Annotated in this window: 57 protein-coding genes and 1 tRNA gene (2 of these 58 running past the window's edge); 34 read left to right on the top strand and 24 right to left on the bottom strand. The window is 70.3% G+C overall.

Annotated features, from left to right (window positions below; all coding sequences use genetic code 11):
- The 3 genes in view from ACF1AJ_RS01120 to ACF1AJ_RS01130 are tightly spaced (at most 5 nt apart) and all read right to left on the bottom strand, a layout consistent with a single transcriptional unit that may run on beyond the window.
- On the bottom strand, window positions 1–784 hold the 5' portion of the coding sequence (locus ACF1AJ_RS01120; protein ID WP_391505777.1) for a FecCD family ABC transporter permease. Its footprint begins 281 nt before the window's first position; the window shows 784 of its 1065 coding nt (coding positions 1–784); its start codon is at window positions 782–784; its stop codon lies beyond the left edge, outside the window.
- On the bottom strand, window positions 781–1854 hold the full coding sequence (locus ACF1AJ_RS01125) for a FecCD family ABC transporter permease (protein WP_391505778.1): 1074 nt from the start codon (window positions 1852–1854) through the stop codon (window positions 781–783). Before ACF1AJ_RS01125 ends, ACF1AJ_RS01120 begins: the two co-directional genes overlap by 4 nt.
- Before the next feature lie 5 nt (window positions 1855–1859).
- On the bottom strand, window positions 1860–2915 hold the full coding sequence (locus ACF1AJ_RS01130) for an iron-siderophore ABC transporter substrate-binding protein (protein WP_391505779.1): 1056 nt from the start codon (window positions 2913–2915) through the stop codon (window positions 1860–1862).
- A gap of 445 nt (window positions 2916–3360) precedes the next feature.
- Between ACF1AJ_RS01130 and hisS the strand changes: the two genes are divergently transcribed.
- The 8 genes from hisS (at window position 3361) to ACF1AJ_RS01170 (ending at window position 11000) form a co-directional block, all read left to right on the top strand.
- Window positions 3361–4653: a histidine--tRNA ligase gene (hisS, locus tag ACF1AJ_RS01135; RefSeq protein WP_391505780.1), complete on the top strand. Its 1293-nt coding sequence runs from the start codon at window positions 3361–3363 to the stop codon at window positions 4651–4653.
- A 66-nt stretch (window positions 4654–4719) separates the two neighbouring features.
- On the top strand, window positions 4720–6000 hold the full coding sequence (gene eno, locus ACF1AJ_RS01140; RefSeq protein WP_026307240.1) for a phosphopyruvate hydratase: 1281 nt from the start codon (window positions 4720–4722) through the stop codon (window positions 5998–6000).
- A gap of 154 nt (window positions 6001–6154) precedes the next feature.
- Window positions 6155–6742, top strand: coding sequence for a hypothetical protein (locus tag ACF1AJ_RS01145; RefSeq protein ID WP_391505781.1), 588 nt, complete (start codon window positions 6155–6157; stop codon window positions 6740–6742).
- Entirely contained in the window at window positions 6739–6984 is a 246-nt protein-coding gene (locus tag ACF1AJ_RS01150) for a hypothetical protein (RefSeq protein WP_391505782.1), read from the top strand. Before ACF1AJ_RS01145 ends, ACF1AJ_RS01150 begins: the two co-directional genes overlap by 4 nt.
- Window positions 6985–7129: 145 nt before the next feature.
- On the top strand, window positions 7130–7627 hold the full coding sequence (locus ACF1AJ_RS01155) for a septum formation initiator family protein (protein ID WP_391505783.1): 498 nt from the start codon (window positions 7130–7132) through the stop codon (window positions 7625–7627).
- Window positions 7628–7631: 4 nt separating this feature from the next.
- Window positions 7632–8147: a DUF501 domain-containing protein gene (locus ACF1AJ_RS01160; protein ID WP_391505784.1), complete on the top strand. Its 516-nt coding sequence runs from the start codon at window positions 7632–7634 to the stop codon at window positions 8145–8147.
- An 8-nt stretch (window positions 8148–8155) separates the two neighbouring features.
- Window positions 8156–9544: a S8 family serine peptidase gene (locus ACF1AJ_RS01165; RefSeq protein WP_391505785.1), complete on the top strand. Its 1389-nt coding sequence runs from the start codon at window positions 8156–8158 to the stop codon at window positions 9542–9544.
- 40 nt (window positions 9545–9584) lie between these two features.
- Window positions 9585–11000, top strand: coding sequence for an NAD(P)/FAD-dependent oxidoreductase (locus ACF1AJ_RS01170; RefSeq protein WP_391505786.1), 1416 nt, complete (start codon window positions 9585–9587; stop codon window positions 10998–11000).
- 174 nt (window positions 11001–11174) lie between these two features.
- On the opposite strand, the gene ACF1AJ_RS01175 is transcribed toward ACF1AJ_RS01170, so the two are convergent.
- A tRNA-Leu gene (locus ACF1AJ_RS01175) sits at window positions 11175–11248 on the bottom strand.
- 365 nt (window positions 11249–11613) lie between these two features.
- Here ACF1AJ_RS01175 and ACF1AJ_RS01180 point away from each other — a divergent pair.
- Window positions 11614–11991 carry a YchJ family protein gene (locus ACF1AJ_RS01180; RefSeq protein ID WP_391505787.1) on the top strand — a complete coding sequence of 126 codons (378 nt, stop codon included), beginning with the start codon at window positions 11614–11616 and terminating at the stop codon, window positions 11989–11991.
- Window positions 11992–11997: 6 nt separating this feature from the next.
- Here the strand turns inward: ACF1AJ_RS01180 and ACF1AJ_RS01185 are convergent, their stop codons facing one another.
- Window positions 11998–14322, bottom strand: a complete 2325-nt coding sequence (locus tag ACF1AJ_RS01185; RefSeq protein ID WP_391505788.1) for an Ig-like domain-containing protein — start codon at window positions 14320–14322, stop codon at window positions 11998–12000.
- Window positions 14323–14513: 191 nt separating this feature from the next.
- On the opposite strand from ACF1AJ_RS01185, the gene ACF1AJ_RS01190 reads away from it, so the two are divergent.
- The 4 genes from ACF1AJ_RS01190 to ACF1AJ_RS01205 are packed head-to-tail and all read left to right on the top strand — an operon-like array spanning window position 14514 to window position 19037.
- Window positions 14514–15182: a TetR family transcriptional regulator C-terminal domain-containing protein gene (locus ACF1AJ_RS01190; protein WP_309861324.1), complete on the top strand. Its 669-nt coding sequence runs from the start codon at window positions 14514–14516 to the stop codon at window positions 15180–15182.
- Window positions 15179–16435 (top strand): MFS transporter, encoded by a 1257-nt coding sequence (locus ACF1AJ_RS01195; protein WP_391505789.1) that lies wholly within the window; start codon window positions 15179–15181, stop codon window positions 16433–16435. The genes ACF1AJ_RS01190 and ACF1AJ_RS01195 overlap by 4 nt, the downstream gene beginning before the upstream one ends.
- Window positions 16435–17727 carry an amino acid deaminase/aldolase gene (locus tag ACF1AJ_RS01200; protein WP_391505790.1) on the top strand — a complete coding sequence of 431 codons (1293 nt, stop codon included), beginning with the start codon at window positions 16435–16437 and terminating at the stop codon, window positions 17725–17727. Before ACF1AJ_RS01195 ends, ACF1AJ_RS01200 begins: the two co-directional genes overlap by 1 nt.
- Window positions 17724–19037 (top strand): D-arabinono-1,4-lactone oxidase, encoded by a 1314-nt coding sequence (locus ACF1AJ_RS01205; RefSeq protein WP_391505791.1) that lies wholly within the window; start codon window positions 17724–17726, stop codon window positions 19035–19037. Before ACF1AJ_RS01200 ends, ACF1AJ_RS01205 begins: the two co-directional genes overlap by 4 nt.
- A gap of 66 nt (window positions 19038–19103) precedes the next feature.
- Here ACF1AJ_RS01205 and ACF1AJ_RS01210 read toward each other — a convergent pair whose 3' ends face one another.
- Complete coding sequence (locus ACF1AJ_RS01210; RefSeq protein WP_391505792.1) at window positions 19104–19991, bottom strand: M48 family metalloprotease; 888 nt, start codon at window positions 19989–19991, stop codon at window positions 19104–19106.
- A gap of 7 nt (window positions 19992–19998) precedes the next feature.
- On the bottom strand, window positions 19999–20565 hold the full coding sequence (locus ACF1AJ_RS01215; RefSeq protein ID WP_018191575.1) for a LemA family protein: 567 nt from the start codon (window positions 20563–20565) through the stop codon (window positions 19999–20001).
- A 164-nt stretch (window positions 20566–20729) separates the two neighbouring features.
- Here ACF1AJ_RS01215 and ACF1AJ_RS01220 point away from each other — a divergent pair, with 164 nt between their 5' ends.
- The 3 genes from ACF1AJ_RS01220 to ACF1AJ_RS01230 are packed head-to-tail and all read left to right on the top strand — an operon-like array spanning window position 20730 to window position 22941.
- Entirely contained in the window at window positions 20730–21377 is a 648-nt protein-coding gene (locus ACF1AJ_RS01220) for a TetR family transcriptional regulator (protein ID WP_391505793.1), read from the top strand.
- A gap of 8 nt (window positions 21378–21385) precedes the next feature.
- Window positions 21386–22210: an ABC transporter ATP-binding protein gene (locus ACF1AJ_RS01225; RefSeq protein WP_391505794.1), complete on the top strand. Its 825-nt coding sequence runs from the start codon at window positions 21386–21388 to the stop codon at window positions 22208–22210.
- Window positions 22207–22941 carry an ABC transporter permease gene (locus ACF1AJ_RS01230; RefSeq protein WP_391505795.1) on the top strand — a complete coding sequence of 245 codons (735 nt, stop codon included), beginning with the start codon at window positions 22207–22209 and terminating at the stop codon, window positions 22939–22941. Before ACF1AJ_RS01225 ends, ACF1AJ_RS01230 begins: the two co-directional genes overlap by 4 nt.
- Before the next feature lie 143 nt (window positions 22942–23084).
- On the opposite strand, the gene ACF1AJ_RS01235 is transcribed toward ACF1AJ_RS01230, so the two are convergent.
- Both ACF1AJ_RS01235 and ACF1AJ_RS01240 read right to left on the bottom strand, forming a co-directional pair.
- Window positions 23085–23531 (bottom strand): hypothetical protein, encoded by a 447-nt coding sequence (locus ACF1AJ_RS01235; protein ID WP_391505796.1) that lies wholly within the window; start codon window positions 23529–23531, stop codon window positions 23085–23087.
- Complete coding sequence (locus ACF1AJ_RS01240; protein ID WP_391505797.1) at window positions 23528–24757, bottom strand: winged helix-turn-helix domain-containing protein; 1230 nt, start codon at window positions 24755–24757, stop codon at window positions 23528–23530. The genes ACF1AJ_RS01235 and ACF1AJ_RS01240 overlap by 4 nt, the downstream gene beginning before the upstream one ends.
- A gap of 140 nt (window positions 24758–24897) precedes the next feature.
- On the opposite strand from ACF1AJ_RS01240, the gene ACF1AJ_RS01245 reads away from it, so the two are divergent.
- The 7 genes from ACF1AJ_RS01245 (at window position 24898) to ilvA (ending at window position 32266) form a co-directional block, all read left to right on the top strand.
- Complete coding sequence (locus tag ACF1AJ_RS01245) at window positions 24898–26034, top strand: ABC transporter substrate-binding protein (RefSeq protein WP_391505798.1); 1137 nt, start codon at window positions 24898–24900, stop codon at window positions 26032–26034.
- Entirely contained in the window at window positions 26013–27011 is a 999-nt protein-coding gene (locus tag ACF1AJ_RS01250) for an ABC transporter permease (RefSeq protein ID WP_391505799.1), read from the top strand. The genes ACF1AJ_RS01245 and ACF1AJ_RS01250 overlap by 22 nt, the downstream gene beginning before the upstream one ends.
- Window positions 26999–27865, top strand: a complete 867-nt coding sequence (locus ACF1AJ_RS01255) for an ABC transporter permease (RefSeq protein WP_391505800.1) — start codon at window positions 26999–27001, stop codon at window positions 27863–27865. The genes ACF1AJ_RS01250 and ACF1AJ_RS01255 overlap by 13 nt, the downstream gene beginning before the upstream one ends.
- 1 nt (window position 27866) lies before the next feature.
- Window positions 27867–28955, top strand: a complete 1089-nt coding sequence (locus ACF1AJ_RS01260; RefSeq protein ID WP_391505801.1) for an ABC transporter ATP-binding protein — start codon at window positions 27867–27869, stop codon at window positions 28953–28955.
- 20 nt (window positions 28956–28975) lie between these two features.
- Window positions 28976–29575, top strand: coding sequence for a hypothetical protein (locus ACF1AJ_RS01265; RefSeq protein WP_391505802.1), 600 nt, complete (start codon window positions 28976–28978; stop codon window positions 29573–29575).
- A gap of 115 nt (window positions 29576–29690) precedes the next feature.
- Entirely contained in the window at window positions 29691–30953 is a 1263-nt protein-coding gene (locus ACF1AJ_RS01270; protein WP_391505803.1) for an AI-2E family transporter, read from the top strand.
- 50 nt (window positions 30954–31003) lie between these two features.
- Complete coding sequence (ilvA, locus tag ACF1AJ_RS01275; RefSeq protein WP_391505804.1) at window positions 31004–32266, top strand: threonine ammonia-lyase; 1263 nt, start codon at window positions 31004–31006, stop codon at window positions 32264–32266.
- A 97-nt stretch (window positions 32267–32363) separates the two neighbouring features.
- On the opposite strand, the gene greA is transcribed toward ilvA, so the two are convergent.
- Both greA and ACF1AJ_RS01285 read right to left on the bottom strand, forming a co-directional pair.
- Window positions 32364–32855 (bottom strand): transcription elongation factor GreA, encoded by a 492-nt coding sequence (gene greA, locus ACF1AJ_RS01280; protein ID WP_018191562.1) that lies wholly within the window; start codon window positions 32853–32855, stop codon window positions 32364–32366.
- A 109-nt stretch (window positions 32856–32964) separates the two neighbouring features.
- Window positions 32965–33375 carry a DUF4307 domain-containing protein gene (locus tag ACF1AJ_RS01285; RefSeq protein WP_391505805.1) on the bottom strand — a complete coding sequence of 137 codons (411 nt, stop codon included), beginning with the start codon at window positions 33373–33375 and terminating at the stop codon, window positions 32965–32967.
- 191 nt (window positions 33376–33566) lie between these two features.
- Here ACF1AJ_RS01285 and ACF1AJ_RS01290 point away from each other — a divergent pair, with 191 nt between their 5' ends.
- Complete coding sequence (locus tag ACF1AJ_RS01290) at window positions 33567–33836, top strand: hypothetical protein (RefSeq protein WP_391505806.1); 270 nt, start codon at window positions 33567–33569, stop codon at window positions 33834–33836.
- Between the two features lie 6 nt (window positions 33837–33842).
- Here the strand turns inward: ACF1AJ_RS01290 and ACF1AJ_RS01295 are convergent, their stop codons facing one another.
- Window positions 33843–34475, bottom strand: a complete 633-nt coding sequence (locus ACF1AJ_RS01295; protein ID WP_391505807.1) for a LysE family translocator — start codon at window positions 34473–34475, stop codon at window positions 33843–33845.
- A 114-nt stretch (window positions 34476–34589) separates the two neighbouring features.
- Here ACF1AJ_RS01295 and ACF1AJ_RS01300 point away from each other — a divergent pair, with 114 nt between their 5' ends.
- Window positions 34590–35042, top strand: coding sequence for an Lrp/AsnC family transcriptional regulator (locus tag ACF1AJ_RS01300; protein ID WP_018191557.1), 453 nt, complete (start codon window positions 34590–34592; stop codon window positions 35040–35042).
- 10 nt (window positions 35043–35052) lie between these two features.
- Here the strand turns inward: ACF1AJ_RS01300 and ACF1AJ_RS01305 are convergent, their stop codons facing one another.
- Window positions 35053–35898: a hemolysin III family protein gene (locus ACF1AJ_RS01305; RefSeq protein ID WP_391505808.1), complete on the bottom strand. Its 846-nt coding sequence runs from the start codon at window positions 35896–35898 to the stop codon at window positions 35053–35055.
- Between the two features lie 97 nt (window positions 35899–35995).
- Between ACF1AJ_RS01305 and ACF1AJ_RS01310 the strand changes: the two genes are divergently transcribed.
- The 4 genes from ACF1AJ_RS01310 (at window position 35996) to ACF1AJ_RS01325 (ending at window position 40122) form a co-directional block, all read left to right on the top strand.
- Window positions 35996–36772 (top strand): isoprenyl transferase, encoded by a 777-nt coding sequence (locus ACF1AJ_RS01310; protein ID WP_391507409.1) that lies wholly within the window; start codon window positions 35996–35998, stop codon window positions 36770–36772.
- 66 nt (window positions 36773–36838) lie between these two features.
- Window positions 36839–37957, top strand: a complete 1119-nt coding sequence (locus ACF1AJ_RS01315; RefSeq protein ID WP_391505809.1) for an aminotransferase class V-fold PLP-dependent enzyme — start codon at window positions 36839–36841, stop codon at window positions 37955–37957.
- A 252-nt stretch (window positions 37958–38209) separates the two neighbouring features.
- Entirely contained in the window at window positions 38210–39574 is a 1365-nt protein-coding gene (locus ACF1AJ_RS01320; RefSeq protein ID WP_391507410.1) for a PhoH family protein, read from the top strand.
- Between the two features lie 59 nt (window positions 39575–39633).
- Complete coding sequence (locus tag ACF1AJ_RS01325) at window positions 39634–40122, top strand: MepB family protein (RefSeq protein WP_391505810.1); 489 nt, start codon at window positions 39634–39636, stop codon at window positions 40120–40122.
- Between the two features lie 61 nt (window positions 40123–40183).
- On the opposite strand, the gene ACF1AJ_RS01330 is transcribed toward ACF1AJ_RS01325, so the two are convergent.
- The 6 genes from ACF1AJ_RS01330 to xseA form a co-directional block, all read right to left on the bottom strand.
- Window positions 40184–40762, bottom strand: a complete 579-nt coding sequence (locus ACF1AJ_RS01330; RefSeq protein ID WP_391505811.1) for an AAA family ATPase — start codon at window positions 40760–40762, stop codon at window positions 40184–40186.
- Between the two features lie 109 nt (window positions 40763–40871).
- Complete coding sequence (locus tag ACF1AJ_RS01335; protein WP_391505812.1) at window positions 40872–42278, bottom strand: class II fumarate hydratase; 1407 nt, start codon at window positions 42276–42278, stop codon at window positions 40872–40874.
- 35 nt (window positions 42279–42313) lie between these two features.
- Window positions 42314–42910, bottom strand: coding sequence for a carbonic anhydrase (locus tag ACF1AJ_RS01340; RefSeq protein WP_391507411.1), 597 nt, complete (start codon window positions 42908–42910; stop codon window positions 42314–42316).
- A gap of 38 nt (window positions 42911–42948) precedes the next feature.
- Window positions 42949–43611, bottom strand: a complete 663-nt coding sequence (locus ACF1AJ_RS01345; RefSeq protein ID WP_391505813.1) for a DUF4245 domain-containing protein — start codon at window positions 43609–43611, stop codon at window positions 42949–42951.
- Window positions 43608–43895: an exodeoxyribonuclease VII small subunit gene (locus ACF1AJ_RS01350; RefSeq protein WP_391505814.1), complete on the bottom strand. Its 288-nt coding sequence runs from the start codon at window positions 43893–43895 to the stop codon at window positions 43608–43610. The genes ACF1AJ_RS01345 and ACF1AJ_RS01350 overlap by 4 nt, the downstream gene beginning before the upstream one ends.
- 1 nt (window position 43896) lies before the next feature.
- On the bottom strand, window positions 43897–45207 hold the full coding sequence (gene xseA / locus ACF1AJ_RS01355; RefSeq protein WP_391505815.1) for an exodeoxyribonuclease VII large subunit: 1311 nt from the start codon (window positions 45205–45207) through the stop codon (window positions 43897–43899).
- A gap of 73 nt (window positions 45208–45280) precedes the next feature.
- Here xseA and ACF1AJ_RS01360 point away from each other — a divergent pair, with 73 nt between their 5' ends.
- Entirely contained in the window at window positions 45281–46312 is a 1032-nt protein-coding gene (locus ACF1AJ_RS01360) for a 4-hydroxy-3-methylbut-2-enyl diphosphate reductase (RefSeq protein ID WP_391507412.1), read from the top strand.
- 26 nt (window positions 46313–46338) lie between these two features.
- Here the strand turns inward: ACF1AJ_RS01360 and ACF1AJ_RS01365 are convergent, their stop codons facing one another.
- Together ACF1AJ_RS01365 and fbaA are read right to left on the bottom strand one after the other, a co-directional pair.
- Window positions 46339–46953 carry a DUF6264 family protein gene (locus ACF1AJ_RS01365; RefSeq protein ID WP_391505816.1) on the bottom strand — a complete coding sequence of 205 codons (615 nt, stop codon included), beginning with the start codon at window positions 46951–46953 and terminating at the stop codon, window positions 46339–46341.
- 79 nt (window positions 46954–47032) lie between these two features.
- On the bottom strand, window positions 47033–48061 hold the full coding sequence (gene fbaA / locus ACF1AJ_RS01370; protein ID WP_089876532.1) for a class II fructose-bisphosphate aldolase: 1029 nt from the start codon (window positions 48059–48061) through the stop codon (window positions 47033–47035).
- Between the two features lie 190 nt (window positions 48062–48251).
- Here fbaA and glpX point away from each other — a divergent pair, with 190 nt between their 5' ends.
- Window positions 48252–49253: a class II fructose-bisphosphatase gene (gene glpX / locus ACF1AJ_RS01375; RefSeq protein ID WP_309861235.1), complete on the top strand. Its 1002-nt coding sequence runs from the start codon at window positions 48252–48254 to the stop codon at window positions 49251–49253.
- 15 nt (window positions 49254–49268) lie between these two features.
- Here the strand turns inward: glpX and rmuC are convergent, their stop codons facing one another.
- Together rmuC and ACF1AJ_RS01385 are read right to left on the bottom strand one after the other, a co-directional pair.
- On the bottom strand, window positions 49269–50669 hold the full coding sequence (rmuC, locus tag ACF1AJ_RS01380; protein ID WP_391505817.1) for a DNA recombination protein RmuC: 1401 nt from the start codon (window positions 50667–50669) through the stop codon (window positions 49269–49271).
- A gap of 125 nt (window positions 50670–50794) precedes the next feature.
- Entirely contained in the window at window positions 50795–51376 is a 582-nt protein-coding gene (locus tag ACF1AJ_RS01385; RefSeq protein WP_039731421.1) for an exonuclease domain-containing protein, read from the bottom strand.
- Between the two features lie 172 nt (window positions 51377–51548).
- On the opposite strand from ACF1AJ_RS01385, the gene ACF1AJ_RS01390 reads away from it, so the two are divergent.
- The 3 genes from ACF1AJ_RS01390 (at window position 51549) to ACF1AJ_RS01400 (ending at window position 54468) form a co-directional block, all read left to right on the top strand.
- Entirely contained in the window at window positions 51549–52295 is a 747-nt protein-coding gene (locus tag ACF1AJ_RS01390; protein ID WP_391505818.1) for a class I SAM-dependent methyltransferase, read from the top strand.
- Between the two features lie 52 nt (window positions 52296–52347).
- Window positions 52348–53439 carry a redox-regulated ATPase YchF gene (gene ychF / locus ACF1AJ_RS01395; protein WP_391505819.1) on the top strand — a complete coding sequence of 364 codons (1092 nt, stop codon included), beginning with the start codon at window positions 52348–52350 and terminating at the stop codon, window positions 53437–53439.
- Window positions 53440–53523: 84 nt separating this feature from the next.
- Entirely contained in the window at window positions 53524–54468 is a 945-nt protein-coding gene (locus ACF1AJ_RS01400; protein WP_391505820.1) for a 5'-nucleotidase, read from the top strand.
- Between the two features lie 51 nt (window positions 54469–54519).
- Here ACF1AJ_RS01400 and ACF1AJ_RS01405 read toward each other — a convergent pair whose 3' ends face one another.
- Window positions 54520–55222: the 3' portion of a hypothetical protein gene (locus tag ACF1AJ_RS01405; RefSeq protein WP_391505821.1), read on the bottom strand. The gene runs 428 nt beyond the window's last position; the window shows 703 of its 1131 coding nt (coding positions 429–1131); its start codon lies off the right edge, out of view; the stop codon is at window positions 54520–54522.

Here is a 55222-nt window from a genome sequence, read left to right on the forward strand (position 1 = left end):
CGGCGACCACCAGGAGGCGGGTGCGCTCCGGCCGCACACCGAGCCCGGCGGCGAGGTCGTCGCCGAGGGACAGGGCTCCGAGCGGACGGCCGATCAGGAGCGCGCAGGGCACCAGCAGCACCGTCCCGATGCCGAGCACCACCAGCGAGGTGGGGTCGACGGAGTTGAGGCTCCCGGTGATCCACACCAGCGCCTGCTGCACGTCGGAGAGGTCGGCGCGGGTGAGCACGTACGAGACGATCCCGGCGCAGAAGGCCGCGATCCCGATCCCGACCAGCACGAAGCGGTAGCCGCTGACACCGCGGCGCCAGGCCAGCAGGTAGATGGCCGCGGCGGCGACGAGCGTCCCAGCGAGCACGATGCCGGAGAGCGCGAGACCCGTGAGCCCGAACCAGATCAGGGCGACGGAGCCGGTCGCGCTCGCCGCCGCGGTGATGCCGATGATGTCGGGGCTCGCGAGCGGGTTGCGGGCGACCGACTGGATGAGCGCGCCGGAGATCCCGAGGCACGCGCCGACCAGGGCACCCGCGACCAGCCGCGGCAGCCGCAGGTCGAGGATGACGAACGACGTCAGCCGGTCGGCCCGGCCGGTCAGCGCGGCCAGCACATCCGCCGGGGAGACGGCCACAGCGCCGAGCGTGAGGGAGACGGCCGCGACGAGCACGAGGAGCACGGCGAGCACGATGGAGACCCGGAGGGCGCGCGAACGGCCGTGTCGCCGGTCGGCGCGCACCGCATCCACCGTGCTGCCCATGCGTGTGGAGATCTCGGACTCCGCGCTCACAGGCTCACCAGCCGTCGGCGCCGCACCAGCGCGATGAACACCGGCGCGCCCACGAACGCCAGCACGACGCCCACCTGCAGCTCGCCGGGAGGGGCGACGACGCGGCCGAGGATGTCGCACGCGAGCAGCAGCGTCGGTGCGGCGACCGCCGAGTACGCGAGGATCCAGCGGTAGTCCGCGCCGACCACGCGCCGGGCGATGTGCGGGATGATCAGGCCGAGGAACGCGATGGGCCCGACCGCCGCGGTCGCCGAGCCGCAGAGCAGCACGATCGCCACCCCGCAGAGCACGCGGGTCACCCCGACGCGCTGGCCGAGCCCGCGGGCGACATCGTCGCCAAGCGCGAGACCGTTCAGCAGCCTCCCGAGCCCGAGCGCCAGGATCGCGCCGACAGCGAGCGTCGGGAGGATCTGCCACAGCACCCCGAACCCGCGTCCGGCGAGCGACCCGACCTGCCAGAAGCGCATGGCGTCGAGCGAGGCGCGGCTGGTCAGTTCCACCGCGGTGATCAGCGAGCCGAGGGCGGCGGAGACGGCCGCTCCCGCGAGTGCCAGCTTGACCGGCGTCGCCCCTTCGCGCCCGAGGGAGGAGACGGCATAGACGAGCACCGAGGCGAGTGCCGCGCCGGCGAACGCGAACCACAGGTACCCCGTCGGCGCGGTGATGCCCAGGAACGCGATGGCGACGACAACGGCGAGCGACGCCCCGAAATTGACACCGAGGATGCCGGGGTCGGTCAGCGGGTTGCGCGACAGCCCCTGCATGACGGTGCCGGCGAGCCCGAGGGCGAGCCCGGTGACCAGGCCCAGCAGCGTGCGGGGAAGGCGGCTGTCCACGACGACGAGCGAGTCCGCGTCGCTGCGCGAGTAGTGAAGCAGGGCGTGCACGACGTCGGCCGGGGCGATCGTGCGCGCGCCGACCATGAGGCTCAGCACCGAGACGACGGCGAGCAGGAGGGCCGCGACGGCGAAGCCCGCGAGCATGCGGCGGCGCCGGGCGCGCGGGGGCGACCCCGCGCGACCGGTACCCGCCCCGCCGGCGGCGGCGGGCGCGTCGACGCTCGCGGACATCCGCGCTACTTGACCTTGTCGGCGGCCTCGGCCAGCTGCGGCACGTAGCGGTCGAGCATCCACGGGATGCTGAGGACGCTGGGCGCGCTGGTCGCGGCGACGAACGACCGTCCGATGATCGGGGCGAATCGGCCCTCCTTGATCGTCGGCATCGCGGCGACGAGCGGGTCGGAGGTGAACGCATCCACCGCGGCCTGGTCTTCGAAGTACATCACCAGCAGGTCCGTGTCGATCTTCGACAGGTTCTCGTAGCTGAGCTGGTAGAAGAAGCTGCCGTCGCCCTTCGAGGAGTCGAGGGAGGCGATGCTCGGGGAGTTCTTGAGCCCCAGGTCGTTGAGCAGCTGCACGCGCGGGTCGTCAGCGCGGTAGACGTTGAGCTTGCCCGGCTCGTTGGCGGCGGCGTAGAAGAAGGTCTTGTCCTTGAGCACCGGGTACTTAGCGGCGAGCGCGGTCACCGCGTCCTCGGTCTTCGTGACGAGGGCGTCCGTCTCCTTCGTCATGCCGAGCGCCTTGCCGACGATCTCGGTCTGGTCGCGCCAGCTGGTGGCCCACGGCTTCTCGGGGTAGGCGACGACCGGGGCGATCTTGCTGAGCGTGTCGTACTCCGCCTGCGTCAGCCCCGAGTACGGGGCGAGGATGACGTCGGGCTTGGCCGTGACGAAGTCCTCGAACGGCACCTCTCCGGTGTCGGCGGGGATGATCTTCGGCGTCTTCCCGCCCAGCTCCTTGATGCGGTCGGCGTCCCACGGCAGGATGCCGTCCGCGGTGCCGCCGTAGGCGAACGCCGGCATGGCGACCGGGACGATGCCGAGAGCCAGCACGATGTCCTGGGCACCCCATCCCCAGGTCGCGATGCGCTTCGGCTTCGCGTCGATCGTCGCATCTCCGAGCGCGCTCTTCACCGTGACCGGGAAGGCGCCGGTGCCGCTGTCCGAGCTGCTCTGCGCGGCGGGTCCGCCGGCGCTGCAGCCGGTGAGCACGAGGGCGGCGGAGGCCACGATCGCGGAGGCGATCACAGCGAGACGCGACCGGCGACGGGCGGCGCGGGGGACAAGCAGCATGGTTCTCCTCGGGAGGGGATGGGATGGGATGGCAGCCGACGATACGGCCGGTGCGATGTAAGGCAAGCCTAACCTAAGAGATCGCGGGCGACCAAGACCTGAGCATCGACCCGCGCCGTCGAGCGGGGAGCGCACGCGACCGGCGAAGCGCCAGGGATGGCCGGCAGCGCGTCCGCCCGGTTCAGGTCGCCATTCGGGTGAGGCGGCGCCTCGCGGCGGCGCTCTCCTGGTCTCGGCGGACGCGTTGTCGGCCCGTGTCTGGCAGCGAGCACGCGTTCGTGGTCGGACGGGTGCGACTCATGCCAGGTCCTGTGTTGAGGACGCCACCGAGCCCCGCGCAATGGCGAAGCCTCAGGGTGGCAACGCCTGGATTTTACGCCGGCGCGTGGATGCGCACCATACCCCCGGCACCGGCCGTCGGCCGCCTTCATGGAAGAATCGACGCATGGCCTCACCGATCACCCCGCCCCGCGGCATGCGCGACTTCCTCCCCGCTGAGAAGGCCCGCCGCGAGCATGCTCTCGGGGTGATCCGCCGCAGCTTCGCCGCGCACGGGTTCGACGAGATCGAGACCCCGGTCGTCGAAGACGTCGAGCGTCTGCACTCGGGGCTCGGCGGCGACAACGAGAAGCTGTCGTTCAGCATCCTGAAGCGCGGACTCGACGGCGACGACCTCACGGCCGCCATCGACTCGGGCGACCTGCTGAGCCTCGCCGACCTCGGGCTCCGGTTCGATCTGACGGTTCCGCTCGCCCGCTTCTACGCCACCCACCGGGCGGAACTGCCCCCGGTCTTCCGCAGCATCCAGATCGCGCCGGTGTGGCGGGCGGAGCGTCCGCAGAAGGGCCGCTATCGCCAGTTCGTGCAGTGCGACATCGACATCATCGGCGAGGCGACGCAGCTGGCCGAGGTGGAGCTGATCACGGCGACCGCAGCGGCGCTCGAGGCCTTGGGCCTCAGCGACTGCACGATCCGCATCAACGACCGCCGCATCCTGAACGGGCTGCTCGAGTACTGCGGTTTCGACGAGACGCGCTGGCCACAGGTGCTCATCTCCATCGACAAGCTGGACAAGATCGGCGCGGAGGGCGTGGTGGCCGAGCTCGCCGAGGGCGGGGCGGACTCCGCGGCCGTGCTCGGCGGCATCCTCGCCGACCTGGAGCCGCATCTGGCCGACGGGGGCGTCGCGCTCACCGTCGAGGCGATCACCGGCATCCTCCCCGAGGGGATGGACACCGACGCCGTCGCCGACCTGGAGGCGCTCGCGCACGCCCTTGACACCCTCCCGCCCGGCGTCGCCCTGCGGTTCGACCCGACGCTCGTGCGCGGCATGGGGTACTACACCGGCACCATCTTCGAGATCGCCCACCCCGGCTCCGGCAGCTCGGTCGGCGGCGGCGGACGCTACGACGGGATGATCGGCCGCTTCCTCGGCACCGACGTGCCCGCCGCGGGCTTCTCGATCGGCTTCGAGCGGGTCGTCGACCTGATCGAGCTGCCGGAGGACGCCTCAGCGGAGTCCGTCGTGCTCGTGTACGACCCCGCCGTTCCGCTCGACCGCCTCGTCGCGATCAAGTCGGAGCTGATCGCGCGCGGGCAGCGCGTCCGCCTCGACCGGCGGGCGAAGAACCTCAAGGCCGTGCTCGACCGTGCGGCCTCGGCCGGCTTCCGCTCGTTCGCGTTCGTCAACGCCGACACGGCGGATGCGGCCGCCCTCGAGGTCAAGCCGCTGAACTGACCGGCTCACCCGGCATCACTAGACTGACGTCGTAAATCCCACGAAAAACCACGCAAGGAGACAGTTGTGGCTGCAATCGAAGCTGTAGGCGCTCGCGAGATCTTGGACTCGCGCGGCAACCCGACCGTCGAGGTCGAGGTGCTCCTCGAGGACGGCACGGTCAGCCGTGCCGCCGTCCCGTCCGGCGCGTCCACCGGGGCGTTCGAGGCCTACGAGCTGCGAGACGGCGACAAGGAGCGCTACCAGGGCAAGGGCGTGCTCAAGGCCGTGGATGCGGTGCTCGACGAGCTGGGACCTGCGATCGAGGGCTTCGAGGCCTCCGAGCAGCGTCTGGTCGACGAGGCCCTGATCGACCTCGACGGCACCGACAACAAGAAGCGCGTCGGCGCCAACGCCATCCTCGGCGTCAGCCTCGCCGTCGCCAAGGCCGCGGCCGACTCGGCCGACCTGCCGCTGTTCCGCTACGTCGGCGGACCGAACGCCCACGTCCTGCCCGTCCCGATGATGAACATCATCAACGGTGGAGCGCACGCGGACACCGGCGTCGACATCCAGGAGTTCATGGTCCTCCCGCTGGGTGCGGAGACCTACTCCGAGGGCCTCCGCTGGGGCGTCGAGACCTACCACTCGCTCAAGGCGCTGCTGAAGTCGAAGGGCCTCAACACCGGTCTCGGCGACGAGGGCGGCTTCGCCCCGGAGCTGGAGCACAACCGTGCGGCGCTCGACCTCATCTCCGAGGCCATCGAGAAGGCCGGCTTCACCGTCGGCCGCGACATCGCCCTCGGCCTCGACGTCGCCTCCACCGAGTTCTTCGAGAACGGCGTGTACCGCTTCGAGGGCCAGGAGCGCACCGCCGCCGAGATGAGCGCCTACTACCAGGAGCTCGCGGCGAACTACCCGCTCGTCTCCATCGAGGACCCGCTGGCGGAGGACGACTGGGAGGGCTGGGCGCACCTCACCGCCGAGCTCGGCACCAAGCTGCAGCTCGTCGGCGACGACCTGTTCGTCACCAACCCGAAGCGCCTCGCCGAGGGCATCACCAAGCACGCGGCCAACAGCATCCTCGTCAAGGTCAACCAGATCGGCACCCTGACCGAGACACTCGACGCCGTGTCGCTCGCCCAGCGCAGCGGCATGACCGCCGTGCTCTCGCACCGTTCCGGCGAGACCGAGGACACCACGATCGCCGACCTCGCCGTCGCCACCAACGCCGGCCAGATCAAGACCGGCGCCCCGGCCCGCTCCGAGCGCGTCGCGAAGTACAACCAGCTGCTCCGCATCGAGGAGGAGCTGGGCGACGCCGCCGTCTACGCCGGCCGCAGCGCCTTCCCGCGCTTCACCGCGTAACGCGCACCCACCGCGCGGCCCCCGGGGTTCCCCCGGGGGCCGTCCGCGTCTCCGGCTGCGTGAGGTGCACGTAGTTGCGCCTCCGCACGGCGTGTCGCGCGCAACTACGTGCACCTCGAGGCCGCGGGCGGGCGCCCGACGGTAGGGTGCTGGGGTGCGGATCGACGAGGACGGGGACGCGGGGGAGGTCGAGGCGCCCATCGGGGCGCCCCTCCGCTGGTACGAGGCCGTCCTCCCCGGCATGCTGTTGGCGCTCGGTGCCCTCGCGGCGGTGCTCTTCCTGGTGCCGCGCGCGACGCCCGGTTACGCGGTGTACCTTCTCGTCGCATCGCTGGTCGCCCTCGCCGCCGCAGTGACCCTGGAGGTCTGCGCGTGGCGCGCCTACGCGACGCTCGATCCCCGGTGGGTCCGCAGATACCGGTTGGCTGCAGATGCCGCTCTGGTGGCCGTGGGGCTGCTCGTGCTCCTTGCCCCGTTCTCGATCTTCTTCTTCGCTTTCGCGGGATACCGTGCGGCCGCGCTGGACTTCCCGCTGGTCGCCCGCGTCGCTCTGCGAGCCTCGCCCGCTCAGTGGCACCGCCGCGCGATCTGGTGGGGCGCCTCCGCGGTCGTGCTCACGGTCGCCAGGCCGCTCGCGCAATATCTCGGGTCGCCGTTGCTGTTCGTACCCGTGCTCGTCGCCGGCGTTGGTCTCTCCCTCGCGGCCGGTTTCGCCTACCGCCTCGGCCGGAGCGCCGCATGACCACGGAGTCGGAGGTCGTCCCGCTCGTCCTGTTCCTCGCGCTCGCCGCGCTGTTCGCCCTCCTCGGGCTGTTCCTGACGCTACGGCCGGACCGGAGTGCCGAGTTCTTCTCCGACGAGGATGCGCACCGCCGCTTCCGGGCACGCGACGCGCGGGCGCTCGGCGTGGTCTTCCTCGTCGGCGGCGGTGCGCTGGTCGCACTCGGCGCCGTGCGCCTCGCGGGCATCCTGACCGCCGGCTGAACGCATCCCGACACCCCGCGCCGCCACGGGTGGGACGCATGTGATCGCTTACGATAGGAGGGGGCCGCCCGGTCCCGATCCGCCACCAGCAGCCCGAACCGGAGGGCCCATGCCGAAGCCGCGCACGCAACGCGTCCCGGTACGCATGTCCCGCCCGACCGGCACCGGTCGCTGGCTGCGCCAGCTGCACTTCTCGGCGTTCTCGCTCGTGATGATGGGCGTCCTCGTGCTCGCCGTGCTCATCCTGGCACCGACGGTCCAGGCCTTCCTGTCCCAGCGGCAGCAGATCGCCGACCAGCAGCACGCGGTCGACCAGCTCGCGGCTCAGGTCGACACCCTCAAGGACCAGCGCGCGCGCTGGAACGACCCCAGCTACCTGCGCGCCCAGGCCCGCGACCGGCTCTACTACGTCATGCCCGGCGAGGTCAGCTACCTCGTCATCGACGACCGGCCGCCGGCGGCGAAGCAGGATACGACCCCCGTCAGCTCCAAGCTGGTGAAGACGCAGACCGACTGGGTCGGGTCGCTGTTCGGCTCTTTCATGGGCGCCGGACTGACGCAGGCGGCCCCGCAACAGCTGAGCGGAACCCCGGCTCCCGACCCGACGGCTCCCGCCACCGGGTCGCCCACCCCGAAGAAGTAACGCCATGACCAGACCCCCGTTCGACCCCGTGACCGACGAGGACATCGCCGTCGTCTCCGAGCAGCTGGGCCGCCCCGCCCGCAACGTCGTGGGCATCGCCGCGCGCTGCGTGTGCGGCCGCCCGACGGTGGTCTCCACGGCGCCGCGCCTCGACGACGGGACGCCGTTCCCGACCTTCTACTACCTGACGCATCCCGCCGCGACCGCGGCCATGTCGGCGCTCGAGGCGACGCAGGTCATGGCCGAGTACAACGACCTCCTCGCGGAGGACGACGGCGTCGCGACCGCCTACCGCGCGGCGCACGAGCAGTACCTGGCGGACCGCGAGTCCATCGCCGTGGTGGAGGAGATCGCGGGCATCTCGGCGGGCGGCATGCCCTCTCGCGTGAAGTGCCTGCACGCCCTCGCCGCGCACGCCCTCGCCGCCGGCCCCGGAGTCAACCCGATCGGCGACCTGGCGCTCGCCCGCGGCGACTGGTCGCCCGCGGTGTGCGAGTGCCGCATCGACGTCGCCGGCTAGGACACCCGGTGGGGGACCGGATGCGGCGGCCGGCCGCGCAGGACGCCCGAGTCGCCGCAGGCGGCCCGGAGACGCCGGTCCGCCCGCGCGACGGCCGCCCGCGCCCCACTCGCTCGCGCCCCACCCGCCGCCTCGCATCCATCGCCGCCGCTGCAGCGATCGCCATCGCGTCCACCCTCGTCCCCGCCACGGCCGCCCGCGCCGATCAGGTGCGCGACCTTGAGTACTGGCTGAACGACTACGGGTTCGCCCAGGCCTGGAACACGACCCGCGGCGCCGGGGTGAAGGTCGCCGTCATCGACACTGGGGTCGACGGTTCGGTGCCCGACCTCGCCGGTGCGGTCGTCGGAGGCACCGACGTCTCCGGTGTCGGCGCCGCCTCCGGCCAGAAGCCGCTGGGCGACGCCGAGAGCGCCAATCACGGCACCTGGGTCGCCTCTCTGCTGGCCGGCCGGGGGACCGGGCCGGACAGCGGCGTGCTGGGCGCGGCGCCCGACGCCAGCATCCTCAGCGCGTCCGTCGCTTTGGGCAAGGCGATGGGACCGGTCGGCAGCGACGAGCAGATCGCCGAGGCCGTCCGCTGGGCGGTCGACAACGGTGCGTCGGTGATCAACATGTCGCTGACTCGCAACACCCTCGACTGGCCGACCAGCTGGGATGAGGCGTTCCAGTACGCCTTCTCGCACGACGTGGTCATCGTGGCCGCCGCGGGCAACCGGGGGAGCGGCACCAGCGAGGTCGGCGCCCCGGCGACCATCCCCGGTGTTCTGACCGTCGCCGGCGTCGACCGCGCCGGCAAGGCCAGCTTCGACGCATCCGCCCAGGGCATCACGATCGGCGTCTCGGCGCCGAGCGAGCAGCTCGTCGGTGCGAACCCGGGCGGAGGGTACGTGCAGTGGGCGGGCACCAGCGGCGCCGCGCCACTCGTCTCGGGGGCCGTCGCCCTGGTGCGCGCCGCGCATCCCGAGCTGAAGGCGCCGGATGTCATCGAGCGGATCATTCGCACAGCGAAACCCGCGGGCGGCGCCGTGCCGAGCCCCATCTACGGTTACGGACTCCTGGATGCCGCGGCCGCGGTCACCGCCTCCGTCCCGCATGTCACCGCGAATCCGATGGGCGATCTGGGCGACTGGATCCGCATCCACCGACGCGCCGAATCGCCGTCGACGCCCGCGCCGTCGACCCCTGCTCCGGGCGGCGACCCGCAGGCCGCTCCCGTCCCCGCGAAACTCACCCCCGAGCGCGCGGTACCATGGAACCGGTTCTTCTGGCCGCAATGGAGCGTCCTCACCGCATTCTGGCTGCCGTTCGGTCTGATTGCCGGCTTTCTCGCTCTCGTCGCCCTCGGCGGCGTCGGCGCGTGGTCGCATTTCAGGCGGATGCGCAGCAAGGAGTAATGTAAGGCCCAAACTTATCGGTTAGAGGAGACGCTTCACTGTGCCCAAAATCCTGATCGTCGGCGGCGGATACGCCGGCTTCTACACCGCGTGGAAGCTCGAGAAACAGCTCCGCCCGGGCGAGGCTGAGGTCACCATGGTCGACCCGCTGCCGTACATGACGTACCAGCCGTTCCTCCCGGAGGTCGCCGCGGGGTCGATCGAGCCGCGTCACGCGGTCGTCGCGCACCGCCGCCACCTCAAGACCACCAACATCATCACCGCGAAGGTCACCTACGTCGACCACGCACGCAAGGTGGCGACCATCCAGCCGCCCATCGGGGAGGCGTACGAGTTCGAGTACGACATCGTCGTGGTCACGGCGGGCGCCGTCTCGCGCACGTTCCCGATCCCGGGCGTCGCGGACCAGGCGGTCGGCCTCAAGAACATCGAGGAGGCCGTGTACATCCGCGACCAGCTCCTCACCAACTTCGACAAGGCTGCCGGCATGCCGGCCGGCCCGGAGCGCGACCGCCTCCTCACCGTGGTGGTCGTCGGCGGCGGCTTCGCCGGCATCGAGATCTTCGCCGAGCTGCGCTCGTTCGCCAGCGCGCTGCTGAAGCGCTACCCGGAGCTGTCGTTCGAGGACACGCACTTCCACCTGATCGAGGCCATGGGCCGGATCATGCCGGAGGTGTCGCTCAAGACCAGCCACTGGGTGATCAAGAACCTCGCGGAGCGCGGGGCGCAGATCCACCTCGACACCCAGCTGCAGAGCGCGGTGGACGGCGTGATCCAGCTGTCGACTGGCGAGACCTTCGAGACCGACCTGATCGTGTGGACCGCCGGCGTCATGGCGAACCCGACGATCGTGCGTCACACCGACCTCCCGATCGAGGAGCGCGGCCGCCTCCGCGTCCGTGCCGACCTCCGCGTGGGCACCGACGAGGAGATCGTCGAGGACGCCTGGGGCGCCGGCGATGTCTCGGCCGTCCCCGACCTGACCGGTGCGGGCGTCGGCGGCTACTGCGTGCCGAACGCCCAGCACGCGGTGCGCCAGGGCAAGCTACTCGCGAAGAACATCGTGGCGTCGCTGCGCGGCGAGCTCCCGCGCCAGTACTACCACAAGAGCCTCGGTGCGGTCGCCGGCCTCGGCGTGGGCGTCGGCGTGCTCCAGTCCGGCAAGATCGCCATGAAGGGCGTCATCGGCTGGCTCGCCCACCGCGGCTACCACGGCCTGGCCATGCCGTCGTGGGAGCGCAAGTGGCGCGTCATCTGGGGCTGGTGGAACAACGTGTGGCTCGGACGCGACATCGTGTCGCTCGAGGCCGTGCAGCACCCGCGCGCCGGTTTCGAGGAGTTCGCCGCCCGCCCGAAGCCGGCCGTCGAGGCCGCTCCGGAGGAGCCGGCGAAGAAGGCTTCGGCCCGCAAGAAGCCCGCTGCCGAGAAGCAGCCGGCGGAGGTCACCGCGAAGTAGTTCGCGGAGCGAACGCCGCGCGAAGGCCCGGTCCCGCAGGGGCCGGGCCTTCGTCGTCCGGTCGAGGCGCTCCAGTCGGAGATTTGCTCCCGATCGCGCCGAAACTCCATCCGCACCGCGGTCCGTCGGAGTTTCGGGCCGGTTTTACCGACGCAAGCGCGCCCGGCGGCCGAGTACCCCCAGTGGGACTCGAACCCACACTCGGGCGAGTTTAAGTCGCCTGCCTCTACCGATTGGGCTATGGGGGCCGATGGTGCAGCGGGCCGACGAGCGGCGCGGACGGCCGCCGGTCGAGGTCTAGCGGTCGCGGTAGGGCGACTTGACCATCTGGACGATCGCGGCTGCAGCGATCCCGCCACCGACGATCACGACGAGCCAGATGAATCCGATGAGCAGACCTTCCATGCGATCAACGCTACACCGTCGCCGCCGCACGCCGCGTCTGCGAACTCCCTCAGCCGTTCCGGAGTCCTTCTCCAACCTTCTGCGGCACACTCGTCGCAGACACCCTTTCTGGTGAGGTGTCCTCGGTCCGGCCGGTGCCCGGGATCCCCCGACGCGGGCGCCGGCCGGGCCTCCACTCGGGCCCGCCACGGCCGGTTAGGCTCGATCCGTGACCACCCGGTGCCCCTGCCTGAGCGGCGAGACATACGACGCCTGCTGCGGTCCGCTGCACCGCGGCGACCCGGCCCCGACCGCGGAGCGTCTGATGCGATCACGTTTCAGCGCCTTCGCCCTCGGTGACGCCGCGTATCTGCTCCGCAGCTGGCATCCGTCCACCCGACCCGACGAGCTGGAGCTCGACCCGGGGCTCCGCTGGTACCGCCTCGACATCGAGCGCACCGAGCGCGGAGGTCCGTTCGACCGGGACGGCGTGGTGGAGTTCGTCGCGTACTACAAGGGCAGCGAGCGGGGGAGCCTGCACGAGGTCTCGCGGTTCGCGCGCGAGGGGCGCGGCTGGTTCTACGTGGATGCGCTCAGCGCATCCTGACGCCGGTCACGGCACCGTGCGGTCGAGCGCCGGCGCGACGTAGCGCTCCCACAGCCACACCGCGACGCTGGCCGCGGCGAAACCGGCAGCGACACCGACGATGACGACAACGCCGACACCCCGTTCGACGAGGGAGGCCACCGGCAGGAGCAGCGCGAACAGGACCGTGTACACGACGAGGCTGAGCCCGCCCCAGAGCCAGCGCGACCACTGAGCGACGGCACGGCCCGCGAGGCCGCCGAGCGGGAGCAGTATGACGGACGCCGAGCCGATGCCGATCAGGGCGAGCGCGTTGACGAGTTCGACCACGAACGCACTGAATGCCCCGGTCGGTGTCGGCAGCAGCCCGACCGCGAGCCAGGCGAGCACACCCAGGGCCGCGACCGCCGAGATCTGCACGGCCGCGATCCGTCCGCGGCGCGCGCGGCCGGCGTGCGGCGCCATCGAGAGCCCGAGCACGAGGGCGAACAGCAGTGCGGGGGAGAGCCCGAGCAGGCGGGAGCCGAAGGCCGCGACCGCGACCACGACGAGCAGTTCCGGCCGCACGGTGAGGCGCGGCACGGGGAGGCCGAAGTGCGGCGCCAGGGCGCGACCGGCGAGCACCCACACAGCGTTCACGCCGGCGACGGCGATCCCGATGGCGAGCAGGACCCGCAGGTAGGCGCCCGGGTCGGAGAGCGGCGTGGAGAGGGTCACCAGCACGGCCGCGGCGATACCGACCACGGGAACGAGCCAGCGCGGTTGAGCCGGCGTGGACGGCGACCCACCCGCGGCGGGTCCGTTGTCAGGTGTCGGCGTCCGCTCCGACCGCGCTGCGGCGCCGAACAGCGCCGAGGCCTCCGCGACGTCGGAACGCGGCCGGTTGCGGCCGAACACGGACACTCGGCGGCGCTCCCGATCCGCGCGGGCGGCGCGCCCGCGGGCGAGTGCGGCGGTCAGCAGCCGCGCCGGCAGGACCAGCAGGAGGAGTGCGGCGACGGCGAGACCGACCGAGCGCATCCACCCGGGCAGCGAGGCCGCCGTCACGACCGGAGCGGAGGCGTTGGAGAACGGCGTCGCGATCCACCCGCGGGTGTCGGGATGGAGTGGTCCGGCACCCGTCCCGCCACCGGCGGCGGGCGGCACCGGCACCACGGGGGTCGGCGTCGGGGTCGGCGTGCGCGTCGGCGACGGCGTCGACGGCGTGGTGGCTGCCGTGACGCCGAGGGTGACGGCGTTGCTCCCGGCGCTCACGTTGCCCGCGGCGTCCCGCTGCAGGGCGGAGAGCGTGTACGCGCCTTCGGGGAGGGCGCCCTGGCACATCCAGGCGCCTGCGGCGACGTCCGCCGTGCAGACCACGGTCGTGCCCTGGGCGGTGGTGGCGTAGAGGGTCACATGCGCGCCGGTCTCGCCCGTGCCGCCGAACGCGACCGCCGCACCGGCGAGGACGGACGTCCCGCTCGGCGGGGAGGTGATGCCCGGGGCGGCGGGAGCCGTGCGGTCCACATCGAGGGTGACCCGGCCGCTGGATGCGGACGCCTGCGACGAGAACGGAGCCGTCTGCATCGCCGTCACGGTGTGGCGTCCATCCGGCAGCGAGCCGCTGAGCACGCACGCCCAGCCGCCGTTCGCGTCCGCCGGGAAGGTGCAGCTCGCGCCGGTGTCGGCGGTGACCGTGACGCTCGCGCCGGGGTAAGCGGTGCCGCGCACGCTGCCGCCGGTCGACACGGCGCCGGTACCGGCGATCACGGGCGGGTGCAGCACATCCACCCGGGCGCTGTAGGACCCGCTCAGGGTGGATTCGGCGCGGACGGAGACGCCGGGGCCGTCGGGCAGCGAGGCGAGGGTGCAGCGCCAGTCGCCGTCGTCATCCACCGTGGCGGTGCAGCTCTGCGCGCTTCCCGGGGAGGAGCCGGCCGAGACGGAGATCGTGTCGGTCGGCGTCGCGGTGCCCGAGACAGCCAGGGGGAAGCTGCGCACCAGATCCGGGAGGCGGTCGATGCTCACCGGGCTCGGCGTCGGGGTCGGGGTGGGGGTGTCGGACGGGGAGGAGGTGTCGGTCGGCGAGACGGCCGACGGCGTCGGAACGGCCGCCGGGCGCGCGGAAGCGGACGCCGGCGATGTGCCGGAGCCGGAGGAGAAGGAGGCTGCAGCGGACGAGGCTGCGGGTGACTGTGCTGCGGAGGAGCGGACTGCGGTGGAGCCGGATGCTGCGGTGGAACCGGATACTGCGAGTGCGGACGTCGGTGCGCCGGGCGGGGGCGGTGACGCGGTGGCGGGGGGAGCGGCGCCGATCAGGCCAGCAGCGCTGAGCAGGAGCACGGCGAGCGCTGCGACGGCAGCGACGGACACCAGTCGGCGCGACCCCCGTGGCCGGACTGGTGGTGACACGTCGCTCGTAAATCCCCGCATTCCACCCCATTCCAGGGGGTACTGATAGCCGGTGTCAAACGAATCGCCCGCATTTGCGGCATACTGTGATGTGGGTCAACTGTCCCACTTTCCCCGCGCGACGGAGCGCGGGTGGAGCCCGAGGAGTCCGGATGACGCGCATCCCGGTCGCAGACCGTCGCACCGCCCTGGTCCAGGCCGCCCTGCGCGTGATCGCCCGCGACGGTGTCGCCGCCGCCACGACCCGCCGGATCGTCGCCGAGGCCCGCATGCCGCTGGCCAGCTTCCATTACGTCTTCGAATCGCGTGACGAACTCATGGCCGAACTCATCGAGGCCGCCGTCGGCAGCGAGCAGACCGACTTCGCGCCCGCACTCACCGTCGAGGCCGGAGGGGCAGGGATGCGCGACGCGGTCCGCGCGGGCCTCCAGCACTACTTCGACGGCGTCCGCGCCGATCCCGGCCGCGAGAAGGCGATGTTCGAGCTGACTCACTGGGCACTGCGCGAGCCGGGATTCGAGCCGCTCGCGCGCCGGCAGTACGCGCGCTACCACGAGGTCGCGGCGCACGCTGCGGCAGAGACCGCGCGCCTGGCGGGATACGAGTGGACGCGTCCGCTCGACGAGATCGCCCGCATCCTGGTCTCGTTCACCGACGGGCTCACCGTCGGCTGGCTGGTCACCCGGGACGACGCAGCGGCCGCCGCCGTGATGGATGTGGCGGCCGACGCCCTCGCCGCCCTCGCCGTCCCGACCTCCGAACCGCACCACCGCACCACGCACCACACCCCCGCCCCCTCGACGAACGCAGGTGCACGATGACGAACACGACGACGCCGGCGGTCTTCGCCGAGCCGGTGCGCAAGGTCCCCGGACGGTGGATCGCCGCCTTCGCCGTCGCCTGGCTGGGCGTGTGGATGGCGCAGCTCGCGCCCATCCAGAAGCTCCTGCCCGACCAGGTGCAGGCGCAGTTGCACTCCGACTGGTGGGTGGACAACGTGGTCGCCTTCGGGGTCATCTCGGGCATTTCCGGGGTGTGCGCCATCGTCGCCTACCCGCTGACCGGCGCTCTCTCCGACCGCACCACCAGCCGTTTCGGCCGCCGCCGCCCGTGGATCGCCGCCGGAGCCGTCGTCTTCGCCGTCTCCCTGGTGCTGCTGGGGCTTCAGACCACCATGGTCGGGATGGGCGTGTTCTGGTCGCTCGCGCTGACCGGTTTCTGCATCCTCACCGCCGCGCTCACCGCCACGATCAGCGACCAGGTGCCGGTCGACCAGCGCGGATACGTCAGCGGCTGGATCAGCGCGCCCCAGGCGATCGGCATCATCCTCGGCGTCGCCCTGGTCACCTACGTCTTCGTCGGCGCGTTCGTCGGCTACACGGCGATGGCGGTGCTGCTGGTGGTGCTCGTGCTGCCGTTCCTGTTCCTGCCGGACGCGGTGCTGCCGGTGGAGCTGCGCGAACGGATGTCGTTCCGCGGCGTCGTCGAGGGACTGTGGATCAGCCCGCGCGAGCATCCCGACTTCGGGTGGACGCTGCTCAGTCGCGTGCTGGTCAACTTCGGCAACGCGTTCGGCACGTCGCTGCTGCTCTACTTCCTCGAGTTCGGCCTGCGCGACCCGAACGCCGACGACGACCTGCTCATCCTCATCCTCGTCTACATGGTCTTCGTGATCGTGGCGTCGCTCGTGCTCGGCCGGCTGTCCGACCGTCTGGGCCGCCGCAAGGCGTTCGTGTTCGCGTCCTCTGCCGTGCAGGGCGTCGCGGCGCTGCTGCTCGCGTTCGTCCCGCAGCTGTCGGTCGCCGTCGTCGCCGCGGCGCTCCTCGGCATCGGCTACGGCTGCTTCCTATCGGTGGATCAGGCGCTCGCCACTCAGGTGCTGCCCGATCCGGAGAGCCGCGGGAAGGACCTCGGCATCATGAACATCGCCCTGGCCGTGCCGCAGGCGGTCGCGCCCCTGTTCGGCGCGATGATCGTGGCGGCGCTGGGCGGCTTCGCCGGCCTGTTCGTCCTGTCGGCCGTGTTCGCGTTCGCGGGAGCGCTTGCGGTCGCCCGAGTGAAAGCGGTGCGCTGATGAGCGACCTCGACCTGTCCACCCCGCCGGCCCCGGCCGAGCGGACCTGGACGACGCCCGACGTGTTCTGGCCGTCGCTCTCCGCGGCGACCGCGCGGCTCGACCCTCCGCTCGCGGTGCTCCACCTGCCCGCCTTGCGGCACAACGTCCACGACCTGCTGCGTCGGGCGGCCGGGCCGTCCGACCGGCCGGCGAAGGCCATCCGGGTCGCCTCCAAGTCGGTGCGGGTGCGCTCGGTGATGGATGCGGTGCTCGCCCTTCCCGGGTACTCGGGCGTGCTCGCATACACGCTTCCGGAGGCGTTGTGGCTCGCGGAGGGCGACGCGGAGCACTCGCCGATCGAGGACGTCGTGGTCGGCTACCCGACGGCCGACCGCGCGGCGATCGCGCGGCTCGCCGCGTCTCCCGAGCTCGCTGCCCGCGTCACGCTCATGGTCGACTCGATAGCCCACCTCGACTTCATCGACGCGGTGGTTCCGCCGGCGCAGCGGGAGACCATCCGGTTGTGCCTCGAGCTCGACTCCTCCTGGTTCGCGCCGGTGCTCGGTCACGTCGGCGTGTTCCGGTCGCCGCTGCACTCGGCGGCGTCGGTGCGCACAGTCGCCGAGGAGATCGTGCGGCGCCCGGGCTTCGCGCTCGTCGGGATGATGGGGTACGAGGCGCAGATCGCCGGCCAGGGCGACAACCTGCCCGGCAAGCCGGCGTGGGGTGCGACGCTGCGGTGGATGCAGAAGAACTCCCGCGACGAGCTCCTCGGCCGGCGCGGGGAGGCGGTCGCCGCCGTGCGTCGCATCGCGGATCTGGAGTTCGTGAACGGCGGCGGGACCGGCTCCATCGAGTTCACCGCCTCCGACGAGTCGGTCACCGAGATCGCGGCGGGCAGCGGACTGTTCGGCGGTCATCTGTTCGACACCTACCGGTCGTTCCATCCGGCGCCGGCCGCATCCTTCGCCCTCTCCGTGGTGCGCCGGCCGAACCCGGAGACGGCGACTCTGCTCGGCGGCGGCTGGATCGCCTCGGGGCCGCCGGGGCCCGACCGGATGCCGAAGGTCGAGTGGCCGACCGGCCTCAGCATGGTCGCGCGCGAGATGGCCGGCGAGGTGCAGACGCCGCTCACCGGCGCCGCGGCCGGCGTGCTGCGCATCGGCGACCGGGTCTGGCTGCGGCACACGAAGTCCGGCGAGCTCAGCGAGCACGTCGACGCCTTCCAGCTGGTGGACACCGTGGACGGTCGGGCGCGCGTCGTCGGCGAAGCCGCGACCTACCGCGGCGACGGGAAGGTCTTCCTGTGACGGCGGTCGGCGGCCTGTGGCGCAACTGGGGCCGGACCGAGGCGGTGCGCCCGCAACGGGTGGAGCGCCCGGCCACGGCCGAGGCGGTGCAGCGCGCGGTGCAGGCGGCGAACCGGACCGGGATGCGCGTCAAAGCGGTCGGCGCCGGGCACAGCTTCACGGGCATCGCCGTGGCACCGGGTGTGCAGCTCGACCTCGAAGATGTGAACGGCATCCGCGACGTCGACCTCGAACGCGGGCGCGTGATGCTCGCGGCCGGCACGCACCTCCACCAGCTGCCGCGGCTGCTGCGGCCGCACGGCCTGGGGCTCGAGAACATGGGGGACATCGACCGGCAGACGATCGCCGGGGCGACCTCCACCGGCACACACGGCACGGGCGGATCGTTCGGCGGCCTGGCGACGCAGATCGTCGGGCTCACCCTGGTCACCGGCACGGGGGAGCTGCTGCACATCGACGAGACGGAGAACGCCGAGCTGCTCCCTGCTGCGCGCCTGGGGCTCGGCGCGCTCGGCGTCATCGTCGACATCACCCTGCAGTGCGTTCCCGCGTACCTGCTGCAGGCCGTCGAGCGGCCCGAACCGCTGCAGGCGACCATGGAGTCGTACCTGGAGCGGTCGGCGGCGGAGGACCACTTCGAGTTCTACTGGTTCCCGCACACCGAGACCGCCCTCACCAAGACCAACACGCGCCTGCCCCTGACGGCCGAACGGAAGCCGCTCCCGCGGGTCGGACGATGGGTGGACGACGAACTGCTCGCCAACGGCCTCTATCGGGGAGTGTGCGCGCTCGGCACGGCGGCGCCCGCCGTCATCCCGCCGTTCAGCCGGCTCGCGCAGCGCCTCACCGGCAACCGCGACTTCACCGACCACGCGCCGCAGGTGTACGTCACCAACCGCACGGTGCGATTCCGGGAGATGGAGTACGCGCTGCCGCGGGAGGCCGTGCCCGAGGCGCTCGCCGAGGTGAAGGCGCTCATCGAGCGGAAGGGATGGCGGATCTCGTTCCCGATCGAGGTGCGGAGCGCCGCGGCCGACGACAACTGGCTGTCGACGGCGTACGGGCGCGAGACGGGCTACATCGCCGTGCACCGGTACTACCGGGAGGACCAGCGCGAGTACTTCGCCGCGGTCGAAGAGATCATGGTCGCCCACGACGGGCGCCCGCACTGGGGCAAGCTGCACAGCCGGGATGCGGACGCGCTGCGCGCCACGTACCCGCGCTTCGACGACTTCCTCGCGGTCCGCGACCGCCTCGACCCCGAGCGGCGCTTCGAGAACGCCTACCTGCGCCGCGTCCTCGGTCCCTGACCCGCCGAGGTGCACGTCGTGGTCGCTCAACCGCCGGAATAGCAGCCACAAGGTGCACTTCGGCGGCTAGAAGCTGCCGCCCATCTCCTCCAGGCGCTCGACGCGCTGGGGGATCGGGGGGTGGGTGGAGAACAGACGCGCCATGAGGCCCGGCTTCAGCGGGTCGTTGATCCACAGGTGGGCCATGGATGAGTTCTGCTTCTGCATCGGACGGCCGTACGCTTCCAACTTCAGCAGCGCGCTGGCTAAGGCGTCCGGGTGGCGGGTCGTCATCGCACCGGTGGCGTCGGCGAGGTACTCGCGCTGACGCGACACGGCCAGCTGCACGAGGGTCGCCACCAGAGGAGCGACGATCGCGGCGATCAGCCCGAACACCAGCACGACCGGGTTTCCGCCGCCGTTGTTGTTGTTGTTGCGGTTGCCGCCGAAGAACGCCATGCGGAGGAAGATGTCGGCGATGAAGCCGATCGCCACGGTCAGGCCGAAGACGATCATCCCGAGCCGGATGTCGTAGTTGCGGACGTGCCCCAGCTCATGCGCCATGACGCCCTCGAGTTCGGCGTCGGTCATGATGTCGAGCAGGCCGGTCGTCGCGGCGACGGAGGCGTGCTCGGGGTCGCGGCCGGTCGCGAACGCGTTGGGCGCCGGGTCGTTGACGATATAGACGGCCGGCATGGGCGTACCCGTCGTGATCGACAGGTTCTCGACGACGTTCCACAGCCGGGGATTGTCCGCCTTCTGGATCGGGATGGCCCCCGACATGCTCAGCGCCTGACTGCTGGCCAGGTAGTACTGGAAGAGCGCGTAGAGCACCGCTCCGACGAGCACCACGACAAGGATCGTGTAGCTCTGGTAGATGTACGCCGCCAGCCATCCGAGCGCACCGATGAGTACCAGGAACAGCAGGATGATGAAGACGGTGTTGCGCTTGTTCCTGGCGATCGCCCTGTACATCTACGCCCTAGAACTGGACGCGTGGGGGCTCGGCGATCGCGGCGAGGTTGTCGACCTCGAAGAACTCGCGCTCGGTGAAGCCCAGGCGTCGGGCGAACAGGTTGTTGGGGAACACCTTGATCTTGGTGTTGAACTCGCGCACCCCGCCGTTGTAGAACCGACGCGACGCCTGGATCTTGTCCTCGGTGTCGACCAGGTCGGCCTGCAGGCGCAGGAAGTTCTGGCTGGCCTGCAGCTGCGGGTAGGCCTCGGCCACGGCGAAGATGCTCTTCAGCGCGGTCTGCATGTGATTCTCGGCGACGGACGCCTCACCCGGCGTCTGCGCGGAGAGCGTCTCGGCGCGCGCCTGCGTCACGGACTCGAAGACGCCTCGTTCGTGCGCGGCGTATCCCTTGACCGTCTCGATCAGATTCGGGATGAGATCGGCACGGCGCTTCAGCTGGACCGTGATGTCGCTCCACGCCTCGTCCACCCGCACCTTGAGGGTGACCAGCGAGTTGTAGGTGGCCCACAGGTAGATCCCGATGATCGCGACGATCACGACGACGATGATGACCGGAATGAGCCATTCCATGTTCGCAGAACTCCTTGTGTGCCAGGCGCCGGGTCGAGCAGATGCGCAGACCTCATCCTAGCTTCGGCGGAGCGGGCTCTCACCGCGTTCTCATCACACTCGAAGCAAGCGCATCGGCTGTGGACAGCACCCTCGATCTGCGCCGCGGCGTGCAGAATGGGGCCGTGAGCGAAGCAGCGACGCGGCGACGTCCCGGACGGCCGCGGAAGGAACGCGGGGCCGGGTCCGCGCGGGCGTCGATCATGCGTGCGGCGGCGGAGGAGTTCGCCGAGCGCGGGTACGAGGCGGCGTCGCTGCGGGCGGTCGCCCGGCGTGCGGGCGTCGACCCGGCGCTCGTCCACCACTACTTCGACGACAAGGCCGACCTGTTCACCGCGACGCTCGAGGCGCCGCTCCGGCCCGACCGCGCAGTGGATCTGATCCTCGCCGGCACCCAGCACGACATGGGCGAGCGACTGGTCGCCTACCTGCTGGAACGTCTGGATGACGAGAAGTCCGGCCGACGCATGGTCGTCATCCTGCGCACCGTCCTCAGCTCGGGCCCGGGCACGCGCATGGTGCGCGAGTTCCTGGTGCGCGAGGTCCTCTCGAAGCTCGCGGGGCTGGTCGGGGGAGAGGATGCGGAGCTGCGCGCCGAGCTCGCCGCCAGCCAGCTGGTCGGCCTGATCATGACGCGGTACGCCCTCCGGGTCGAGCCCATCGCCGGCACGCCCCGGGAGGAGCTCGCGCGTCGCGTCGGCGCCGTCGTGCAGTGGCACCTGTTCGGAGCGCCGGACGCACCTCTTGACGCGAAGCATCCCACAGGCGAATAATTCATCACATGATGAATTCGCGGAGAACGTCCGCGGAAGCGGGCGACGACGCCCTCGCCGATGCGATCGCCATCGAGGGGCTTCGGGTGCGGCGCGGACGCACCGACGTCCTGCACGGCCTCGACCTCCGCATCCCGCGCGGCCAGGTCGTCGGCCTGCTGGGGCCGAGCGGCTGCGGCAAGACGACCCTGATGCGCGCGGTCGTCGGCGTGCAGAAGGTCAAGTCGGGCACCGTGACGGTTCTCGGCCAGCCCGCCGGCACCGCGGCCCTTCGCCACCGGGTCGGCTACGTCACCCAGGCGGCCAGCGTCTACGACGACCTCACCATCCGCCAGAACCTCGAGTACTTCCGCCGGGTGCTGGGCGCCGGCCGCGCCGACGTCGACCGCGCGATCACGGCGACCGACCTCGACGAGCACTCCGGTCGCCTGGTCTCGACCCTGTCGGGAGGTCAGCGCAGCCGGGTCTCCCTCGCCGCGGCCCTGCTCGGCTCGCCCGACCTCCTCGTGCTCGACGAGCCGACGGTGGGCCTCGACCCGCTGCTCCGCGTCGAGCTGTGGGCGCTGTTCCACCGCCTCGCCGAGGCTGGCACCAGCCTCCTGGTGTCGAGCCATGTGATGGATGAGGCCAGCCGCTGCGACCGCCTCATCCTGATGCGCGAGGGCGCCGTGCTCGCCGATGCGACCCCGGCGGAGCTGCTCGCCGAGACGGGAGCCGTCGACGCCGAGGGCGCCTTCCTCGCCCTGCTGCGCCGCCACCACGCCCGGCATGCCCTGCCGGAAGCGGAGCCGGATGCCGAGTCGGAGAGCGGAACGGAGGTGGGAACGCCATGAACCCCACGCGCACGCTCGCGACCACCGGCCGCGTGCTCACCCAGATCCGTCATGACCCGCGCACCGTCGTGCTCCTGCTGGTGGTGCCCGCGCTCCTCGTGGGGCTCGTCGCCTGGATCTTCACCGACACCCCGGTGTTCCAGACCATCGGCCCGGCCATCCTCGCCCTGTTCCCGTTCATCGTGATGTTCCTGGTGACCTCGATCACCACACTGCGGGAGCGGAGGACCGGCACCCTGGAGCGGCTGCTTTCGATGCCGCTCGGCCGCAGCGACTTCATCCTCGGTTACACGCTCGCGTTCGGGCTGCTCGCGGTGGTGCAGGCGCTCGTCGCGTCGGCGTACGCGCTGTGGGTGTGCGGGCTCGATGTGAAGGGCGACCCGTGGCTGCTGGTGGCTGTCGCGGTGACGGATGCCGTGCTCGGCAGCACCCTTGGACTGTTCGCGAGCGCGTTCGCCCGCACCGAGTTCCAGGTGGTGCAGTTCATGCCGCTGCTGGTGTTCCCGCAGATCCTGCTCGGCGGGATCTTCCTCCCGCGCGACCAGCTCCCCGCCGGCCTGAAGGAGATCAGCGACTGGCTGCCGCTGTCGCACGCGGTGGATGCGCTGAACGCCGTCGCGACGAACTCGCACGACGCCGCCTACGTGGGCGGTCAGCTCCTCATCATCGGGGCGTTCGCGGTCGCCGCGGTCGTCTTCGGGGCGCTGACCCTGCAGCGCCGCACCGCCTAGCGGCTGGGGGGCGTTCTGCTTGCGTAGGTAAAACCGCCGCAGATCTCCGACGCACCGCGGTGCGGATGGAGATCCGGGGCGGATGCGGCGGAATCTCCGACGGGAGGTGGCGGAGCTCCGACGCAGGCGGTGCAGCGAGACCGCTACGCGCTCGCCTCTTGGTCGGAGACCGGCAGCTCGGCGGTGCCCGTGTAGCGGTACCGGACGCGCGAGCCGGTGCGCGGCTCGTCGATCGGACGCCACTCGGTGCCCACATTGTCGTCGCCCACGATCGAGACGTCGCGGATGACGTCCTTCGGCTGCCCGTCGACGAACGACTGGATGACCTCGGCGTAGACCTCGGAGTCCGGATTGAGCAGCACGGCGACGTAGTGGTCCGACTGTCGCACCTCGCGCGCCGGAACCCACAGCCGCTCGTCGAACTGCACCAGCGTACCGCCGTCGGCGGCGGCGTGCGGCCTGACCCCGGTGACGATCCCGTCGAGCCAAGTGTCGCCGTCGTGGTACGCGTACAGCTCGCGCATCGGCGTCTCGTAGTCGGCCTCGTCGGCCCCGTCCTGATCCAGATAGTCCAGCGGTGACGTCGTCATGCCCCGAACCCTACCCCCGCCCGCAGCGCACCCGCGAGGAGCGGCGCGAGGTCGCCGCGCGCACCCTCGGCGACCTCCACGCGCTCCAGCCCCTGCCACGCGGCCGTCGAATCCAGCAGCGGGAGGAGCCGGTCGATCGTCGCCGGGGGAGCGCCCGGCTCCGTCCACGCCGACTGCACGCGCAGGACGCCCGCCTGCCGGTCGCTCTTCAGGTCGATACGCCCGACCAGGGCGTCGTCGAGCAGGATCGGCAGCGAGTAGTACCCGTACACGCGCTTCGGTGCCGGCGTGTAGATCTCGATGCGGTAGTGGAAGCCGAACATCCGCAGGGCCCGGTCGCGGTACCAGACCACCGGGTCGAACGGCGACAGCAGCGCCGCGGCCTCGATCTGCCGCGGCTTGCGGGCATCGCGGTGCATCCACGCGCGCAGCGGCCGGCCGGCGCTCTCCCAGCCGGGCACCTGGACGGGGACGAGCTCGCCTGCATCCTCCAGCTCCTGCAGGGCGACGGAGACGCGCGGGCCCGTGATGCGGTAGTAGTCGGCGAAGTCGCGCGCGGTGCCGATGCCGTGCGCGACGGCGGCCCGGCGCAGGAGCTCGCGGATCGCGTCCTCATCGCTCACGGTCTGCTGCAGCACGCTCGCGGGGAGCACGTCGGCGGCCAGCCCGTACCGGCGCTGGAATCGCGTGCGCCCGGCGATCGCGACCTCGCCGAACAGGAACATCCGCTCCAGCGCGCGCTTCACCTCCGACCAGCCCCACCACGGACCCGTGCGGTGGTTCGCGTCGTGCTCGATCTCGCCCGCGACCAGCGGCCCGCGCTCGGCGAGCTCGCCGCGCAGCCACTCGACCGTGCTCTCGTTGACCTCGAACCAGCTCCCCGGACCGCCGTACCGGGCGCGGTAGTCGCGCATCCGCCAGGCGAACAGCGGCCAGTCCTCCGTCCGCATGAAGGCGGCCTCGTGCGGCCAGTACTCGGTGTACGGGCCGCGCGCGTCGAAGGTGAGCCGGTCGAGGAGGCCGCGGTCGTAGGCGCCCAGGCGTGCGAACGCCGGGAGGTAATGGCTGCGCTCGAAGACGTTGACCGAGTCGATCTGCAGCAGGCGCAGGCGGTCCATCAGCCCGTTGAGCTGCCGCGTGCCGACCGTGTCGGGATGCGGACGGCCGAAGCCCTGCGCGGCCAGCGCGATGCGACGTGCGAGTGCGGGGGAGACCTGTTCGACCACGCGACGACCCTATCGACAACCCCGGACACCGGACGTTCACCGCGTCGTCACCGGCGCGCGACCGCCCGGACGCCTGGCCTTCCTACCGTGACCACGTCCGGGCGCTCCGCCCGGTCGACACCTTGCACTGGAGGAAACCCGTGATCAACAAGCGCGCACGTGTCGCCGGCTTCGCCGCCGCGGCCGCCGTCGTCGCACTCTCGCTCTCCGCCTGCTCCGGTGGCGCGAGCGCCAGCACCGCAGACACCGCGAAGATCAACTCCGCCACCGACGTCGCGTCGGCCGGCGGGATGGACGCGCTGGTCGCGGCCGCGAAGAAGGAGGGCAGCCTCAACATCATCGCGACCCCGGGCGACTGGGCGAACTATCAGGAGATCTTCGACGGCTTCACCAAGAAGTACGGCATCACGATCAACCCGAGCCAGGACAGTGCCTCCAGCCAGGAGGAGATCGACGCCGCCAAGAAGCTCAAGGGCCAGGACACCGCTCCGGACACCTTCGACATCGGCTCCTCGGTCGCTCTCGCGAACACCGAGTACTTCGCGCCGTACAAGCCGACCGGCTGGGACGACATCCCCGCGAACCAGAAGGAGAAGGACGGCCTCTGGAAGGTCGGCTACTACGGCGTCATGGCGGTCGGCTACGACGCCAACAAGATCAAGACCGCGCCGAAGTCGTTCGACGACCTCCTGAAGCCGGAGTTCAAGGGCGCGGTCGCGCTGAATGGCAACCCGACCCAGGCGGCCGCAGCGGCCGGCGCCGTCGCGTACGCCACCCTGCAGAACGGCGGGACGCTCGACGACCTGACCCCCGGCATCGACTGGTTCACCAAGCTGAAGAAGGCCGGCAACTGGAACGCCGCCGACGGCAAGCCGAACACCATCGCCTCGGGTGAGACCCCGGTGCTGCTCGACTGGTCGTTCAACCAGAAGGGCTACGCCACCTCCGACACCATCAAGGGCGGCGGCGTGAACTGGAAGTATGTCGTGCTCCCGGGCACCGCGTACGTCGGCTACTACAACCAGGCCATCAACAAGGACGCCCCGCACCCCGCGGCTGCGCGCCTCTGGGAGGAGTACCTCTACAGCGACGCCGCCCAGAACGCGTGGCTGAAGGGCGGCGCCTACCCGGCGCGCGTCGACGCGATGGAGAAGGCCGGGACGCTCGACAAGGACGAGTTCCCGGGCAAGCTGGATGAGGTGGCCGTCATGAGCGACAAGCAGGCCACCGACGCCGGCACCCTGCTGAACGCCAAGTGGGCGAACGCGGTCGGCTGATGACCGAGACCGTCACAGGCGCCGCGGCGCCTGCGGTCGGACGCACCGCCGCCGGAGTCTCCGAGACGGAGACCCGGCGGCGGCCGTCGTCCGCCCGGCCCGCGGTCGAGCGGGCAGGACGACGCCGCAGGACCGGCGCGGCCGCGGTGCTGGGGCTGACCCCGTTCGCGTTCTACGTGCTGGTGTTCCTCGCCGTCCCGACCGTCGTCGCGGTGGGCAGCGGCTTCCTCGACGACGCCGGCCGCTTCACCTGGGCGAACCTCACCGGCCTCGCCGAGCCCGCGATCGCCGGCTCCTTCTTCGGCGCGTTCTGGCTCTCGGCCGTGACCGCCGTCGTCGGCGCGATCGCCGGAGCCGCGCTGTGCTTCGCCCTGCTCCGCTCGCGATCCGGCGGGGTGACGCGCTCCCTGGTGGATTCGGCCAGCAGCGTCCTCGCCCAGTTCGGCGGCGTCATGCTCGCCTTCGCCTTCATCGCGACGATCGGCGCGCAGGGACTGGTGACGGTGCTGCTGCGGAACGTCGCGCACATCAACATCTACGAGAACGGCGTCTGGCTGTACACGGTGCCCGGCCTCATCCTCCCGTACCTCTACTTCCAGATCCCGCTGATGGTCATCACCTTCATGCCGGCCCTGGAGGGACTCCGCCCGCAGTGGCTGGAGGCGACGGCGACGCTCGGCGGCAGCCGCTGGACGTACTGGACGCGCGTGGGCGGCCCCATCCTCCTCCCGTCGTTCCTCGGCAGCCTGCTGCTGCTGTTCGCCAACGCGTTCTCGTCGTACGCGACGGCCGCGGCCCTCGTCGGCCAGGCGAACAACATCGTGTCGTTGCAGATCCGGCAGGCGCTCATCAGCGAGACCGTGCTCGGCCGGGCGAACCTGGCCGGGGCCATGGCGCTCGGGATGCTGCTGGTGATGGTCGTCGTCATGCTCGGCTACTCGGCCCTGGTGCGACGGACGGCGCGGTGGCAGCGATGAGCCGGGCGGTCGAGTCGCGCCCGGTCCGCCCGCGCCCGGTCCGCCGCCGAGCGCCCGAGCTGCGGCTCGGCCCCGGTCCCGTCGTCCGTGCCGTGATCTGGACGCTGCTGGGGCTGTTCTTCCTCATCCCGCTGTTCTCGATGGTCGAGTTCACCCTGCGCACCGCGAAGCCCGGCGTGTACAACCTCGACCGTTGGGTGGCCGTGTTCTCGGGCGAGACGACCCGGTACGACCGCGTCTACCAGGGCCTCGGCAATTCGCTCGTTCTGGCGGTGGTGACGGTCGCGATCGTGCTCCTCGTGCTGCTGCCGACGATCGTGCTCGTCGAACTGCGGTTCCCGAAGTTGCGGAGGGTGCTGGAGGGGATCTGCCTGCTGCCGATCATGATCCCGGCGATCGTGATGGTCGTCGGTCTCGCTCCGACCTACGCGGTGGTGACCGAGGTCTTCGGCTCCGGCGCCTGGACGCTTGCCTTCGCGTATGGCATCACCGTGCTGCCGTACGCCTATCGCGCGATCCAGAGCAACGTCGCCGCCGTCGACATGATCACCCTCAGCGAGGCAGCCCGGTCGCTCGGCGCCGGCTGGTGGACGGTGTTCTGGCGCGTCCTCGTGCCGAACCTGCGGCGCGGCATCCTCGCCGCCTCCGCGCTCTCCGTCGCCGTCGTGCTGGGCGAGTTCACCATCGCCTCGCTGCTCTCCCGCGTCAACCTGCAGACCTCCCTGCTGCTGGTGTCCCAGTCCGACCCCTTCGTCGCGGTCATCTTCGCGCTCCTCGCGCTGGTGTTCGCGTTCGTCCTCCTCGTCGTCGTCGACCGCCTCGTGAGCGTCCGGCGCCGCACCGCGAAAGGCTGACATGACCGCCCTCGAGACCCCGCTCCTCTCCTCCCGCACCGGCTCCACCGTCGAACTGCGCGACCTCGTCCGCGACTTCGGCGGCGGCGTCGGGCTGTCGGGCTTCGACCTCGAGGCGGCGCCGGGGGAGCTGATCGCCCTCCTCGGCCCGAGCGGGTGCGGAAAGACCACTGCGCTCCGCTCGCTCGCCGGACTCGAGCGGGTGGACAGCGGCAGCATCCTCATCGACGGACATGACGTCACCGACGAGCCCACCAGCCGTCGCGACCTGGGGATGGTGTTCCAGTCGTACTCGCTGTTCCCGCACCTCACCGCGGGCCAGAACGTCGAGTTCGGTCTGCGGATGCGCAAGGTCGCCCCGGCGGACCGCCGCCGCCGCGCCGCGGAGGCCCTCGAGCTGGTCGGCCTCGACCACCACGCGGGCCGGTACGCTCACCAGCTGTCCGGGGGCCAGCAGCAGCGCGTCGCCCTCGCCCGCGCACTCGTCACCGAGCCGCGCGTCCTGCTGCTCGACGAACCGCTGTCGGCGCTCGACGCGAAGGTCAGGGTCCAGCTCCGGGATGAGATCCGCCGCATCCAGACCGAGCTCGGCATCACCACGTTCTTCGTCACGCACGACCAGGAGGAGGCGCTCGCCGTCGCCGACCGGGTCGCCGTGATGCGCGCGGGACGGATCGAGCAGATCGGCAGCCCGGAGGAGCTGTACCATCGCCCTGCCACGGCCTTCGTCGCGGAGTTCGTCGGCCTGACCAACCGGGTGGACGGCGTGGTCGCGGGCGGGCGGCTCACCGTCCTCGGGCACGAGGTTCCGCTGGCCTCCGACGCGGTCGACGGCCCGGTGACCGCGTACCTGCGTCCGGAGGATGTCGTGCTCGCCGGCGGCGGCATCCCCGGTGTCGTGCTCACCACGAGCTTCCTCGGCGCACTCCGCCGCACCCGGGTCCGGCTGGAGAACGGCATCGAGCTGTCGCTGCAGCACGGCGCCCGCGAGCGGCCGGAACCGGGCGAGCGCGTCGCCGTGGGCCTCACCGGTTCTCCGGTCACTGTCGCCCCGCGCGACGCCGGAAATGGGGAAGTCCCGGCGCGCTGACCGCGGAGTAGAGTCCGCGCATGTCCAGCGAGACTCCGAATCGGGGTGGGCGTGCGGGGGAGGACGCAGAAGTCGCTGTGCAGATCGATCCCGCAACGTTCGAGAAGACCCAGTCCCTCACGGACATCGCGCACCGCATCTCGGTGCACGATGTCATCACTTTTCCCTGGTACCGCCCCATCGACACCATCAGCCCCACGCACACCGTGGGAAAGGGGAGGACCAACCTGACCCTCGTCGCGTCCGACATCATGCAGACGGACATGACCGGCACCCCGTACGCGTCGTTCACGTACCGCCCGACACCGTCCGGCGGGCCGGGCGTCTCGGTGCACTTCACGCCCGGCGACTACGGGGCGACGGCGGTCGGCGACTACGTCGTCACCTTCGTCATCGCGGCGAACGGCAGTGTGAACCTCACGGTCGGCGGGTTCGCCGGCGGCACGACGCCGACCGGCCTCGGCCCGCGGACGGTCAACGGGAACGTCGCCGTCGTGGTCGGGCTGAAACAGGTGCCGCCGACGCAGGTGACGTACGCCTCCATCCAGCAGACCGGCGGGGCCACGTGGCAGTGGTACCGGACAGCCATCGAGTATCCGCCGCTGATCCTGCAGCTCTGAGCTCGCGGGTCTCACCCATGCCCGAGGCATCCCCTGATCCGTCCGGCTGTCAAGGGGCCGGGAGCCGCGGCGCCGTTTCGGCGGAGGAACGGAGCCGCGGCCTACACTGACGGTCATGTCCGACATCGACCGCCCCGTCCCGTCGCCCACGACTGCGCCCGGAGCCGGCACCGAGGCCAACCGCGCACCGGCCCGCGCCTGGTTCCAGCGCCGCCGCCGAGAGCTCGGCGAGCCGATCGAGTCCGCCGACGAGACGGTTCCGCGCGGGATGCGCATCGCCGGTGCGTGGTCGTGGCGGCTGCTGGTGATCGGCGCGGTCCTCGCCGTCGTCGTCTTCCTGATCATCCAGCTGAAGCTCATCGTCATCCCCGTGCTCATCGCGGTGCTGCTGGCGGGGCTGCTGGTGCCGTTCAAGGACTTCCTGGTGCGGCACCGCTGGCCGAAGTGGCTGGCGATCGTCGTGGTGCTGATCACGCTGATCGTCGTCGTGGGCGGTCTGCTGTACCTGGCGATCTGGCAGGTGACGCGGCAGAGCGGGGAGCTGCAGAAGCAGTCCGTCGCCTCCTTCAACGACCTGCAGGCCTGGCTGACGAGCGGACCGCTCGGCCTCAGCCCCGACCAGATCAGCAACGCGTTCGCCTCGATCGGGAAGTCGATCCAGCAGGACGGCCAGGTCTTCCTGTCCGGTGCGCTGTCGGTCGGCTCCACCCTCGGGCACGTCTTCGCCGGGGCGCTGCTCGTGCTGTTCAGCACCATCTTCATCCTCATCGACGGCAGGAGCATCTGGGGGTGGATCGTCCGCGTCTTCCCGAAGCGGTCGCGCGCTGCAATCGACGGAGCCGGCCAGGCCGGCTGGGTGACGCTGAAGAACTTCGCGAAGGTGCAGGTGCTTGTCGCCTCGATCGATGCGCTCGGCATCGGCCTCGGCGCGTTCTTCCTCGGGCTGCCGCTCGTCATCCCGATCTCGGTCCTGGTGTTCCTCGGCTCGTTCATCCCGGTCGTCGGCGCCGTCGTCACCGGAGCGCTCGCCATCTTCATCGCGCTCGTCTTCAAGGGCTGGGTGTTCGCGCTGATCATGCTCGGCGTCGTGCTGCTGGTGCAGCAGATCGAGGGACACATCCTGCAGCCGCTCATCATGGGCAGCGCCGTGAAGGTCCACCCGCTCGCCGTGGTGCTCGCCGTCGCGGCCGGATCGCTGCTGGCCGGCATCCCCGGCGCCCTGTTCGCCGTGCCGTTCGTCGCCGTGCTGAACGTGATGGTGCACTACATCGCGAGCGGCGTCTGGCGGAACGTGCCGCCGGAGAACTACACGCCGCCGGAGCGGGCGATCTGGGAGACGGTCCCGCGACCGGTGCGCCGCCCGCCCGCGCGGTCGTAGCGCGAGCACGCATACAGTCGCCGGCATACGAGCGCCGCTAGGCTGAGCGCGTGGCAACCGCGACCGAACACACGCGCACCCCGTTCGCAGGCCCCAGCCTGGACGAGTTCGAGGCTGCGCGCGCCATCGTCGCCCACGTCGCCCAGCCGACGCCGATGGAGTCATCGCGGTTCCTGACCGAGATCCTCGGCGCCCCCGTGCTTCTCAAATGCGAGAACCTTCAACGCACCGGCTCCTACAAGATCCGCGGTGCCTACAACCGGATGTCGAAGCTGAGTGCCGAGGAGCGCGCACGGGGCGTCGTCGCCGCCTCCGCGGGCAACCACGCGCAGGGCGTCGCCTTCGCGGCCCGCGAGCTCGGCATCCACGCGACGATCTTCATGCCGGTGGGCGTCGCCATCCCCAAGTTCCAGGCAACGCGCGCCTACGGTGCGGATGTGGTGCTCAGCGGCAGCATCGTCGACGAGACGCTGCAAGCCGCCGCCGACTTCGCCGCCGAGACGGGCGCCGTGCTCATCCCGCCGTTCGACCACCCCGACGTGGTCGCGGGGCAGGGGACGCTCGGGCTCGAGATCCTCGACGCCGTCCCCGACGTCTCGACCGTCGTCGTGCCGATCGGCGGAGGCGGACTCATCTCCGGCGTCGCCAGCGCGATCAAGCAGCGCGCGGCGGTCACCGGACGGACCGTCCGCATCGTCGGTGTGCAGGCGGCCAACGCAGCCGCCTACCCGCCGTCGCTCGCGGCGGGGGAGCCGACCGACATCTCGCTCACCGGCACGATCGCCGACGGCATCGCCGTGCGACGGCCCGGCGCCCTCAACTTCGAGATCATCCGCGAGGCGGTGGATGAGATCGTCACAGTGTCGGAGGACGACATCGCCCGTGCCATGGTGGTGCTCCTGGAGCGCGCCAAGCTCGTCGTCGAGCCGGCGGGAGCGGCCGGCGTCGCCGCCATCCTCGCCGGATCGGTCACCGCCGACGGCACGACCGTCGCCATCCTCTCCGGCGGCAACATCGACCCGCTGCTCATGCAGCGCGTGATCAGCCAGGGTCTCGCCGCCTCCGACCGCTACCTCAAGCTGACCATCATGCTCCCGGACCGCCCCGGCCAGCTGGCGCGCATCGCCGAGATCCTCGCGGGCGTCAACGCGAACGTGGTTGAGGTGCTGCACACCCGGCACGGGCGCGGGATGCAGATCACCCAGGTCGAGCTGAACGTGAGCGTCGAAACGCGCGGCACCGACCACCGCCGGCACGTCATCGAGGCGCTTCGCGCCGCCGGCTACGACCCGGTCGTGGTCGACGACGAGTAGCCCCCACACACGCCGACAGCTCCTGAGTTTTTCGCCCGTTTCGCGGTGAAACGGCGGAAAAACTCAGGAGCTGTTGGCGTGGATGCGCGGGAGCGGCTTACTGGCCGGTGTAGGTCTCGACCTTGGTGACCTCGACGGCGATCTGACGGCCGTTCGGAGCGGTGTACTCCGTCTTGTCGCCGACCTTGAGGCCCAGGATGGCCGCGCCGAGCGGGCTCTGCTCGCTGTAGACGGGGAGGTCGGTGCCGGCCGCGATCTCGCGGTTGCCGATGAGGAAGACGCTCTCGTCGCCCGCGATCGTCGCGGTGATGACGGTGCCCGGCTCGACGACGCCGTGGCTCTCCGGCGCCGCGCCGACGGTGGCGCTCCGCAGCAGGTTCGTCAGCTGGACGATGCGGGCCTCGATCTTGCCCTGCTCGTCCTTGGCCGCGTGGTAGCCGCCGTTCTCCTTGAGGTCGCCCTCCTCGCGGGCCGCCTCGATGCGCTTCGCGATCTCGTTACGGCCGTTGACGCTGAGCTCCTCGAGTTCGGCCGAGAGACGGTCGTACGCGTCCTGGGTCAGAAACGTGACCTGAGACTCCTGAGACATGATGAACTCCTTCGCGCCTGCGGCTATGAGCCGCCTCGGCTGATGGTCCGGTTCGGTACCGGTGCTAAAGTCGACGCCCCGGCCACGGCCGGGGCGTATCCGCACAATACTAGGACAGCCAGCAGGTGTTGATCAAACCCGTGTTGGGCTTCATGATCGTGCGGATCGACTCGGTGTGGGCGGTCAACCGGCTCTCGGAACCGGGGTATTCGACGATGCGCCAGCCGACGATCGCGAAGTCTTCGTTGAGGGCCTGGAGGGCGCACGTGACCGGGGTGCCGACAGGCGCGTTGATCGAGAACGAGATGTCCACGTGGCTGTCGTCGGGGATCGTGTAGGCGGTGTCGGTGGTCTCGAGGTTCGCCTGATCGTTGTCCCAGCCGGCCCAGAACGCCCAGACCGTGGCGATGGCGACCGCGGCGATCGCTCCGAAGATCAGCAGCCAGCGGTCGCGCCGCTTGCGCTGAGGCGTGCGGCCGTAGCGGGTGTCGAGCGTGGGGACGCGGTGGGTTGTCGTCATGCATGCACCGCCATGCCGTCAGCCCCGCCTTTCGCTCAGGAGCCCCCCGTCGGGCGACGGTAGGCTGAGTCCAGACTAGGAGAGAAAGCTGTGAATGCTGCCGCCCGCCGGCCGATGGAGGGGTTCCAGCTCATCGACTCGAAAGTGGAGACCGAGATGCCCGAGACCGACCTCTTCCCCGGGGTGCGTGCGTGATCGCCGATAGCCTGCTGCGCGCCTCCGTCTGGCTGGCCGCCACCCCGACGCCCACGCCGTCCGGCACCCCCGATGACGATTCGGTCACGCCCGGCGTGCTCGGGTTCGTCGTCACGTTCCTGCTGGCCGTGGTCGTCGTCCTCCTCGTGCTCGACATGGTGCGCCGCATCCGTCGCGTGCGCTATCGCGCCGAGATCGCCGAGAAGCTGGATGCGGAAGAGGCGGAGCGCCGCGGCGACGGGTTGGACGGGCCCGACCGCCCGTAGCGTCGCTCAGATCGCCTGCGCCACCCGCTCGGCGAGCAGGGCCACGCCGATCAGTGTCATGGCGATCGCGGAGACGCGGGCCATGATCACGGTTCCGCGGGGGCGCGCCGCCAGCAGCCGGCGGCCGAGCACCGCCACGGCCAGGTAGACGACCGCGCACGTCGCGACGAACAGGCCGCCGAGCATCAGCATCTGCGCCGCCGGGGCCCAGCCGCCGTGAGACGAGGTGAACTGCGGCACGAGGGCAACCAGCACCAACAGCCCTTTCGGGTTGAAGCCGCTCACGCCGGCGCCCCGCAGGAACGACCCCAGCGAGGACGCACCGCTTGTCACCGTGCCGGTCTGCGCGGTCAACGGGACCGCCGAACGCACCAGCCCGCTGATCCCGAGCCAGAGCAGGTACAGCGCGCCGCCTACCGTGAGCACGTCGAGCAGCACCGGATTGGCGGCGACGAGCGCGCCCAACCCGACCGCGACCGCGACAACCACCACGAGGTACCCGAACAGGATGCCGCCGATCGAGGGCAGGAGCGTCCGGCCACCGAGCCCGGCCGTCACCGCGTACGCCCAGTCGGCTCCCGGCGTGCAGACGAGGAGCGCGGCCACTCCCCAGAAGCCGAAGACCAGTGCCGGATCCATCGCCGTCCTCCCTCCGTCCGCGCTCTGCGGTCTACCGGAAAGCTATGGCGTGAGCGACCGAAAGTGCTTGCGATTTTCGTGCCTTCTACATCCATCCGTGGAAGAATCTGCTGCATGGATGCGATCGACCGGGAGATCCTCGCTGCGCTGCAGGAGGACGGCCGGCTCAGCCTCACCGACCTCGCCGCACGCGTCGGCCTGACGCTGTCGCCGTGCCACCGCCGCGTGCGCGAACTGGAGCGCGCCGGCGTGATCGAGCAGTACCGCGCCGTGGTGTCGCCGGCCGCGGTCGGACTCGACTTCGAGGCGATCGTGTTCGTCACCATCGACCGCACCGACCCGGAGACCGTCGGGGCCTTCGAGGAGGGCGTGCTCGCCATCCCGAACATCGTGCAGGCCGAGCGACTGTTCGGCGACCCGGACTACATGCTGCGGGTGCTGACCGCCGACCTCACCGGCTACCAGGAGCTGTTCGACGGGCCGCTGGGGGCGCTTCCGGGCGTCCGCAAGCTGTCCTCGACCTTGGTCATGAAGCAGGTGACCGGACGGCGGGCGCTGCCCACCTGATCCCGCGCCTTCAGCCCGCGTTGTACGCGGGGTGCATCGCGATCAGCAGCGTCGCCGTCCAGTGGCAGAGGAACGCCAGCACGGTCAGCGTGTGGAAGATCTCGTGGAAGCCGAAGCGCCCGGGGAAGGGGTTCGGCCGCTTCATGCCGTAGATGACCGCGCCCGCGGTGTACATCAAACCGCCAACGAGCACGAGCACCATCATCGCGACGTTGGCGTCGACGAGGTCGACGATGTACATCATGGCCGCCCAGCCGAGCGCCACGTAGATAGGCACGTACAGCCAGCGGGGCGCGCTGATCCAGAACACGCGGAAGCCGATGCCGATGAGGGCGCCGGCCCACACCAGCGTGAGCAGCAGGATGCCCTTCTCCGGCGGCAGCGCGAGCACGGCGAGCGGCGTGTAGGTTCCCGCGATCAGCAGGAAGATGTTCGCGTGGTCGATGCGCTTGAGGATGATCTTCGTGCGCGGCCGCCAGTTGAACCGGTGGTACAGGGCGGAGTTCCCGAACAGCAGCATCGAGGTGAGCGTGAACACGGCGGACGCCCACTTGGCGGGCGCTCCGTGGGCGAGGCAGATCAGGACGATTCCGGCCGCGATCGCCACCGGGAACGTTGCGGCGTGGATCCAGCCACGCCAGGTCGGCTTGACCTCGCCGGGGAAGGCGGGGGAGGCATCCAGCAGCGGGATGTTCGGCAGCTCCGGGCCACCGTCGCGCGCCTCGCGCTCGTCCGCCTGCACGGCAGCATCCGAGGAGCTCAGATCGGCCGTCGGCTCCGCGAGCAGCTCTGCGACGTCTTCGTCGGCTGCGCGGTCGTCGGTCGTACCGGGGTTGTGACTCTCTCGGGGCGACATAGACCAAGCGTAGGGGAGGACGGGTGGCCGGATGCTGTGAGCCGGGCACCGTCGGCCGCGCTAACGTAGCAGCGTGAGCAGACGCGGAAGGCCGGGGATGGGCCGGCTGGAGGGCAGCGGGCTGCTGTACGGGCTCTACCAGAAGCGTCTCCGCCGTGACCTCAATCGCGAGTCGCTGCCGCAGCACGTCGCCATGATCATCGACGGCAACCGGCGGTGGGCCCGGCAGGCCGGGCTGACCACCGTCGCGCACGGCCACCGGGCCGGTGCGGCGAAGATGCGCGAGTTCCTGGAGTGGTGCGACGAGCTCGGCATCCAGGTCGTCACGTTGTATCTGCTGTCTTCCGACAACCTCACCAACCGCGAGAGCGGCGAGCTCGGCGACCTGATCGACATCATCGCCCAGTTGGCCGACGACCTGTCCCGCTACCGCGACTGGCGGGTCAAGCACGTGGGGTCGGCGACGGGCCTTCCGCCCCGGCTGCTGCAGGCGCTGGCGGATGCGGAGAAGCGCACCGCGGCGAACACCGGCATGCACATCAACCTCGCTGTCGGCTACGGCGGCCGCAAGGAGATCACCGACGCCATGCGCAGCATCGTGGCCGCGCACCACGCCGACGGCGGGAGCCTGGAGACCCTCGCGGACCTGCTGACGCCCGACCTCATCGGCGAGCACCTCTACACCGGCGGCCAGCCCGATCCCGACCTCGTCATTCGCACGTCGGGAGAGCAGCGCCTCAGCGACTTCATGCTCTGGCAGAGCGCCCACAGCGAGTTCTACTTCGTGGAGGCGCTGGGGCCGGACCTGCGCGAGGTCGACTTCCTGCGCGCCGTCCGCGACTATTCGCGCAGGCACCGCCGCTTCGGTGGCTGACCGGGGGCTCCGGTTCGTTTCGTCACCGATTTTTGGCAGCCGGTCGGCTTCGGCCAGAATCGAGGGGTGACGACGGTCGAGGAGTACGCCCGCGGGTTCGGCGAAGAGCCCGGATATCTGGACTACGGACGGGTCGGACCGCTGTCCGCGACCGTGCGCGCGGAGGCGATCGGGCAGTACGAGATCCTCTCCAAGGCGCGCTACGGCACCATCGAGCGGATGCGTACCGAGGATGAGCGCGTGCGCGAGGCCGTCAGCGCCCTCACCGGGTTCCCGGCCGACCAGGTGAGCTTTCAGCCGAACGCGTCGAGCGGCCTGCTGCATGCGGCCTTCGGGCTGACCGGTGGCGACGTGCTGCTGTCGCTGTCCGAGTTCCCGTCCCTGACCTACGCCGCCGAGCGCGCCGCCCGGGCCCTTCGCGTCATCACGCCGACCTGGCTGGAGACCGACGGCGGCCGTGTGACGCCGTCGCGCATCCGCGAACAGCTGACCGACAGCACCTCGGCGGTGATGGTGAGCCTCGTCGACTCGCGCACCGGCTACCTCGCCGACATCGACGGCATCCGTCAGGTCATCGGCGACCGCCTCCTCATCGTCGACGCCATCCAGGGCTTCGGTGTCGTCGACGCCCCGTGGGAGGTCGCCGACGTCGTCGTGTCGGGCGGTCAGAAGTGGATGCGCGCGGGCTGGGGCACAGGATTCCTCGCGCTCAGCGAGCGCGCGATCGACCACCTGACGCCCGTCTTCAGCGGCTGGACCGGCTCCGGGCCGCAGCAACCGTGGGACGAGGTGCTCGAGCCGGTGCGCGGCGCCGGCGCCTTCTCGATCTCCAACCCGGACCTCGTCGCGGAGGCGCGCTTCGCGGCGGCGCTCGAAGAGGTCGACGCGGTCGGCGTGAGCGCGATCTCGGCGGCCATCTCCGACAACGTCGAGCGCGTGCTGCAGCTCGCCGACGAGTTCGCCGTGCCGGTCAGCTCCTCGCGGAGCCCCGCCGAGCGCGCCGGGATGATCGTGCTGGAGCCGCTGCCCGAGCAGCTGACCGTGCTCGGCGCGTCCCTCCACAACCACGGCGTCACGGCCTCGGTGCGTGCGACGAACGCGCGGATCAGCGTGCACGCGGGGACGACGGAGGAGACGCTCGACATGCTGCGGGCGGCCTTCACGTCGTACGCGTCGGCGGCCTGATCGCGGTTCACGGGCATCCCCCTTCTCCGGTCGCCTGACGCGCGTCGGAGCCCTCCCCGAAGTGGGGGCGATTGTTCACGTCGTCGTAACACGACACGCGGCGGCGCGGTCGAACCGATGTCGGTGCCCGGGCGTAGGTTCAACCCATCGGGCACCGCGCCCGATCGAGACGGCCACAAAAGTTCGTCTCGAAACCAAGCGGCCGTCTCGTCAGTGAGATCCGCCGGCTCCCGAGGGAGCGGCGGGGTGGGAGTGGTCGTGGCGGAATCAGCAACCCGACAGGCAGCAACCCGGTCGAACGGCGAGGCAGCGGGAGCGGCGAAGACGAAAGAGCGCACGTATGTGCTCGACACGTCCGTCCTCCTCTCCGATCCGAAGGCCATCTTCCGTTTCGCGGAACATGCTGTCGTCATCCCCGTCGTCGTCGTCAGCGAGCTCGAGGGCAAGCGCAACGACCCCGAGCTGGGGTACTTCGCGCGGCAGGCGCTGCGCAACCTCGACGACCTGCGGGTCGAGCACGAACGGCTCGACTTCCCGATCCCCGTCGGTGACGGCGGCTCGCTGCGCGTGGAGCTCAACCACTCGAACATGTCCGTGCTTCCGAGCGGCATGCAGCTCGGCGACAACGACTCGCGCATCCTCGCGGTCGCCCTCAACCTCTCCAACGACGGTCTCGACGTCACCGTCGTCTCCAAAGACCTGCCGCTGCGGGTGAAGGCCGCCTCCATCGGCCTCGCCGCGGAGGAGTACCGGCACGAGCAGGTGGTCGACTCCGGCTGGACCGGGCTCGCCGACATCTCGCTCGGCAGCGACCAGATGGCCGCGCTGTACGAAGACGAGTGGATGCGCACCGAGCTGGCCGCGGACCTTCCCGTGAACACCGGCCTCGTCATCCACTCGGACCGTGGCTCGGCGCTCGGCCGCGTCGTCGCCGAGGGCGAAGTGAAGCTGGTGCGCGGCGACCGCGACGTCTTCGGGTTGCACGGGCGCTCGGCGGAGCAGCGGCTCGCGATCGACCTGCTGCTCGACCCGGAGATCGGCATCCTGTCGCTCGGCGGTCGCGCCGGCACCGGCAAGTCGGCGCTCGCACTCTGCGCCGGCCTCGAGGCGGTGCTCGAGCGGCGGCAGCACAAAAAGATCATGGTGTTCCGCCCGCTGTACGCGGTCGGCGGCCAGGAGCTCGGGTACCTGCCCGGCGACGCGGGCGAGAAGATGAACCCGTGGGGCCAGGCGGTCTTCGACACGCTCGGCGCGCTGGTCTCGCAGAACGTGCTGGATGAGGTGCTCGACCGCGGCATCCTCGAGGTGCTGCCGCTCACGCACATCCGCGGCCGGTCGCTGCACGACGCGTTCGTGATCGTCGACGAGGCGCAGTCGCTGGAGCGCAACGTGCTCCTCACGGTGCTCAGCCGGATCGGCCAGAACTCTCGGGTCATCCTCACCCACGACGTGGCCCAGCGCGACAACCTCCGCGTCGGCCGGCACGACGGGGTCGCCAGCGTCATCGAGACCCTCAAGGGACACCCGCTGTTCGCGCACGTCACGCTGAGCCGCTCCGAGCGCTCCGCGATCGCGGCCCTCGTCACCGAGATGCTGGAGGCCAACGAGCTCGCGTAGCCCGTCGCGCGTCATACATCGCCGCCCTCCCTCGTCTTCATGGTGACGGGGGAGGGCGCATGACTGCTGCCGACATCCAGCGGGTGCTGGGAGTGATGGATGCTCTGGGCGTTCCGCACGGTGCGCTCCGGCCGGAGGGCGAGAACGGCGGGTACGACGCGGCCCTGTGCGACACGCCGGACGGTGTCGTTCGGTTCCGGGTGGCGCGTGTGACGCCCCGCAAGACCGGGCTGTTCGTCGCCGTCTGGCGCCGTGCGGCCGACGGCGGTACAGAGCCGTTCGACACGGCCGATCAGCGGCGGCTCGTGATCGTCGCCCGGGAGGGGAGCGGCTTCGGGGCATTCGTGTTCCCGCGCGAGGTGCTCGCCTCGCGCGGCGTCGTGGCAGTCGACGGCTCAGGCGGCAAACGCGGGTTCCGGGTCTATCCGCCCTGGTCCGAGGCGACCAGTCCGCAGGCCGCGGCGACGCAGCGCTGGCAGTGCGCGTGGTTCCTCCCGCTCACCGACGACGCACCCGGAGACGTCGACACCGCCCGCCGCCTGTTCTGACCGACCCAGGCAATCCGCTCCTGACTTTTTCGCGCGAATGACGGCGTGTCGCGCGAAAAACTCAGGAGCTGTTGGCCGCGATGGCGGCTCGTAGCGGGCCGGCGAGCCAGCGTTCGACCTCGCGCGTCGAACGGAGGCGCACGACGACGAGGTGCGGGTGCGCGCGCTCGGCGGCCGGGACCCGCTCCGCATACACGTTGCGGGACGAGATGGACCAGCGGATGATGTGCTCCGGGTCGCGGAAGATCGTGCGCAGGCGCGGCTCGCGATTGCCGTTCCAGAGCTCCGAGCGGTGGATGCGGCGGTGCAGCGTTCGACGCACGACGCGCGGCAGAGTCACCCGGGCAAAGGGCAGGTCGAGCCAGACGAGGAGGTCGGCGCGTTCGGCCAGCAGGTCGCGCACCGCGGAGTACTGCCACTCGGTCGTCCAGGCTTCGGCCGCGGTGAAGGCACGTACGTCATCCACGAACTCCGGCCGCGGCTCCCACCCCGGCCCGTGTCGCAGTCCGTCGATCTCGGTGTGCGGTCCGCCGGTCAGCTGCGCGATGCGCCCGGCGAGCGTCGTCTTGCCGCTGCCCGACACCCCCGCAACCACCACCCGCCGCGGCCTCCCCCGCAGCGCATCCCCGTACGACAACACCCTTCGACCCTAGTTCCGGGCCGAAGCAAACAGCTCCTGAGTTTTTCGCACACGGCACGGCGTGTCGCGGGAAAAACTCAGGAGCCGTTGGCTGGAGTGCTTCGACAGATCAGCCGGGGTGGGTCATCGAGAGGACGTCGAGGGCGGTGTCCAGCTGCTCGAGGGTGACCTCGCCGCGCTCGACGAAGCCGAGGTCGATGACGGCCTCGCGCACCGTAACGCCCTTGGCGACGGCGTGCTTGGCGACCTTCGCCGCGGCCTCGTAGCCGATCACCCGGTTGAGCGGGGTCACGATCGACGGGCTCGACTCGGCGAAGGCGCGCGCGCGGTCGAGGTTCGCCTCGAGGCCGTCGATCGTCTTGTCGGCGAGCACGCGGCTGGCCTGGGTGAGCAGGCGGATCGACTCCAGCAGCGCGGTGCCCATGACCGGGATGGCGACGTTCAGCTCGAACAGCCCCGAGGCGCCGCTCCACGCGATGGTCGCGTCGTTGCCGATGACCCGGGAGGCGACCATGAGCACCGCCTCCGGGATGACCGGGTTGACCTTGCCGGGCATGATCGAGGAGCCGGGCTGGAGGTCCGGGATGTGCAGCTCGCCCAGTCCCGTGTTGGGGCCGGATCCCATCCAGCGGAGGTCGTTCGAGATCTTGGTCAGCGAGACGGCGATCGTCCGGAGCGCTCCGGAGGCCTCCACGAGCGCGTCACGGTTCGCCTGCGCCTCGAAGTGGTCGCGCGCCTCGGTGATGGGCAGCTCGGTCTCGTCCGTCAGCAGCTCGATGACGAGCTGCGGGAAGCCGAGCGGGGTGTTGATGCCGGTTCCGACCGCCGTGCCGCCGAGCGGGACCTCGGCGACCCGGGGGAGGGCAGCGCGGATGCGCTCGATGCCGTAACGGATCTGTGCGGCGTAGCCGCCGAACTCCTGACCCAGGGTCACCGGGGTCGCATCCATCAGGTGCGTGCGGCCGCTCTTCACGGCCTCCGCCCACAACTCCGCCTTGGCCTCCAGCGAAACCGCGAGGTGGTCGAGCGCCGGGATGAGCTCATCGATGAGCGCACCCGTCACGGCGATGTGCACCGAGGTCGGGAAGACATCGTTCGACGACTGCGAGGCGTTCACGTGGTCGTTCGGGTGCACCGGACGACCCAGGCGGCGCGAGGCGAGCGTCGCCAGCACCTCGTTCATGTTCATGTTCGACGAGGTGCCCGAACCGGTCTGGTACACGTCGATCGGGAACTCGGCGTTGTGGGCGCCCGACGCCACCTCGTCGGCGGCCGCGGCGATCGCGTCCGCGATCTCCTGGTCGAGCACGCCGAGGCGGGCGTTCGCGAGGGCGGCCGACTTCTTGATGCGGGCCAGCGCGGCGATCTGGGCCGGCTCGAGCACGTCGCCCGAGATGGGGAAATTCTCGACCGCACGCTGCGTCTGCGCGCTGTACAGGGCGTCCTTCGGGACGCGCACCTCGCCCATCGTGTCGTGTTCGATGCGGTACTCGGCGTCCGCCTGGGTGTCCACCACGGTGTGTATTTCCTTTCTGTTGGCGGGAGCTGGTGTCAGTCGCGCATGCCGACGACGACGTCGGGGACGACCCGGCCCTCCGCGAGCCGGTAGTTGGCGCCGACGATCGCGAGGGTGTTCTCGGCGACCGCGGAAGAGATGATCTCCGACTGCGCGAGCAGCTCGGAGACCGTGTCGCGCAGGTGCTCGCGACCCACGGCCGAGGCGTCGACCGCGGACGGCTCGACCGCTCCCGGACCGGCGACGCGGTGCACAGCCGGGACGATCGGAGCGATCAGGTCAGCGATGTGCGGGGGCAGCGGCTCGGCGTCCGCGGCCTGGGAGGCGATGGCCGAGGCCACCGCGCCGCAGCTGTCGTGACCGAGCACCAGGATGAGCGGGACGTTCAGCACCGCCACCGCGTACTCCAGCGACCCGACGACCGAGTCGGAGACGACCTGGCCGGCGTTGCGCACCACGAAGGCGTCGCCCAGCCCGAGGTCGAAGATGATTTCGGCGGCGAGGCGGGAGTCGGCGCAGCCGAAGATGGCGGCCACCGGCTCCTGGCCGCCGGCGACGACCTCGCGTCGGGCCACATCCTGATGGGGATGCTGCGGCTCGCCCGCGACGAAGCGGGCGTTGCCCTCGAGCATGGCGTTCCAGATCTTTCCGGGGCGCGTGGTGGGCACGGTTATCGTTCTCCTCCGAGTGAGTGGATCTGATCGGCCAGCGACGACGCCACCGTGCGGAACTCGGCGTCGATCGCGGTGCCGAAGACGATGATGGAGCTGTCGCCGGCGTGGGTCACGAGGCCGTATTCGACGTTCCCGTTGCCCGACCCCGCTGCACGATTGTCGTAGACGTCCCAGGTCACGCCGTCGATCTCACGGGTGCCCGCGATCCGAGACTTGGCGACCTGATCGGACACCCAGCTGTCATTCGCGCCGAAGCCTTGTGTGACGCCGATGAACTGCTCCTTCGGCGTGATCAGGCCGATGTACCAGGAGTCGACGCGGTCCGCCGTCTTGGTGCGCAGCTCGGCGTTGTTCGACTTCCAGGTCGAGGGCAGCTTCGGCACGAGCAGGCGGTCCGGCTCGCTGCCCTGCGCTTCCTGCGCGACGGCCGCGTAGTCGACAGGCGGCTTGGTCGCCGTCGGGTTGCCGCGCGGGACGACGAGCACGATCACGGCGACGAGCGCCAGGGTCGCGATCAGCGAGTAGATCAGGTTGTTGATCGTCTGGCGATTGCGGTGGTTCGCCGAGTTCTGCGCCTTGCGGGCGGCCGTCTCCTCGGGGGTCTCCGGGCGGCCGAGCTCGGCGACGACCGCGGGCGGCTTGCTGTTGCGGGGGCTCATCCGCCCGAGACTTCTGAGGACTGTGCGGCTACTGACGACTGTGGAGCGGCTCCCGCGCCCGACCGCGCCGCATCGAGTCGTGCCTTCGCGCCGATCAGCCACTCCTCGCAGTGGCGGGCGAGAGCCTCGCCGCGCTCCCACAGGGCGATCGACTCCTCGAGCGTCGCCGACCCCTGTTCGAGCTCTCCGACGACGCGGATCAGCTCGTCGCGCGCCTCTTCGTAACTGAGCGCGCTGAGCGGGTCGCCCGCGGGTGCGGTCTCGGAACTGGGCATGACGTCCATTCTATTTGTCCCGCTGGGGGTCCGCTGGAGCAGCCGATGCTTCAGCGGACACCGACGCTCCGTGACCCGCGGGCGACGGGAGCTCGTCCCCGGCCGTCGCGGCGAAGGAGCCACCCGACACGGTGACCCGCAGTTCGGTGCCGGCCGACGCCTCGGCCGGTTCGGTCACGACGTGCCCCGCACGGGTCTGCACGATCGCATAGCCGCGGTCGAGCGTCCCCTGCGGAGACAGCGCGCGGAGCTGGCCGCGCAGCTCGGCGACGCGCGTGGTCTCGCGCTCGACGCAGCGGCCGACGAGCTCGGTGCCACGGGCGACGTAGCGGGTGAGCTCCTCCGCCCGCGCGTCGACGATCCACGAGGGGGAGGCGAGCACCGGTCGCGTGCGCAGGTGTCCGATCCGGTCGATCTCGTGCGCGATCCGCTGGGTGACGCGCACACCCATCCGGGCGCGCGCCTGCTGGACGCGCGCGAGCTCCTCGGCGACGTCCGGCACCACGCGCTTCGCGGCATCCGTCGGGGTGGATGCGCGCAGATCGGCGACCTCGTCGAGCAGCGGCCGGTCGGCCTCGTGCCCGATGGCGCTGACGATGGGCGTGAGCGCGGCCGCGGCCGCCCGCACCAGCCGCTCGTCGCTGAAGCCGAGAAGGTTCTGGAAGTCGCCGCCACCGCGCGCGACGATGATGACCTCGACCTCGGGGTCCGCATCCAATGTGCGGATGGCCGAGACGACCTCCGTCACGGTGCGCTCGCCCTGGACGGACGCGTGCACGACCCGGAAGCGCACCTGCGGCCAGCGCAGCTGCGCGTTGCGGAGCACATCCTTCTCGGCGTCGGAGTCTTTGCCGGTCACCAGACCGATGGTGTGGGGGAGGAACGGCAGGCGCTTCTTGCGTTCGACCGCGAACAGGCCCTCGGCGGCGAGCTGCTGACGCAGCCGCTCCAGCCGCTCGAGCAGGTCGCCGAGGCCGACGTGCTTCATGTCGTAGACCTGCATCGTGAGCGTGCCGCCCTTGACCCAGAAGTTCGGCTTGATCGCGGCCACGACGCGGTCACCCTGTTTCAGATCGGCCGGGATGCGCGCCTTGACGGACGACCAGATCGTGAAGCTGATCGTGGCGTCCTCGTTCAGGTCTTTGAGCTTTCCGTAGACGTTTCCGCCCGAGATGCCCCACTGGGTGATCTCACCCTCGACCCAGGCGGTGCCGAGCCGGTCGATCCATCCCTTGATCTTGCTGTTGAGGAGCGCGACCGGCCAGGGCGCGTCGACGGTCGGCGGCGCCGCCTGCATCGCGACCGTGGTCGTCTGGCTCACCGCCGTCTCCCATTCCGTGCTCAGCGCGCTCACGTAGGATCGAAGGGTGAGCGACGCAACCATCAGCCTCCCGATGCCGCGCATTCCCGGCGCCAGGCGACGGCTTCAGGATAACCCGGTCGTCGGACATAAGCGGGTGCTGCTGGCAGCGCCCCGCGGTTACTGCGCCGGTGTCGACCGTGCCGTGGTCGCCGTCGAGAAGGCGCTCGACCTGTACGGCGCGCCCGTCTACGTGCGCAAGCAGATCGTCCACAACGTCCACGTCGTGTCCGAGCTGGAGCAGCAGGGCGCCATCTTCGTGGATGAGGTCGACGAGGTGCCGTCGGGCGCGCACGTCGTGTTCTCGGCCCACGGGGTCTCGCCGGCCGTCGTCAACGCGGCCGCCGAGCGGGGGCTCCGCGCCATCGACGCGACCTGCCCCCTCGTGACCAAGGTGCACCGCGAGGCCGTGCGCTTCTCGCGCGACGACTTCCAGATCCTGCTGATCGGCCACGCCGGTCACGAGGAGGTCGAGGGCACCGCGGGAGAGGCTCCGGACCACGTGACCCTGGTCAACGGGCCGGACGACGTCGATTCCATCGTCGTGAAGGACCCGGACAAGGTCGTCTGGCTGTCGCAGACCACGTTGTCGGTCGACGAGACGATGGAGACGGTCCGCCGCCTGCGCGAGCGCTTCCCGAACCTGCAGGACCCGCCGAGCGACGACATCTGCTACGCGACGCAGAACCGCCAGGTGGCCATCAAGAAGGTCGCCGAGCAGGCCGAGCTCGTCATCGTCGTCGGCTCCGCCAACTCGTCCAACTCGGTCCGCCTGGTGGAGGTCGCGCTGGAGTACGGCGCGAAGGCCGCCTACCGTGTCGACTACGCCAGCGAGATCAAGCAGGAGTGGCTCGACGGCGTCTCGTCCGTCGGCGTGACGAGCGGCGCATCCGTGCCCGAGGTCCTGGTGCAGGAGGTGCTCGACGACCTCGCCGGCGCCGGCTATCAGGACGTGCAGGAGGTCAAGACGGCCGAGGAGGACCTCATGTTCTCGCTGCCGAAGGAGCTCCGCAAGGACATCACGGGCAAGCAGGATGCGCGGGCCCTCGGCGGTCGCGGACGCTGAGCGGTCGCGGGCGCTGAGCCGGCGCGCTACGGCGTCTCGACCGGAGTCGACGGCGGCGTGACGCCCCCGTAGAACCCCAGGAGCACCGGGTCCGTCGCGAGGATGGCCCCCGCGAAGATGATCAGCGCGAGCATGGCGACGATCCCCGCGACGAGCGGCACCCAGAACGCCAGGCGCCGCTTCACCAGCAGCCAGGCGGCGAATCCGGCCGATACAACCCAGATGACCGCGATCACGATCGAGCCGATGAGCACGAGCGTGCCGACCAGCGGAACCGGCACATACTCGCCGAGCCCATTCGTGCTGTGCAGCAGTTGCATGGATGCGGGGATCGCCTGCAGCGTCGCGATCGAGTACGTCATCCCGAAGAAGCCGAAGACGCCGAGCAGGACCGTCAGCGTGAGGTTCCAGGTGGGTGCGGGGCGCCCGTCCGCGTTCGCGGGCGGAGCGCCGGGAGCCGGTGGACGCGGCCCGAGGACGGGGGTCGCCGGTACAGCCGGCACGTCGCCCTCCCGCTCCAGCGGGCGCGACGTGTCGAGACGGTTCGCATCCGCGGGCGGACGCCACACCCAGCCGGGAGGCGCGAGCTCCCCGTACTGCGGGCGCGGCCGGTCGTCCGGCTGCGGTTCCTGCTCGGCCATCGTGGCCGCCTCCCTTGCTGGAGCCCGTGGCTCGCGTGGTGCGGGCGGCGGAGCGTGACGCGACCGCCGCCCGTGACTGCTACTTGCCGGAGTGGCCGGCCGAGCCGAGCTGCTGCGTCGCCTCGACGACGCGCGCGGCCATCCCGGTCTCGGCGACCTTGCCCCAGGCGCGCGGGTCGTAGGCCTTCTTGTTGCCGACCTCGCCGTCGATCTTGAGCACGCCGTCGTAGTTCTCGAACATGTAGCCGGCGATGGAGCGGGTGAACGCGTACTGCGTGTCGGTGTCGATGTTCATCTTGACGACGCCATTGCGGACCGCCTCGGCGATCTCCTCGTCGGTCGAGCCCGACCCGCCGTGGAAGACGAGGTCGAGCGGCTTCGGGCCGTGGCCGTACTTGGCGGCCAGGCCGTCCTGGATCTCCTTGAGCAGCTCCGGGCGCAGCTTGACGTTGCCGGGCTTGTAGACGCCGTGGACGTTGCCGAAGGTGAGCGCGGCCATGTAGCGGCCGTTCTCGCCGAGGCCGAGCGCGTCGACCGCCTTCTCCGCGTCGGCGAGGGTCGTGTAGAGGGCCTCGTTGGAGCCTTCGTGACGGACGCCGTCCTCCTCGCCGCCGACGACGCCGATCTCGACCTCGAGGATGGCGTTGATGGCCTTGGTGCGCTTGAGCATCTCCTGCGCGATCTCGAGGTTCTCGTCGAGCGGGACTGCCGAGCCGTCCCACATGTGCGACTGGAAGATCGGGTTGCGGCCCGCCTTCACCTCCTCCTCGGAGGCGGCGATGAGCGGAAGCACGAAGTCGTCGAGCGCGTTCTTCGGGCAGTGGTCGGTGTGCAGCGCGACCGTGATGGGGTAGTTCTTGGCGACCTCGGTGGCGAAACGCGCGAACGCGAGCGCGCCGGTCGCGCGGGCCTTGACGGTCTGGCCCGCGAAGTAGTCGGCACCGCCGGTGGTGACCTGGATGATCCCGTCGCTTCCCGCCTCGGTGAGACCCTGCAGCACGGCGTTGATCGTCTGCGACGACGACACGTTGAACGCGGGGTAGGCGAAGCCGCCGGCCTTCGCTTTGTCGAGCATCTCTGCGTACTGGTCCGGCGTGGCGATGGGCATTGCGGCTCCTTGAGGATCGGGGTGTCGAACGCCCTCATCATACCGAGGGCCTTCGTACCGCCCGCGGGTGCACATCCGTGCGCGCCCCCTGACGCGGCAGGGGGCGGTCGATACACTGGCAGCGTCCGGCGGCGGGCATCCCGCTCCGGTATCGACGACGACGTTCCGAATCCGTCCGGGAGGACCCACCATGAGCATGACCGACACCGCGACGCACTTCCAGCACCCGGACAGGAACCTGGCGATGGAGTTGGTGCGGGCGACGGAGGCAGCGGCGATCCGGGCGACGCCGTGGATCGGGCGCGGCGACAAGAACGCGGCCGACGGCGCCGCCGTGGATGCGATGCGCAAGTTCCTCGGGACGGTCAACTTCGACGGCGTCATCGTGATCGGCGAGGGCGAGAAGGACAACGCGCCCATGCTCTTCAACGGCGAGCACGTCGGAAACGGACGTGGGCCGGCGGTGGATATCGCTGTCGACCCGATCGACGGCACCTCGCTGACGGCGGCCGGGCGGCAGAACGCGCTGTCGGTCATCGCGGTGTCGGACCGGGGATCGATGCTGGACGCGTCGAGCGTGTTCCGGATGAACAAAATCGTGACCGGTCCGGCTGGCCACGGTGTCGTGGACCTCTCGCAGTCGATCGGTGACAACATCCGGGCGCTGGCGAAGGCGCTGGGCAAGCCGGTCGCGGAGGTTCGGGTGGCGGTGCTGGACCGGCCGCGGCATGAGGGTCTGATCGAGGAGATCCGGGCGGCGGGAGCCGGGACGCGGCTGCTGCTCGACGGCGATGTCGCGGGCGGCATCAACGCTGCCCGTTACGAGTCGCGGATCGACATGTGCGTCGGCATCGGCGGCAGCCCGGAGGGCGTGATCACGGCGGCGGCGATCAAGGCCCTCGGCGGGTTCATGCAGGGCATGCTGGCGCCGAGCGACGACGAGGAGCGGGCGAAGGGCATCGCCGCGGGGCTGAAGATGGACACCATTCTGAGCGCGGACGACCTGGTGAAGGGCGACAACACGTTCTTCGTCGCGACCGGTGTGACCGACGGCGGCCTGGTGGAGGGCGTGCGCCGCAAGGGACCGATCATCCGGACGGAGTCGATCGTGCTCCGCTCGAAGTCGGGCACCGCTCGCCGTGTGGTGGCGGACCACCTCGCGGAGAAGTGGCTGGAGCCCGACCAGCTCTGAGGTCCGGCGCGCGCGTTACGCCGCGCCGGTGTCGCGCTCTGCCTCGAGGGCGTGGGCGCGCTCCTGCTCCTCGATGGCCAGCTTGTCGATCCCGTGCATGTCGCGGGGCTCCAGCTCGCTGACGAGTTCGAACGCCGTCAGCTCGCGCGGGGCCTCCTCGATGCCCTCGATCACGCCGATGACCTTCGACTCGTCGAGCGCGTTGAGCTTGCGGGCCGCGGGGAAGACCTGGCGCTCGAACGACCCGACGAAGCCGTTGTAGTCCTTGACCGTGCGCTCCAGCGACCGGCCCAGCTTCTCGATGTGACCGGCCGTGGTCGAGAGACGGCTGTACAGCGTCCGGCTCAGGTCGAAGAGCTGCTTCGCCTCCTGCGTCAGCACATCCTGCTGCCAACTGAAGGCCACGGTCTTGAGCACGGACCACAGGGTCACGGGCGACGCGAGCGCGACCCGCTTGCCGAAGGCGAACTCCATAATGGAGGGATCGGCTTCGAGAGCGGACGACACGAGCGACTCGCTCGGGATGAACGCGATGACGAGCTCGGGGGAGGACTCGAGACCGGTCCAGTACGCCTTGCTGCCCAGAGCCGTGATGTGGTCGCGCACGGCCTTGACGTGCTGCTTGAGCAGCGCCTCCCGCTGTGCAGCCTCCGAACCGGTCGCCGTCGCCGGGATCTGGCTGGCTTCAAGGTATGCGTTGAAGGGCACCTTGGCGTCGAGCGCGATGCTCTTGCCGCCGGGGAGACGCACGATCATGTCGGGCCGCCCCGCGCCGGACTCCGAGTGGATGCTCGACTGAACGTCGAAGTCGACGCGCTCGATGAGACCTGCCGCCTCCACGACGCTCCGCAGCTGGGTCTCGCCCCAGACGCCGCGGGTGCTGTTCGAGCGGAGGGCGGATGCAAGGGCCTCCGCGGTGCTGCGCAGCCGCTCCTCCGACTCCGCCGCCGACCGGAGCTGCTGCGCGAGCTGACCGTGCTGCTGGTTGCGCTGGGTCTCGAGCTCGATGACTTTGCGCTGCATGTCCGTGAGGCTCTCCCGCACCGGCGCCAGCGCTTGCAGCACCTTGCTCTCGGCGCGCTCCCGCTCGGCGCGGGCCTCCGCCTCGGCGCGATGCTGCTCCACCGTCTCGCGGTACTGCTCCTGGGCCGCGCGCAGCTGATCCTGCAGCGCATCCACCCGACTGTGCGCAGCGGCGAGGTCGGCCCGGATCTCCGACTGCACCGCCGTCTCGGCCGCCCGCAGTTCGGCGAGCTCGGCCTGGTGCTGCGCGGCGAGCACGACCGGGTCGACGACCGGCGCGGCAGGCTCGGCCGACGGCCGCGAGCGGAGGAGCCGCAGAACCGCGACGCCCGCGCCGATGGCGCCGACGACGAGGCCGATCAGAAGGCCGAGGAGCAGGGCGAGGATGTCCATGCCCTCAGTGTGTCAGCAGCCGCCGACACTGCCGCTTGCGCGGCCCGCGAGTCCGATCCCATCCCCCCGGGAGGACCGGAATCGCCCGAATCCGCGGCGGATCGCCGCGCCATGTCGAGACGGGATCAGGCGGCGATGGGAACACCGATGCGCCCGAGCCGGGCGCCGGTCAGCTCGGCGAGGTCGGCGATGGTAGCCGCGTCGTGCCGCCGGGCGGCGTGGATCATGATCGCCGCGCACGCCTCGGCGTCCGCCAGCGCGTCGTGGTGCGCGAAGTCCTCGAACCCCGCCGCCATCGCCGCGACAGGCAGACGGTACGACTCCAGGTGGTACGTCTTGCGCGCCACCTGCAGGCTGCAGAGGTAGCTGTACTCCGGGCACGCGACGAAGGTCGCCGCGCAGGCGGCCCGGATCACGCCCATGTCGAAGCCCGCGTTGTGGGCGACGAGGTGGTCGTCCTCCGCGAACTCGACCAGATCGGCCAGCTGGTCGACCCAGCCCGCCGCGTCGGCCACATCCTCGGGCCGGATGCCGTGGATGCGCACGTTCCACTCCTGGAAGACGTCGTGGCCCAGCGGCGGCCGGATGAACCATCCCGCCCGGTCGACCACCTTGCCGTCTCGGACCTTGACGAGTCCGACCGAGCAGGCCGATGCGGCGGAGGAGTTGGCGGTCTCGAAGTCGATGGCGGTGAAGTCCAGGGTCACGTCGTCATGCTGACACGGCCCACCGACGCCGCCCGGCATCCCGCCCGCGCGCCGCCGCATCCCGCCGCGAGGTGCATGTCGTTGCGGTCGACACGCCGCGTGAATGCGCATCTACGTGCACCTCAACTGCGCGGCCGGGCGTGTGGCGGTCGCGACGCGTACCATCGGCGGCATGCGATCCCGTCAGCAGCGCGACCTACATGCCGCCTCCTTCGACCGCGCCGCAGACCTCTACGACGCGGCCCGGCCGACGTACCCGGCCGAGGCGGTCAGCTGGCTCCTCGACGCGGTGGAGGGGCCGGTGCTCGACCTCGGCGCAGGGACGGGCAAGCTCACCGCATCCCTCGTCGAGCGCGGATTCGAGGTCGCCGCCGTGGATCCGTCGCCCGAGATGCTGCGCGTACTCCAGGAACGTCTCCCCGACGTGGATGCGCGCGAGGGCGCCGCCGAGCGCATCCCCTTACCGGACGACGCCTTCGGCCTGGTGATCGTCGCCCAGGCGTGGCACTGGGTGGACGCCGACCGCGCGGTGCCCGAGGTCGCCCGGGTGCTCCGCCCCGGCGGCCGGCTCGGACTGATCTGGAACGAACGCGACGAGAGCGTCGGCTGGGTGCGCGAGTTGGGGGAGCTGATGGATGCGGGCTCGGCCGTGTTCGACGACGAGGCCGACCCGGTGGTCCCACCGCCGTTCGGTCCGCTTGAGTGCCACGAGACCCGCTGGGTGCAGGCGCTGACGCTCGACGGCCTACTCGATCTGGCGCGCTCCCGCAGCTACTTCATCACGAAGGACCCGGACGGCCAGGCCGCCGTGATCCAGTCGTTGCGGCGTCTCGCTCGCGAGCATCCCGACCTCGCGGGGCGCGACACCTTCGAGCTGCCGTACGTGACCCGCAGCTACCGGGCGACCCTGCAGGGCTGAGCCGCCCGACCGTCGGCGGCCGCATCCCACCCTCCCCGTAGAATGGACGACCGTGGCTCTCACTATCGGAATCGTCGGGCTGCCCAATGTGGGCAAGTCCACCCTGTTCAACGCGCTGACCAAGAACGACGCGCTCGCCGCGAACTACCCGTTCGCGACCATCGAGCCGAACGTCGGCGTGGTGAACCTGCCCGACCCGCGGCTTGACCGCCTCGCCGAGCTGTTCCACAGCGAGCGCATCGTGCCGGCCCCCGTGTCGTTCGTCGACATCGCGGGCATCGTGAAGGGTGCCAGCGAGGGCGAGGGGCTGGGCAACAAGTTCCTGGCGAACATCCGCGAGGCCGACGCGATCGCACAGGTGGTGCGCGGCTTCAGCGACGCCGACGTCGTCCACGTCGCCGGTAAGACCGACCCGGCGGGTGACATGGAGACCATCAACACCGAGCTCATCCTCGCCGACCTGCAGACCCTCGAGAAGGCGGAGCAGCGGTACGAGAAGGAGGTCAAGGGTCGCAGGCTGGAGCCCGTGGTCCTCGAGACCGCGCGCGCCGCGATCGAGTACCTCAACTCGGGCAAGCCGCTGTCGACCTCGTCGATCGACCTGGAGCCGGTCCGTGAGCTGGGCCTGCTCACCGCCAAGCCGTTCATCTACGTCTTCAACGTGGACGAGGATGTGCTCACCGACGAGTCCCGCCGCGCCGAGCTGGCCGCCCTGGTCGCGCCGGCGCAGGCCGTCTTCCTCGACGCCAAGCTGGAGTCGGAACTCATCGACCTCGACGCGGCCGACGCCGCCGAACTGCTCGCGTCGACCGGCCAGGAGGAGTCCGGCCTGGACCAGCTCGCCCGCATCGGCTTCGACACCCTCGGCCTGCAGACCTACCTGACGGCCGGCCCGAAGGAATCGCGCGCCTGGACCATCCCCAAGGGCGCGAAGGCACCGCAGGCGGCCGGCGTCATCCACACCGACTTCGAGAAGGGCTTCATCAAGGCGGAGGTCATCTCCTTCGACGACCTGATGGATGCCGGAAGCGTCGCCGAAGCCCGCTCGCGCGGCAAGGCGCGCATGGAGGGCAAGGACTACGTCATGCAGGACGGCGACGTGGTCGAGTTCCGCTTTGGATCACAGTCAACGTCGAAGGGATAGGGCTTGGAACTAACAAAGTGCGGGCTCGCTGCTGAGGAAGTTGCGATGTCGCCCGGACACACCCCGTCCTCGCGGTGAGTCGCCATGCCCTACTCACTCGATAATCGCCTCGTAGTCGGAATCGCGTCTAGCGCAATGTTCGACCTTGCCGAGTCAGACGCGGTTTTCCGGAGTAAAGGAGAGGAAGCGTACCGCAAGTTCCAAGAGCAGCATCTGAACCAACCCTTCGAACGAGGCGTCTCATTCTCATTCATTAAGCGGCTGCTATCGCTGAACGACCTGTCGACTCCTGGTGACCCCTTGGTCGAGGTGATCCTCCTCTCCCGCAACGACCCTGACACCGGGCTGCGGGTAATGAAATCCATTGAGCACTACAGCCTGGAGATGACGCGCGCGATCTTCATGCAGGGAAAATCTCCGTATCCCTTCATTCCGGCGTTGAACATCTCATTGTTCCTGTCCGGGAATGCCAAGGACGTTGGTGAGGCATTGAGGCTTGGCTTACCCGCCGGTTTGGTGCTGCCGTCTGCAATCGTTGACGACGACGAAGATCAGGACCTCCGAATAGCGTTCGACTTCGACGGTGTGCTCGTCGATGATGCGGCGGAGCGGGTCGGGCAAGCCGGCACACTGGCCGACTTCCATGCCCACGAGAGTAAGAACGCGACTACCACTCATAACCCCGGTCCGCTCAAGCCGTTTCTCGCAGAGGTCAAAAGACTTCAGGATTTGGAAGAAGCAAGAAGGCTAAGTGACCCCGAATATCGCAATAGAATCCACGTTTCGGTTGTCACAGCGCGCAACGCTCCTTCCCATGAGCGGGCCATCACAACCCTCAAGAACTGGGGATTGATGGTCAACGATGCCTTCTTCCTCGGCGGGATTGAGAAGGCGAAGGTGCTCGCGGTTCTCCGTCCACACATCTTCTTCGACGACCAGCCCGTACATCTACGCCCCGCTGCTGCCGTCGTTCCTTCAGTCCACGTCCCGTTTGGCGTGGCCAACGAGCCGGGAGCGCAGGGAGCCTGACACAGACTCTGCTTCCGCGGGATTTCGATGTGCTGTGACTAACAACCGGTATCAGCGGTCGAATATGCGGACGGTTACCGCGAAGTTGTCCAGGCTTGCTTCCCGTGCGAGATCGCTCTCTAGGCCACGTGGGTTGCGCAGAACTCCCGAGCGGTCGAATACCAGGCAGACGAGATGGCGAACGTTACCGAGTGTTGAGTAGCGCTCACGGTCGATGATCAATTCCTCGCCCAGCTTTCGATCGGGCAGGCTTGCGCGCGTGAACTTGAGCTCTATTGCTAGCTCAAATTCGGGCAAGACAAAGTCGACTCGCGACGAACCTCCCGCATACTGGGGGCTTACAACTTCGGGCCGCACGTCGGTGAAGAAGACCCGAAGCAGCGATCGGTAGAGGTCTTGACTGTCATATTCGTCGCTTACTGTAAGCGTCGGACGTGAATCGTGCCGATGGCTGAGCTCACGCTCGACGTCCAGCATCCGATGCCCGAGTTCGAGCACGACGTCTACGGCGTCGAGCTGGGCGTCGGCAAACGTGAGGCGCCCCACCGAATTGGCTGTGATCAGTTCCCCACGGGTGAAGGCGACCAGGGCTGACGCCAGAAGGCTGGACTTTTCGCCTGTGGAATTCTCACACGCCTTGTAGTCACCACTCGAAAAGGCAGCAACTTCATCGCGCCCGTCCTTGAAGAAGGGCATGTAGTAGCCGTTGAGTGAGAAGAGGTTCCGCATTTTCGGGTGACGAGCGAAATCGGTT

The sequence above is a fragment of the Leifsonia sp. NPDC014704 genome, assembly GCF_043083605.1.
Lineage (GTDB): Bacteria > Actinomycetota > Actinomycetes > Actinomycetales > Microbacteriaceae > Leifsonia.

Coding starts and splice junctions, on each gene's coding strand:
- fbaA (WP_089876532.1), bottom strand. CDS start 48,061: ATGCCCATCGCCACGCCGGACCAGTACGCAGAGATGCTCGACAAAGCG.
- ACF1AJ_RS01125 (WP_391505778.1), bottom strand. CDS start 1,854: ATGTCCGCGAGCGTCGACGCGCCCGCCGCCGCCGGCGGGGCGGGTACC.
- ACF1AJ_RS01200 (WP_391505790.1), top strand. CDS start 16,435: ATGAGCGACCTCGACCTGTCCACCCCGCCGGCCCCGGCCGAGCGGACC.
- hisS (WP_391505780.1), top strand. CDS start 3,361: ATGGCCTCACCGATCACCCCGCCCCGCGGCATGCGCGACTTCCTCCCC.
- ACF1AJ_RS01225 (WP_391505794.1), top strand. CDS start 21,386: ATGATGAATTCGCGGAGAACGTCCGCGGAAGCGGGCGACGACGCCCTC.
- ACF1AJ_RS01195 (WP_391505789.1), top strand. CDS start 15,179: ATGACGAACACGACGACGCCGGCGGTCTTCGCCGAGCCGGTGCGCAAG.
- ACF1AJ_RS01285 (WP_391505805.1), bottom strand. CDS start 33,375: ATGACGACAACCCACCGCGTCCCCACGCTCGACACCCGCTACGGCCGC.
- ACF1AJ_RS01345 (WP_391505813.1), bottom strand. CDS start 43,611: ATGAGCCCCCGCAACAGCAAGCCGCCCGCGGTCGTCGCCGAGCTCGGC.
- ACF1AJ_RS01210 (WP_391505792.1), bottom strand. CDS start 19,991: ATGTACAGGGCGATCGCCAGGAACAAGCGCAACACCGTCTTCATCATC.
- ACF1AJ_RS01295 (WP_391505807.1), bottom strand. CDS start 34,475: ATGGATCCGGCACTGGTCTTCGGCTTCTGGGGAGTGGCCGCGCTCCTC.
- ACF1AJ_RS01230 (WP_391505795.1), top strand. CDS start 22,207: ATGAACCCCACGCGCACGCTCGCGACCACCGGCCGCGTGCTCACCCAG.
- rmuC (WP_391505817.1), bottom strand. CDS start 50,669: ATGGACATCCTCGCCCTGCTCCTCGGCCTTCTGATCGGCCTCGTCGTC.
- ACF1AJ_RS01340 (WP_391507411.1), bottom strand. CDS start 42,910: ATGCTCGAGGGCAACGCCCGCTTCGTCGCGGGCGAGCCGCAGCATCCC.
- ACF1AJ_RS01160 (WP_391505784.1), top strand. CDS start 7,632: ATGACCAGACCCCCGTTCGACCCCGTGACCGACGAGGACATCGCCGTC.
- ACF1AJ_RS01325 (WP_391505810.1), top strand. CDS start 39,634: ATGACTGCTGCCGACATCCAGCGGGTGCTGGGAGTGATGGATGCTCTG.
- ACF1AJ_RS01305 (WP_391505808.1), bottom strand. CDS start 35,898: ATGTCGCCCCGAGAGAGTCACAACCCCGGTACGACCGACGACCGCGCA.
- ACF1AJ_RS01400 (WP_391505820.1), top strand. CDS start 53,524: ATGCCCTACTCACTCGATAATCGCCTCGTAGTCGGAATCGCGTCTAGC.
- ACF1AJ_RS01390 (WP_391505818.1), top strand. CDS start 51,549: ATGCGATCCCGTCAGCAGCGCGACCTACATGCCGCCTCCTTCGACCGC.
- ACF1AJ_RS01270 (WP_391505803.1), top strand. CDS start 29,691: ATGTCCGACATCGACCGCCCCGTCCCGTCGCCCACGACTGCGCCCGGA.
- ACF1AJ_RS01260 (WP_391505801.1), top strand. CDS start 27,867: ATGACCGCCCTCGAGACCCCGCTCCTCTCCTCCCGCACCGGCTCCACC.
- ACF1AJ_RS01350 (WP_391505814.1), bottom strand. CDS start 43,895: ATGGACGTCATGCCCAGTTCCGAGACCGCACCCGCGGGCGACCCGCTC.
- ACF1AJ_RS01310 (WP_391507409.1), top strand. CDS start 35,996: ATGGGCCGGCTGGAGGGCAGCGGGCTGCTGTACGGGCTCTACCAGAAG.
- ACF1AJ_RS01190 (WP_309861324.1), top strand. CDS start 14,514: ATGACGCGCATCCCGGTCGCAGACCGTCGCACCGCCCTGGTCCAGGCC.
- ACF1AJ_RS01150 (WP_391505782.1), top strand. CDS start 6,739: ATGACCACGGAGTCGGAGGTCGTCCCGCTCGTCCTGTTCCTCGCGCTC.
- ACF1AJ_RS01300 (WP_018191557.1), top strand. CDS start 34,590: ATGGATGCGATCGACCGGGAGATCCTCGCTGCGCTGCAGGAGGACGGC.
- ACF1AJ_RS01365 (WP_391505816.1), bottom strand. CDS start 46,953: ATGGCCGAGCAGGAACCGCAGCCGGACGACCGGCCGCGCCCGCAGTAC.
- ACF1AJ_RS01130 (WP_391505779.1), bottom strand. CDS start 2,915: ATGCTGCTTGTCCCCCGCGCCGCCCGTCGCCGGTCGCGTCTCGCTGTG.
- ACF1AJ_RS01215 (WP_018191575.1), bottom strand. CDS start 20,565: ATGGAATGGCTCATTCCGGTCATCATCGTCGTCGTGATCGTCGCGATC.
- ACF1AJ_RS01265 (WP_391505802.1), top strand. CDS start 28,976: ATGTCCAGCGAGACTCCGAATCGGGGTGGGCGTGCGGGGGAGGACGCA.
- greA (WP_018191562.1), bottom strand. CDS start 32,855: ATGTCTCAGGAGTCTCAGGTCACGTTTCTGACCCAGGACGCGTACGAC.
- ACF1AJ_RS01360 (WP_391507412.1), top strand. CDS start 45,281: ATGCCGCGCATTCCCGGCGCCAGGCGACGGCTTCAGGATAACCCGGTC.
- ACF1AJ_RS01155 (WP_391505783.1), top strand. CDS start 7,130: ATGTCCCGCCCGACCGGCACCGGTCGCTGGCTGCGCCAGCTGCACTTC.
- glpX (WP_309861235.1), top strand. CDS start 48,252: ATGAGCATGACCGACACCGCGACGCACTTCCAGCACCCGGACAGGAAC.
- ACF1AJ_RS01235 (WP_391505796.1), bottom strand. CDS start 23,531: ATGACGACGTCACCGCTGGACTATCTGGATCAGGACGGGGCCGACGAG.